50 protein-coding genes and 1 pseudogene (2 of these 51 running past the window's edge) are annotated in these 57,671 nt (G+C 64.4%); 35 read left to right on the top strand and 16 right to left on the bottom strand.

The features are described from left to right. The 5 genes from recR to HV744_RS07570 form a co-directional block, all read left to right on the top strand. Window positions 1–590: the 3' portion of a recombination mediator RecR gene (recR, locus tag HV744_RS07590; RefSeq protein ID WP_175148912.1), read on the top strand. 7 nt of this gene lie to the left of the window's left edge; only the last 590 of its 597 coding nucleotides appear in the window; the start codon falls outside the window, past its left edge; its stop codon occupies window positions 588–590. 136 nt (window positions 591–726) lie between these two features. After that, window positions 727–1,959, top strand: a complete 1,233-nt coding sequence (locus HV744_RS07585; RefSeq protein ID WP_175148911.1) for a CaiB/BaiF CoA transferase family protein — start codon at window positions 727–729, stop codon at window positions 1,957–1,959. A gap of 185 nt (window positions 1,960–2,144) precedes the next feature. Next, window positions 2,145–3,182 (top strand): ABC transporter substrate-binding protein, encoded by a 1,038-nt coding sequence (locus tag HV744_RS07580; protein WP_175148910.1) that lies wholly within the window; start codon window positions 2,145–2,147, stop codon window positions 3,180–3,182. A 123-nt stretch (window positions 3,183–3,305) separates the two neighbouring features. Then, a complete protein-coding gene (locus HV744_RS07575; protein ID WP_175148909.1) occupies window positions 3,306–4,118 on the top strand; it encodes an ABC transporter ATP-binding protein in 813 nt (270 codons plus the stop codon). 101 nt (window positions 4,119–4,219) lie between these two features. After that, window positions 4,220–5,044: an ABC transporter permease gene (locus tag HV744_RS07570; protein WP_175148908.1), complete on the top strand. Its 825-nt coding sequence runs from the start codon at window positions 4,220–4,222 to the stop codon at window positions 5,042–5,044. 224 nt (window positions 5,045–5,268) lie between these two features. Here the strand turns inward: HV744_RS07570 and HV744_RS07565 are convergent, their stop codons facing one another. After that, entirely contained in the window at window positions 5,269–6,243 is a 975-nt protein-coding gene (locus HV744_RS07565; RefSeq protein WP_175148907.1) for an NADPH:quinone oxidoreductase family protein, read from the bottom strand. A 211-nt stretch (window positions 6,244–6,454) separates the two neighbouring features. Here HV744_RS07565 and surE point away from each other — a divergent pair, with 211 nt between their 5' ends. From surE to rlmD, 6 genes are all read left to right on the top strand, one after another. Continuing rightward, a complete protein-coding gene (surE, locus tag HV744_RS07560; RefSeq protein WP_175148906.1) occupies window positions 6,455–7,213 on the top strand; it encodes a 5'/3'-nucleotidase SurE in 759 nt (252 codons plus the stop codon). Next, a complete protein-coding gene (locus tag HV744_RS07555; RefSeq protein WP_175148905.1) occupies window positions 7,210–8,292 on the top strand; it encodes a protein-L-isoaspartate(D-aspartate) O-methyltransferase in 1,083 nt (360 codons plus the stop codon). Before surE ends, HV744_RS07555 begins: the two co-directional genes overlap by 4 nt. 5 nt (window positions 8,293–8,297) lie before the next feature. Beyond that, window positions 8,298–9,224 carry a peptidoglycan DD-metalloendopeptidase family protein gene (locus HV744_RS07550; protein WP_175148904.1) on the top strand — a complete coding sequence of 309 codons (927 nt, stop codon included), beginning with the start codon at window positions 8,298–8,300 and terminating at the stop codon, window positions 9,222–9,224. Window positions 9,225–9,235: 11 nt separating this feature from the next. After that, window positions 9,236–10,318 (top strand): RNA polymerase sigma factor RpoS, encoded by a 1,083-nt coding sequence (gene rpoS, locus HV744_RS07545; RefSeq protein ID WP_175148903.1) that lies wholly within the window; start codon window positions 9,236–9,238, stop codon window positions 10,316–10,318. Between the two features lie 4 nt (window positions 10,319–10,322). Next, window positions 10,323–11,099 (top strand): 3'-5' exonuclease, encoded by a 777-nt coding sequence (locus HV744_RS07540; RefSeq protein WP_175148902.1) that lies wholly within the window; start codon window positions 10,323–10,325, stop codon window positions 11,097–11,099. 127 nt (window positions 11,100–11,226) lie between these two features. Continuing rightward, window positions 11,227–12,654, top strand: coding sequence for a 23S rRNA (uracil(1939)-C(5))-methyltransferase RlmD (gene rlmD, locus HV744_RS07535; protein WP_175148901.1), 1,428 nt, complete (start codon window positions 11,227–11,229; stop codon window positions 12,652–12,654). Between the two features lie 126 nt (window positions 12,655–12,780). On the opposite strand, the gene HV744_RS07530 is transcribed toward rlmD, so the two are convergent. Continuing rightward, complete coding sequence (locus HV744_RS07530; protein WP_175148900.1) at window positions 12,781–13,641, bottom strand: outer membrane protein assembly factor BamD; 861 nt, start codon at window positions 13,639–13,641, stop codon at window positions 12,781–12,783. A 38-nt stretch (window positions 13,642–13,679) separates the two neighbouring features. Between HV744_RS07530 and HV744_RS07525 the strand changes: the two genes are divergently transcribed. The 13 genes from HV744_RS07525 to HV744_RS07465 all read left to right on the top strand — a co-directional run bounded on the left by HV744_RS07525 (window position 13,680) and on the right by HV744_RS07465 (window position 29,089). Further along, window positions 13,680–14,966: an RluA family pseudouridine synthase gene (locus HV744_RS07525; RefSeq protein ID WP_175148899.1), complete on the top strand. Its 1,287-nt coding sequence runs from the start codon at window positions 13,680–13,682 to the stop codon at window positions 14,964–14,966. Window positions 14,967–14,968: 2 nt separating this feature from the next. Further along, the gene (gene pgeF / locus HV744_RS07520) at window positions 14,969–15,826 is read left to right on the top strand and encodes a peptidoglycan editing factor PgeF (protein ID WP_175148968.1); all 858 of its coding nucleotides are present in this window, start codon (window positions 14,969–14,971) and stop codon (window positions 15,824–15,826) included. A 638-nt stretch (window positions 15,827–16,464) separates the two neighbouring features. Beyond that, window positions 16,465–18,279, top strand: a complete 1,815-nt coding sequence (phaC, locus tag HV744_RS07515) for a class I poly(R)-hydroxyalkanoic acid synthase (RefSeq protein ID WP_175148967.1) — start codon at window positions 16,465–16,467, stop codon at window positions 18,277–18,279. A gap of 145 nt (window positions 18,280–18,424) precedes the next feature. Beyond that, on the top strand, window positions 18,425–19,606 hold the full coding sequence (locus HV744_RS07510) for an acetyl-CoA C-acetyltransferase (RefSeq protein ID WP_175148898.1): 1,182 nt from the start codon (window positions 18,425–18,427) through the stop codon (window positions 19,604–19,606). A 198-nt stretch (window positions 19,607–19,804) separates the two neighbouring features. Beyond that, a complete protein-coding gene (locus HV744_RS07505) occupies window positions 19,805–20,545 on the top strand; it encodes a 3-ketoacyl-ACP reductase (RefSeq protein ID WP_175148897.1) in 741 nt (246 codons plus the stop codon). Window positions 20,546–20,679: 134 nt separating this feature from the next. Then, on the top strand, window positions 20,680–21,288 hold the full coding sequence (phaR, locus tag HV744_RS07500; protein ID WP_175148896.1) for a polyhydroxyalkanoate synthesis repressor PhaR: 609 nt from the start codon (window positions 20,680–20,682) through the stop codon (window positions 21,286–21,288). Between the two features lie 482 nt (window positions 21,289–21,770). Further along, complete coding sequence (locus HV744_RS07495) at window positions 21,771–22,793, top strand: tRNA dihydrouridine synthase (RefSeq protein WP_175148895.1); 1,023 nt, start codon at window positions 21,771–21,773, stop codon at window positions 22,791–22,793. Window positions 22,794–22,874: 81 nt separating this feature from the next. Then, complete coding sequence (gene rimO, locus HV744_RS07490; protein ID WP_175148894.1) at window positions 22,875–24,260, top strand: 30S ribosomal protein S12 methylthiotransferase RimO; 1,386 nt, start codon at window positions 22,875–22,877, stop codon at window positions 24,258–24,260. A gap of 15 nt (window positions 24,261–24,275) precedes the next feature. Beyond that, window positions 24,276–25,289 (top strand): sugar kinase, encoded by a 1,014-nt coding sequence (locus tag HV744_RS07485; protein WP_281363632.1) that lies wholly within the window; start codon window positions 24,276–24,278, stop codon window positions 25,287–25,289. Between the two features lie 68 nt (window positions 25,290–25,357). Further along, the gene (gene bktB / locus HV744_RS07480) at window positions 25,358–26,542 is read left to right on the top strand and encodes a beta-ketothiolase BktB (RefSeq protein ID WP_175148893.1); all 1,185 of its coding nucleotides are present in this window, start codon (window positions 25,358–25,360) and stop codon (window positions 26,540–26,542) included. A 76-nt stretch (window positions 26,543–26,618) separates the two neighbouring features. Then, window positions 26,619–27,299: a hypothetical protein gene (locus HV744_RS07475; RefSeq protein WP_175148892.1), complete on the top strand. Its 681-nt coding sequence runs from the start codon at window positions 26,619–26,621 to the stop codon at window positions 27,297–27,299. Window positions 27,300–27,456: 157 nt separating this feature from the next. After that, window positions 27,457–28,641: a cystathionine beta-lyase gene (locus HV744_RS07470; protein ID WP_175148891.1), complete on the top strand. Its 1,185-nt coding sequence runs from the start codon at window positions 27,457–27,459 to the stop codon at window positions 28,639–28,641. 178 nt (window positions 28,642–28,819) lie between these two features. Then, a complete protein-coding gene (locus HV744_RS07465) occupies window positions 28,820–29,089 on the top strand; it encodes a hypothetical protein (RefSeq protein WP_246278974.1) in 270 nt (89 codons plus the stop codon). 148 nt (window positions 29,090–29,237) lie between these two features. On the opposite strand, the gene serB is transcribed toward HV744_RS07465, so the two are convergent. Further along, complete coding sequence (gene serB / locus HV744_RS07460; protein WP_175148890.1) at window positions 29,238–30,077, bottom strand: phosphoserine phosphatase SerB; 840 nt, start codon at window positions 30,075–30,077, stop codon at window positions 29,238–29,240. 274 nt (window positions 30,078–30,351) lie between these two features. Here serB and HV744_RS07455 point away from each other — a divergent pair, with 274 nt between their 5' ends. The 3 genes from HV744_RS07455 (at window position 30,352) to ligD (ending at window position 35,627) form a co-directional block, all read left to right on the top strand. Beyond that, window positions 30,352–31,617: a cytochrome P450 gene (locus HV744_RS07455; RefSeq protein WP_175148889.1), complete on the top strand. Its 1,266-nt coding sequence runs from the start codon at window positions 30,352–30,354 to the stop codon at window positions 31,615–31,617. Between the two features lie 149 nt (window positions 31,618–31,766). Further along, entirely contained in the window at window positions 31,767–32,798 is a 1,032-nt protein-coding gene (gene ku, locus HV744_RS07450; RefSeq protein WP_175148888.1) for a non-homologous end joining protein Ku, read from the top strand. Window positions 32,799–32,858: 60 nt separating this feature from the next. Then, window positions 32,859–35,627, top strand: a complete 2,769-nt coding sequence (ligD, locus tag HV744_RS07445) for a DNA ligase D (RefSeq protein WP_175148887.1) — start codon at window positions 32,859–32,861, stop codon at window positions 35,625–35,627. 64 nt (window positions 35,628–35,691) lie between these two features. On the opposite strand, the gene HV744_RS07440 is transcribed toward ligD, so the two are convergent. Together HV744_RS07440 and HV744_RS37195 are read right to left on the bottom strand one after the other, a co-directional pair. Next, window positions 35,692–35,838 (bottom strand): hypothetical protein, encoded by a 147-nt coding sequence (locus HV744_RS07440; RefSeq protein ID WP_175148886.1) that lies wholly within the window; start codon window positions 35,836–35,838, stop codon window positions 35,692–35,694. Then, window positions 35,838–35,978, bottom strand: a pseudogene (locus HV744_RS37195) (LysR family transcriptional regulator); the annotation flags it as partial. The gene HV744_RS07440 and the pseudogene HV744_RS37195, both read right to left, overlap by 1 nt. A 249-nt stretch (window positions 35,979–36,227) precedes the next feature. Between HV744_RS37195 and HV744_RS07435 the strand changes: the two are divergent. Beyond that, entirely contained in the window at window positions 36,228–36,791 is a 564-nt protein-coding gene (locus tag HV744_RS07435; protein WP_175148885.1) for a DUF6013 family protein, read from the top strand. 114 nt (window positions 36,792–36,905) lie between these two features. On the opposite strand, the gene HV744_RS07430 is transcribed toward HV744_RS07435, so the two are convergent. Then, a complete protein-coding gene (locus HV744_RS07430) occupies window positions 36,906–37,712 on the bottom strand; it encodes an ABC transporter permease (RefSeq protein ID WP_175148884.1) in 807 nt (268 codons plus the stop codon). Continuing rightward, window positions 37,709–38,422 (bottom strand): ABC transporter ATP-binding protein, encoded by a 714-nt coding sequence (locus tag HV744_RS07425; RefSeq protein ID WP_175148883.1) that lies wholly within the window; start codon window positions 38,420–38,422, stop codon window positions 37,709–37,711. Before HV744_RS07425 ends, HV744_RS07430 begins: the two co-directional genes overlap by 4 nt. A gap of 230 nt (window positions 38,423–38,652) precedes the next feature. Between HV744_RS07425 and HV744_RS07420 the strand changes: the two genes are divergently transcribed. Further along, window positions 38,653–41,055 (top strand): AsmA family protein, encoded by a 2,403-nt coding sequence (locus HV744_RS07420; protein ID WP_175148882.1) that lies wholly within the window; start codon window positions 38,653–38,655, stop codon window positions 41,053–41,055. Between the two features lie 265 nt (window positions 41,056–41,320). On the opposite strand, the gene HV744_RS07415 is transcribed toward HV744_RS07420, so the two are convergent. Beyond that, window positions 41,321–41,812 (bottom strand): hypothetical protein, encoded by a 492-nt coding sequence (locus tag HV744_RS07415; protein WP_175148881.1) that lies wholly within the window; start codon window positions 41,810–41,812, stop codon window positions 41,321–41,323. Between HV744_RS07415 and HV744_RS07410 the strand changes: the two genes are divergently transcribed. From HV744_RS07410 to HV744_RS07395, 4 genes are all read left to right on the top strand, one after another. After that, window positions 41,811–42,185: a hypothetical protein gene (locus HV744_RS07410; RefSeq protein WP_175148880.1), complete on the top strand. Its 375-nt coding sequence runs from the start codon at window positions 41,811–41,813 to the stop codon at window positions 42,183–42,185. The two genes, HV744_RS07415 and HV744_RS07410, sit on opposite strands and share 2 nt — an antisense overlap. Window positions 42,186–42,203: 18 nt before the next feature. Continuing rightward, the gene (locus HV744_RS07405; protein ID WP_175148879.1) at window positions 42,204–43,814 is read left to right on the top strand and encodes a sensor histidine kinase; all 1,611 of its coding nucleotides are present in this window, start codon (window positions 42,204–42,206) and stop codon (window positions 43,812–43,814) included. A 77-nt stretch (window positions 43,815–43,891) separates the two neighbouring features. Further along, window positions 43,892–44,407 carry a response regulator gene (locus HV744_RS07400; protein ID WP_175148878.1) on the top strand — a complete coding sequence of 172 codons (516 nt, stop codon included), beginning with the start codon at window positions 43,892–43,894 and terminating at the stop codon, window positions 44,405–44,407. A gap of 77 nt (window positions 44,408–44,484) precedes the next feature. Then, window positions 44,485–46,458, top strand: a complete 1,974-nt coding sequence (locus HV744_RS07395; protein WP_175148877.1) for a hybrid sensor histidine kinase/response regulator — start codon at window positions 44,485–44,487, stop codon at window positions 46,456–46,458. A 124-nt stretch (window positions 46,459–46,582) separates the two neighbouring features. Here HV744_RS07395 and mscL read toward each other — a convergent pair whose 3' ends face one another. From mscL to mfd, 4 genes are all read right to left on the bottom strand, one after another. Beyond that, window positions 46,583–47,020, bottom strand: a complete 438-nt coding sequence (gene mscL / locus HV744_RS07390) for a large conductance mechanosensitive channel protein MscL (protein WP_175148876.1) — start codon at window positions 47,018–47,020, stop codon at window positions 46,583–46,585. Between the two features lie 89 nt (window positions 47,021–47,109). Further along, on the bottom strand, window positions 47,110–48,141 hold the full coding sequence (locus tag HV744_RS07385; RefSeq protein WP_175148875.1) for a threonine/serine dehydratase family protein: 1,032 nt from the start codon (window positions 48,139–48,141) through the stop codon (window positions 47,110–47,112). A gap of 54 nt (window positions 48,142–48,195) precedes the next feature. Then, window positions 48,196–49,443 (bottom strand): acetylornithine deacetylase, encoded by a 1,248-nt coding sequence (gene argE, locus HV744_RS07380; RefSeq protein ID WP_175148874.1) that lies wholly within the window; start codon window positions 49,441–49,443, stop codon window positions 48,196–48,198. Window positions 49,444–49,601: 158 nt separating this feature from the next. Then, complete coding sequence (mfd, locus tag HV744_RS07375) at window positions 49,602–53,084, bottom strand: transcription-repair coupling factor (protein WP_175148873.1); 3,483 nt, start codon at window positions 53,082–53,084, stop codon at window positions 49,602–49,604. A 121-nt stretch (window positions 53,085–53,205) separates the two neighbouring features. On the opposite strand from mfd, the gene ispD reads away from it, so the two are divergent. Beyond that, window positions 53,206–53,919: a 2-C-methyl-D-erythritol 4-phosphate cytidylyltransferase gene (gene ispD / locus HV744_RS07370; protein WP_175148872.1), complete on the top strand. Its 714-nt coding sequence runs from the start codon at window positions 53,206–53,208 to the stop codon at window positions 53,917–53,919. 45 nt (window positions 53,920–53,964) lie between these two features. Further along, a complete protein-coding gene (gene ispF, locus HV744_RS07365) occupies window positions 53,965–54,444 on the top strand; it encodes a 2-C-methyl-D-erythritol 2,4-cyclodiphosphate synthase (RefSeq protein WP_175148871.1) in 480 nt (159 codons plus the stop codon). Window positions 54,445–54,532: 88 nt separating this feature from the next. On the opposite strand, the gene HV744_RS07360 is transcribed toward ispF, so the two are convergent. From HV744_RS07360 to ompR, 4 genes are all read right to left on the bottom strand, one after another. Further along, the gene (locus tag HV744_RS07360) at window positions 54,533–55,057 is read right to left on the bottom strand and encodes a carboxymuconolactone decarboxylase family protein (protein ID WP_175148870.1); all 525 of its coding nucleotides are present in this window, start codon (window positions 55,055–55,057) and stop codon (window positions 54,533–54,535) included. 74 nt (window positions 55,058–55,131) lie between these two features. Further along, window positions 55,132–55,680: a peroxiredoxin gene (locus tag HV744_RS07355; RefSeq protein WP_175148869.1), complete on the bottom strand. Its 549-nt coding sequence runs from the start codon at window positions 55,678–55,680 to the stop codon at window positions 55,132–55,134. Between the two features lie 184 nt (window positions 55,681–55,864). Beyond that, the gene (locus tag HV744_RS07350) at window positions 55,865–57,214 is read right to left on the bottom strand and encodes an ATP-binding protein (protein ID WP_175148868.1); all 1,350 of its coding nucleotides are present in this window, start codon (window positions 57,212–57,214) and stop codon (window positions 55,865–55,867) included. 44 nt (window positions 57,215–57,258) lie between these two features. Continuing rightward, on the bottom strand, window positions 57,259–57,671 hold the 3' portion of the coding sequence (gene ompR, locus HV744_RS07345; protein ID WP_006048917.1) for an osmolarity response regulator transcription factor OmpR. The gene runs 322 nt beyond the window's last position; 413 of the gene's 735 nt are visible here — the last part of the coding sequence; its start codon lies off the right edge, out of view — the gene reads right to left on this strand; its stop codon occupies window positions 57,259–57,261.

Genomic DNA, 57,671 nt, shown 5'->3' with positions numbered 1-57,671 from the left:
AACCTTCCGCCTTGTCGGCGCTCGTCGAAGCGCTGCGCGCGCTGCCCGGAGTCGGGCCGAAGTCCGCGCAACGCATGGCGTATCACCTGATGCAGCACGACCGCGACGGCGCCGAGAAACTCGGCCGCTCGTTGCTGTTCGCGACCGAGCATCTGCAGCACTGCGAGAAGTGCAACACCTTTACCGAAGCGCAAGTCTGCGAGGTTTGCCTCGATGACGAGCGCGATCCGACGCTGCTGTGTGTTGTCGAAACGCCCGCCGACCAGATCATGCTCGAGCAGACCATGACCTATCGCGGTCTTTATTTCGTGCTGATGGGGCGGCTGAGTCCGCTCGACGGCATTGGCCCGAAGGAGATCCATTTCGACCGGCTGGTCAGGCGCGCGTCGGATGGGATCGTCAAGGAAGTCGTGCTCGCGACCAATTTCACCAATGAAGGCGAGGCCACCGCGCATTATCTCGGGCAGACGCTCAAGGCGCGCGGCCTCACCGTCACGCGTCTCGCACGCGGTGTGCCGGTGGGCGGCGAACTCGAGTATGTCGACGCCGGCACGATCGCCCGCGCGATGCTCGACCGCCGGTCGATGTAACACGCGGCGCCGGCAACGCCACGCTGCGTCATGCCAGCTTCGGCGAGGCTCCGGCGGCTGGCTCACTTCACCGCCGCGCCCATTGAGACCGCAAACGTCACGACAGCCCCCGTCAGGATCAGAAGAAAGGAGACACATGAGCGCCACCCCTGAATCAGGCGCGAGCGCCGCGCCCCAAGGCCCGCTCGCCGGCGTCAAGGTGCTGGAACTCGGCACGCTGATCGCCGGCCCGTTCGCCGCGCGCTTTCTCGGCGAGTTCGGCGCCGACGTCATCAAGATCGAAGACCCCAAAGGCGGCGATCCGCTGCGCAAATGGCGCAAGCTTTATCCGGAAGTCGGCGGCACGTCGCTATGGTGGGCCGTGCAGGCGCGCAACAAGAAGTCCGTCACGATCAATCTGAAGGCCGAAGAGGGCAAGGAGATCGTGCGGCGTCTCGCGAAAGAAGCGGACATCGTCGTGGAAAATTTCCGGCCGGGTTTGCTGGAGAAACTTGGACTCGGTTACGACGTGCTGTGCGCGGAAAACCCCGGCCTCGTGATGGTGCGCTTATCCGGCTATGGCCAGACCGGACCCTATCGCGACCGGCCCGGATTCGGCGCGATCGCCGAATCGATGGGCGGCTTGCGCCATATCACCGGCTATCCGGATTTGCCGCCGCCGCGCATCGGCATTTCGATCGGCGATTCGATCGCCGCGTTGCACGGCGTGATCGGCGCGTTGATGGCGTTGCATCACAAGCAGGTGAACGGCGGCAAGGGGCAGGTCGTCGACGTCGCGCTGTACGAGGCCGTCTTCAACATGATGGAAAGCGTGGTGCCCGAATACGGCGTGTACGGCATGGTGCGCGAGCGCACCGGCGCGTCGCTGCCGGGTATCGTGCCGTCGAACACGTATCCGTGCCGCGACGGCAGCATCGTGATCGGCGGCAATAGCGATCCGATCTTCAAGCGCCTGATGGTGGCGATCGAACGCGACGATCTCGCGAACGATCCGGCGCTCGCGCATAACGACGGGCGCGTGCCGCGCACTCAGGAGATCGACGGCGCGATCGCCGCATGGCTCGCCACGCGCACCATCGACGAAGCCCTCGCCGTGCTGAATGCGGCCGACGTGCCGGTTGGCCGCATCTACAGCGTGGCGGACATGTTCACCGATCCGCAGTTCATCGCGCGTCAGATGATCCAGCGCTTCAAGTGGCAGGACGGCCAGGAAATCACGCTGCCGTCGGTCACGCCGAAGCTCTCGGCGACCCCCGGCGAGACGCGCTGGCTCGGTCCCGAACTGGGTGAACATACCGATGAAGTCCTGCAATCGCTAGGTTATGATGCTGACGACATCGCAAGGTTGCACGCGCAACAGATAGTCTGAGCGCAGCGCCGTGCGGGCACGCCCATCGTGCGTGCTGCACACAACGCTTGCGCACACGACGTGGCGCAAGCCGTCACGCGAACATGGGTTCAGGCGCGGCGCCCACGAGCGCCGCGGCTAAAAAAGAACAGCGACAAAACAGCTGCAAAAAGGGCCGCACAACAAAAGTTTGGAGACGACAGACCATGCAACGCAGAACCTTCCTCGCCGGTAGCGCCGCGCTCGCTGGCGCCACGCTGGCAGCCACGCCGCTTGCTTTCGCGCAGGGCAAACCTGAAACCACCAAAGTGGCGATCGCGGTCGGCGGCAAGAACCTGTTCTACTACCTGCCGCTCACGATTGCCGAGCGTCGCAATTACTTCAAGGACGAAGGGCTCGACGTCGAAATTTCCGATTTCGCCGGTGGTTCGCAAGCGTTGAAGGCGGCAGTCGGCGGTAGCGCGGATGTGGTCTCCGGTGCGTTCGAGCACACGTTGCTGTTGCAGGCGCAGAAGCAGATGTTCCGCGAATTCGTGCTGCAAGGACGCGCGCCGCAGATCGTGCTGGCGGTGTCGAAGAAGACCATGCCGAACTACAAATCGATCGCCGATCTGAAGGGCAAGAAGATCGGCGTGACCGCGCCGGGTTCGTCGACCTCGATCATGGCGAGCTTCGTGCTGGCGAAGGCCGGACTGACCGCGAAAGACGTCGCGTTCATCGGCGTCGGAGCGGGCGCCGGCGCGATCGCCGCGTTGCAGTCGGGGCAGATCGACGCGATCGCCAATCTCGACCCGGTCATGACCAGGCTCGAACGTGCGGGCGAGATCCGCGTCGTGACGGATACGCGCACGCTCGCCGATACGCGCAGCGTGTTCGGCGGCGATATGCCGGCAGGGTGCCTGTACGCATCGCAAAGCTTCATCACGAAGAACCCGAACACCACGCAGGCGCTGACCAATGCGATGGTGCGCTCGCTCAAGTGGCTGCAGGCGGCGAGCGGCAGTGAGCTGATCAACACGGTGCCGGAAGGCTATCTGCTTGGCGACCGCGCGGTGTATCTGGACGCGTGGCAGCATGTGAGAGAAGCGCTGTCGCCCGACGGCCTGATGCCCGCGGATGGCCCCGCGACGTCGCTGAAGACGTTGCAGGCGTTCGATCCGGCCGTGCAGGGCAAACCGATCGATCCGTCGAAGGCGTGGACCAATGACTTCGTCAAGAAAGCGCTGACCACCGTCAAGGTGTAAAGCGCTGGCGTGAAGGGCGGGGCAGACGCGGCGCGCGCTGTGATCACCTCGCCCACGGTCGCGACAACGCCACGACAGCAACATCACACACCGAAACCGATCTTCGAAGAAGCGAGCCGAACGATGACCGTTGCCGCCCTGGCACTCGAAAACATCACCTGCACATTTGCTGCGCGCGATAACCGCACGCAGCGCTACACGGCGGTCAAGGACACCACGCTGCGCATCGCGCCCGGAGAGTTCGTCTCGGTGGTCGGTCCGACCGGCTGCGGGAAATCCACGCTGCTGAACGTCGGCGCGGGGTTGCTGCTGCCGTCGTCGGGTACGGTCAGCGTGTTCGACGAGCCGCTCGATGGGATCAACCGGCGCGCCGGCTATATGTTCCAGGCCGACGCATTGATGCCGTGGCGCTCGGCGATCGACAACGTGATGGCCGGCCTCGCGTTTCACGGCGTGGCCACCGCCGAAGCGCGCGTCAAAGCCGACGAGTGGTTGAAGCGTGTCGGCCTTGGCGGCTTCGGCGATCGTTATCCGCATCAGCTATCGGGCGGCATGCGCAAGCGCGTCGCGATGGCGCAGACGCTGATTCTCGATCCCGACATCATCTTGATGGACGAGCCGTTTTCGGCACTCGATATCCAGACGCGTCAGTTGATGGAAAACGAATTGCTCGACCTGTGGGCCGCCAAACGCAAGGCGGTGTTGTTCATCACGCACGATCTCGACGAAGCGATCGCGATGTCCGACCGCGTGGTGGTGTTGTCGGCGGGACCGGGCACGCATCCGATCGGTGAATTCACGATCGATTTGCCGCGGCCCCGCGACGTCGCTGAAATCCGCGCGCATCCACGTTTCGTCGAGCTGCATGCGCAGATCTGGAGTGTGCTGCGCGATGAGGTGCTCGAGGGTTACCAGCAGCAACTGACCGCGGTTTAGCCGCGTCGCGTGGTCTAGCGTCATGTAGTGTCGCGTCGCGTTGCGTCGTGTATTCGCGTTCGGCAAACGCGTCCATCAAATCGTCCAAGGCAAACCGAGTCATGTGGAAGACGTTACGCCCGAGCCGGGCGAATCTGGTGATCTGGCAATGGCTGCTGCTCGTGCTGTGCTTCGTGCTCTGGTATGTGCTGACCAGCCCGACGTTGTTGCCGGCGTTCTATTTCGACGATCCGAACAAGGCCGCGTTCTTCTTCGGCGAGCCGCAGAAGGTGCTGCAGCGGATCTGGGAGTGGTTCACGGGCGGCGAGATCTATCTGCATCTGTGGATCACGCTGGTCGAGACCGTGCTCGCATTTGTGCTGGGTACGGCGCTCGGACTCGGCGTCGGCCTGTGGCTCGCGTTGGCGCCGCTCGCGAGCGCGTTGTTCGATCCGTACGTCAAGGCGGCCAACTCGATGCCGCGCGTGATTCTCGCGCCGATCTTCGGCGTGTGGTTCGGCCTCGGCATCTGGTCGAAGGTGGCGTTGGGTGTCACGCTGGTGTTTTTTATCGTGTTCTTCAACGTCTATCAGGGCGTGAAGGAAGTCAGCCCGGTCGTGCTCGCGAACGCGCGGATGCTCGGCGCGAATCGCAAGCAACTGCTGCGCTTCGTCTATTTGCCGAGCGCGATGAGCTGGGTGTTTTCCAGCCTGCATACGTCGGTAGGACTGGCGTTCGTCGGTTCGGTGGTGGGGGAGTATCTCGGCTCGGCGCGCGGCGTCGGCTATCTGATTCTGCAAGCCGAGGGCACCTTCGATATCAATACCGTGTTCGCCGGGATTCTGGTGTTGACCGCGTTCGCGCTGGTTCTCGATGCGATCGTCGGCATTGGCGAGCGGAGGCTGATGAAGTGGCAGCCGAAGACTGGGGATACTGAGAAGCTGTAGGCGCTGCAGGCGCGGAGCCTGATAGGCGGCAAGCAGGGTTAGTACTAGGGCGACAAGTGCAGACTCAACAGGTGCGGGCTCAATAAGCTTGGTTCGATAAGCGCAGACTCAGCAAACGCAGACTCAACAAAAACGGCGTGCGGTTTGAAAAACCGCACGCCGTTTTCGCTTTTGCGGCCCGCTCAATCAAGCGCTCAATCAGGCATCGATCAAGCGCGCCGCGACTATGGCGTAATCACCACCTTGCCGATCACGCGACGCTCGGCCATATCACGCAAAGCGCGGCCGGTGTCGGCGAGTGAATAGCGAGCGGACACGTACGGCTTGAGCTTGCCTTCACCAATCCAGCCGGTCATCTGCTGAAACGCCGCGTGATTACGCTGCGGCTCGCGCTTCGCGAAATCGCCCCAGAATACGCCGACCAGACTCGCGCCTTTGAGCAGCATCAAATTGAGCGGCAGTTTCGGAATCTCACCGTTCGCGAAACCGACCACCAGATAACGCCCGCGCCAGCCGATGCTGCGAAACGCCGGTTCCGCATAAACGCCGCCGACGGGATCGTAGATCACGTCTGGGCCTTTGCCGTCGGTAAGCGCCTTGATGCGCTCGCGCAGGTCTTCGGTGCTGTAGTTGATGGTTGCGTCCGCGCCGTGCCTGACGCAGGTGACGAGCTTCTCGTCGCTCGACGCGGCCGCGATCACGCGCGCGCCGAGTGCCTTGCCGATCTCGACGGCCGCCAGTCCGACGCCACCCGCCGCGCCCAACACCAGCATCGTCTCGCCGGCTTGCAACGCGCCGCGATCGACCACCGCGTGATGCGAGGTGCCGTACGCGAGCGTGAACGCCGCCGCCAGTTCGAACTCGACGCCGTCCGCGAGCGGCACGCATGCCGAGGCCGGCGCCAGCGCCTGTTCGGCAAAGCCGCCCGAACCGGTGAACGCGACCACGCGCGAGCCGGGTTTGAATTGCGTCACGTCGGCGCCGACCGCGCGCACGACGCCCGCGACTTCCGAGCCGGGCGTAAAGGGCAGAGGTGGTTTGAACTGGTATTTGTTTTCGATGATCAGCACGTCGGGGAAATTGACGGCCGCGGCTTTGACGTCGATTACGACGTGGCCGGGCGGCGGCTCGAGGTCCGGCAGGTTTTCGACGACCAGGCTCTCCGGGGGGCCGTATTGATTACAGCGAATCGCGCGCATCGTGTCTCCATATCGATCAGGGTTCGCAAGCATTCCGAGTGTAAAACAATCAGCACGACCGTGCGTTTTTATTGTGCGGCACACATTCGGCGCAGCGCCGCCAAGCGGCCCGGGCTGATTCGCTGCAAACGTTGTACGTGCGCTTTGCATGCGGCGCGCGCACGGCCGCCGTGTCGTTCGCGTGCCATCTTTCCTCGGTTACAATCGCCGCATGCGAATCCTACTCAGCAATGACGACGGTTACCTGGCGCCAGGCCTTGCAGCGCTTTACGAAGCGCTCAAGCAGATCGCGGACGTCACCGTGATGGCCCCCGAACAGAATTGCAGCGGCGCGTCGAATTCGTTGACGCTGTCGCGGCCGCTCTCGGTCCTGCGTTCGGCCAACGGCTTCTACTACGTGAACGGCACGCCCACCGACTCGGTGCACATCGCGCTGACGGGCATGCTCGACCATACGCCGGATCTGGTGGTGTCGGGCATCAACAACGGCCAGAACATGGGCGAAGACACGCTTTATTCGGGCACCGTCGCGGCCGCCACCGAAGGCATCATGTTCGGTGTGCCGGCCATCGCGTTCTCGCTGGTCGACAAGGACTGGGCGCATCTCGAAGACGCGGTCCGGGTCGCCGCCGAAATCGTCACGCATTATCTCGAGCAGCCGCTGCCCGGGCACCCATTGCTGAACGTCAATATCCCGAACCTGCCGTACGAGCAACTCGACGGCTGGCATATCACGCGTCTCGGCAAGCGGCATCCGTCGCAGCCGGTGATCCGTCAGACCAACCCGCGCGGCGAGCCGATCTACTGGATCGGTCCGTCGGGCAGCGCGCGCGACGCGAGCGAAGGCACCGATTTCCACGCGATCGCCAACGGCCGCGTGTCGATCACGCCGCTGCAGCTCGACCTGACCGACACGCAAATGCTGCCCGTGGCGCGCGACTGGGCGCGCGGCGGCAGCGGCGCTTCATGACCAGCGAGCGCGCCAAGCGCTTTCCGCTCGGCCTCGAGGACCTGGTGCGGGAACCGCGCCGGCCCGAAGGGCGTCCGGGCGAAGTGCGCGCGGCGGCGCTTGCCGCGAGTGCGGCGCTGAACGCGCGTCAGCAGCCGGCGAAGCATGTGCCGAGCGGGTCCGCGGCCAAGGCGCAGTCGAGGACGCCGGGCAAGGGGCAGACGCCGGTGCAAGCCAAGCCTCAAGCCAAGCCTCTAGTCACTACGCAGCCGAAGCCGCAGACCGCGCCGTCGCTTTCGTCGTCAGCCAAAGCGCCAGCCAAGCCCGCCACGCACGCCACGCACGCGCCGAACCCGACCACGCGCGCCACGCCTCAGTCGACGCCGCCGGCCAAACCCGCCGCCCGTGCCAACGAACGCTCGGCCGCGCCGAACGTCGCTTTGAACAGTGCGCTGGCACTGACTTCCGAACGGGTTCGCGAACGCATGGTCGAACGCCTGCGTGGGAACGGCGTGACCGATCAGCGCGTGTTGAACGCGATGGCGGTGGTGCCGCGCCACATGTTCGTCGATCCGGGCCTCGCGGCCCAGGCCTACGAAGATGCCGCGTTGCCGATCGGTCATCACCAGACGATCTCCAAGCCCTCAGTGGTCGCGCGAATGATCGAACTGGCGGCAGCCGGCCGCGCGCTCAACAACGTGCTCGAAATCGGCACCGGCTGCGGTTATCAGGCGGCGGTGCTGAGCCAGGTTGCACGCGAGGTTTATTCGATCGAACGCATCAAGCCGCTGTCCGAACGCGCGAAGACGAACCTGCGTCCGCTGCGCATTCCGAACATCCGGCTGCACTACGGCGACGGGCGACTCGGCCTGCCGTCGGCGGCGCCGTTCGACGCGATCGTGATCGCCGCCGCGGGGCTCGACGTCCCGCAAGCATTGCTTGAACAACTCGCGATCGGCGGCCGTCTGGTTGCGCCGGTCGGCTCGCAGGACGGCCAGAGCCAGGTGCTGACGCTGGTCGAGCGCCTCGGGCCCGCGCAGTGGCGCGAGTCGCGGCTTGATCGCGTTTTCTTTGTACCTTTAAAATCCGGAGTGATTTGACACCGATGAGTATGTTGCGCGCGATGCGAAGAACCAGCCTGAATGTCCCCATGACCGTAACCCAGCGTAGCGTGTGCGTGCTCGCCTTGTCCCTGTTGATGACGGCCTGTGCTTCCCGGCTCGATCAGGCGCCGGTCGTCGACCGCTCGGGCGGCAGCCCGCTCAGTACGCAAGCCGCGCAGCCGGCCGTGCCGCTCGGACCGCCGCCGCCGGGCTACTATCGCGTGAAGCCGGGCGACACGCTGTACCGGATTGCGTTGGAGAACGGCCAGAACTACCGCGACATTTCTGCGTGGAACAATCTGACCAACCCGAATCAGATCGAGGTCGACCAGTTGCTGCGCGTCGTGCCACCGGGTGCGAATACGGCCGGGCTGACACCGGGCGTGGCAACCGCGCCGATCGGCAGCAATGGAGCGGTGCAGAGTGCGCCGCTCGGCAGCACACCGTCCACGGGAGCCGCAGCCGGCGTGGCGGCGCCGCCGCTGTACGGTTCGGTGGCGAACAACGCGGCGCCGTCGCCGTCCGCGGGCGCGGCAAGCGACTCGGGCGCCGGCGCGTCCGGCAACGTCGCTTTCGCGTGGCCGGTGCGCGGCCCGCTACTCGGCACCTTCAACGATTCGACCAACAAGGGCGTCAATATCGGCGGCGCCTCGGGCGATCCGGTGAAGGCTTCCGCGGATGGCCGCGTCGTGTATGCCGGAAATGGGCTGCGTGGTTACGGCAATCTCATTATCATCAAGCATGATGCAACTTATCTCACCGCGTATGCACACAACCGCTCTTTGATGGTAAAAGAGGGGGACGCGGTAACGAAGGGGCAGAAGATCGCTGAGATGGGCAATAGCGATTCCGACCGTGTGATGTTGCATTTCGAAGTTCGCCGGCAGGGTAAACCTGTCGACCCACTGAAGTATTTGCCGCCGCAATAAGCGATACGACCATGCCGAAATCGAAGCGCCGCCCGCCGCAAGCCGAGTCTGAAACGATCAGCCCAGCCACGTCCGGCGCAGTGGACGAAAGCGGCGCTTCGGAAGCGGAAGAAGAGATCGCGGAGGAGCGCGATCTCGACGAACGCCAGGGCAGCGCGGACGAAGCCGGCGACGCCCGCGACGGCGCGAGCGAAGTCGCGCCGGACGCGGACGATTTCCGTGCGTTGCTGCAAGCCGAGCTGACGGCCGACACGATCCAGCACTATCTGAACCGCATCAGCGTGAAGCCGCTTCTCACCGTCGAAGAGGAGCAGAAGTATTCGCGCCTTGCCAAGGCGGGCGAGTTCGATGCGCGGCAGGTGATGATCGAACGTAATCTGCGGCTCGTCGTCAGCATCGCGAAGGGTTATCTGAATCGCGGCGTGCCGCTGCTCGATCTGATCGAAGAGGGCAACCTCGGGCTGATGCACGCGATCGAAAAATTCGATCCGACGCGCGGCTTCCGGTTTTCGACTTATGCCACGTGGTGGATCCGACAGAGCATCGAGCGCGCGATCATGAACCAGGCGCGCACCGTGCGCTTGCCGGTGCACGTGATTCGTGAGCTCAATCAAGTGCTGCGCGCCAAGCGCCATCTGGAAAAAAATTCGATGAATTCCGGCGAAGCGGCCGAGCGCCGCGATGCCAGCATCGACGACATCGCCTATCTGACCGGCAAGACCACCGACGAAGTCACCGATATTCTCGCGCTGAACGAGCACACCGCGTCGCTCGACGCGCCGCTCGACCTCGACCCGGCGAGCAGCCTGCTCGATCTGCTGTCCGACGACCAGAGCCAGTCGCCGGATGCCGAGGTGCAGCATCGCGAACTGGAAACGCTCACGCGCGCATGGCTCGCGCGCTTGTCGGACAAGCATCGTCATGTGATCGAGCGCCGCTTCGGACTGAATCACATCGAACCCGCCACGCTCGAAGAGCTGGCCGACGAAATGGGCCTCACGCGCGAGCGCGTGCGCCAGATCCAACAGGAAGCGCTCGTGCGGTTGAAGCGCTTCTTCGCCTCCAACGGTGTTCGGAAGGACGCCGTTCTATAACCCGATGACACCGATTCTTGTTTTCGACATCGAGACGATTCCCGATGTCGCCGGCATTCGCCGCCTCGAAGATTTGCCTCCCACGATGAGCGACGCCGAAGTCGCCGAGCACGCGTTCGCCGCGCGTCGTGAAAAGACCGGCAGTGATTTCCTGCCGCATCACCTGCAGCGCATCGCGGCAATTTCCTGCGTGTTCCGCGACAACAATGGCTTCCGGGTGCGTTCGCTCGGCACGCTGGAAGACGGCGAAGCGGCGCTGGTGCAGTCGTTTTATCGGGTGATCGAGAAGTACACGCCGCAGCTCGTGTCGTGGAACGGCGGCGGTTTCGACCTGCCGGTGCTGAACTACCGGGCGCTGGTCAACGGTATTCCCGCCAGCCGTTTCTGGGACCTCGGCGAGGACGACCGCGAGTTCAAGTGGAACAACTACATCAGCCGCTACCACGCGCGTCACACGGATCTGATGGACGTGCTGGCGATGTACCAGGCGCGCGCCAACGCGCCGCTCGACGCGCTCGCCAAGATGTGCGGCTTCCCCGGCAAGATGGGCATGGACGGCAGCCAGGTGTGGCACGCGTATCAGGAAGGGCGCATCGAGGAAATCCGTAATTACTGCGAGACAGACGTCGTCAATACCTATCTGCTGTATTGCCGCTTCCAGCTGATTCGCGGCGCGTTTTCGGCAGCGGAGTATGCTGACGAGATCAACCTGGTCAAGAATGCGCTGGCGCTGGAAATCGCGCCGCAATGGGCCGGGTATCTGGCGGCGTTCGATCAATAGTCTGCCGTTGGCCCGCTGCCGGGCCGGCTAACGAAGCGCCGCGCCTGGTCGTTGGCAACGGCGATTGGCAACGGCGGCGCTTCGTCTACAATCTCGCCTTTCCCCCAAGTCTGTCAGGAAGTCGCAGGTGTCCCGAACTGCCCCCCATCGTCGCTCGCCGAAGCGCCCGCCCAGGCATAAGGCGCCCGCTGCGGCGCCAGCGCTCGTCATCACCGGCAACGAGCCGGTCATCGAAATCGTTTCGCTCGATATGGAAGCGCGCGGCGTAGGCCGCACCGAGAGCGAAGACGGCACGCCCGGCAAGGTGATTTTCGTCGAGGGCGCATTGCCCGGCGAGCGCGTCAGCTACTCGACGCATCGCAGCAAGCCGAAATTCGAGCAGGCCGAAGTCGTCCAGGTGTTCCGCGAAAGCGTGCTCCGCACCAAGCCGAAATGCAGCTACTTCGATATCTGCGGCGGCTGTTCGATGCAGCATCTGGATATCCGCGCGCAGGTCGCCGTCAAGCAGCGTGTGCTCGAGGACAACCTGCAGCATCTGGCGAAGCTGCGTCCCGAAACGGTGTTCCGGCCGATTCATGGGCCGGCCTGGGGTTATCGCTACCGTGCGCGCCTGGCCGTGCGCTATCTGCCGGAAAAAGGCGGCATGCGCATCGGCTTCCACGAGAAGAAGAGCAGCTACATCGCCGACATGAAGACCTGCGAAGTGCTGCCGCCGCATGTGTCGGCGATGCTGATGCCGCTGCGTTTCATGGTCCGCAAGCTGTCGATTTACGACCGCATGCCGCAGCTCGAGCTGGCGGTCGGCTCGTCGGTCACGGCGCTGGTGGTGCGCAACCTCGCGCCGATCACCGCCGCCGACGAACAGGTGCTGCGCGATTTCGCCGACGAGCACAAGGTGCAGTTCTGGCTGCAGCCAGGCGGCCCGGACACGGTCACGCCGTTTTATCCGCTCGACGTGCAACTCGACTACACGCTGCCGGAATACAACATCCGCATGCCGTTCAAGCCGACCGACTTCACCCAGGTGAACCACGCGATCAACCGCGTGCTGATCAGCCGTGCGCTGCGCTTGCTGGCGCCGGCGCGCACCGATCGCGTGCTCGATCTGTTCTGCGGGATCGGCAATTTCACGCTGCCGCTCGCGCGGATTACGCAGGAAGTCGTCGGCATCGAAGGCAGCGAAGTGCTGACCTCGCGCGCGCTCGCCAATGCCGAGCTGAACGGCGTGGCGGGGCATACGTCGTTCGCGTGCCGCAATCTGTTCGAAGTCACCGCCGACGACCTACGCGCGCTCGGCCACTTCGACAAATTCCTCGTCGATCCGCCGCGCGAAGGTGCGCTGGCCGTCGCCAAGGCGTTGGCGGAGATCGCGCAGAGCGGCAATGGGCCGTTGCCGAAGCGTATAGTCTACGTGTCGTGCAATCCGGCGACGCTCGCTCGCGATGCGGGCCTGCTCGTGCATGAGGCGGGCTATCGGCTGGTCGGCGCGGGCGTGGTGAACATGTTCCCGCACACGTCGCACGTGGAGTCGATCGCATTGTTCGAGCGGGACTGAGCGCGGCCAAAGGCTGTGCTTAGCCGCCTGCGCCTTCACTGAGGCAGGCGGCCCGCGCAAATAAGAACGCCACGACCGAAGTCGTGGCGTTCTTATCTCCAACTGATTTTCAGTGCGCGGCGCGCATCAGAACTGCCACCACGACTTCGCCGCACCCGGCCGTGCGTGGCCCGTGATGTACGGGCTGTCGGGGAAGGTGCCGGCGAGCACGCGCTTGGTGTCGGCGGCCAGTTGCGGCTGATTCAGCTTGTCGTACGACAGCATCATGATGTGCAGCGCGTCTTCGATAGCCGGTGCGTTCTTGTACTCTCGCAACGCCAGTTGCGCGCGGTTGATCGCGGCGACATAAGCGCCACGGCGGTAGTAATAATCGGCCGCGTGGACTTCGTGCGACGCCAGCGCGTTCACGATATAGCGCATGCGTTGCGCGGCGTCCGGCGCATACTTGCTGTTCGGGTAGCGGTCGACCACCACCTTGAACGCGTCATATGACTCGCGCAGCGACTTCGGATCGCGCTCGCTCATGTCCTGGCCGGAGAAGCGGCCGAACAGACCGAGGTCGTCGTTGAAGTGGATCATGCCCTTCAGGTAGTACGCGTAAGCAATGTCCGGGTGATCCGGGTGCAGCTGGATGAAGCGGTCGATCGCCTGGTCGGCGGCGGCGTTTTCGTTGTCTTTCCAGTTGCAGTACGCGACGTTGATCTGCGCTTGCTGGGCGAAATGGCCGAACGGGTCGCGGCCTTCGAGCATTTCGAAGTACTTCGCGCACTTGCCGAAATCACCACCGGTCAAGGCGTCGTTCGCCTCCGTATATAATTTGTTGTTGTTCCACGTTGCCGTCTCGTCGGTCTTTTCCGGCAGGCCGTGGCAAGCCGCAACAACGGCGACGGCTGCGGCACATGCAATGTATCCGGCCACTTTCCGGGCCGCCTTCTTGATGGCCGCCAAATTGATCGCCGCTTTAGTGATGGTGTTCAAGGCTCGCATTTTCCAGTCTAGCTTTACGTCCAGGTGACCCAGACTCAATGACCCGCTCAAATACTCCAGGCGCCGCAACCGGTGCCGGGAATAGCAACGAAGATTATAGCGTAAGCGCTGACCCCTCCGACGCGTTGGCCGTCGATTCCCTCGACGACGATCTCGGCAGCGACGCGCTCGCCGCCGCCGGTGCGCCGGCCATGGTGCCGACCGTGGCGAGCCGCGTCGCGGACGAGAGCCCGCGCAGCGTCGTGGTGCCCGACGAACTGGCCGGCGAACGCCTCGACAAGGTGCTCGCGCGGGTGTTTCCCGAGTTCTCGCGCAACCGCCTGCAAAGCTGGATCGAAGCCGAGCGGGTGCGCATCGACGGCAAGCCGGCGAAGATCCGCCAGCCGGTGGCGCTCGGCGCGACCATCGAGCTGGTGCCCGATCTGCTGCCCGAGCAGCTCGCGTTCACGCCCGAGCCGGTGCCGCTCGAGATCGTCTATGAAGACGACACGCTGGTGGTCATCAACAAGCCGGCCGGCATGGTCGTGCATCCGGCGGCCGGCAACTGGAGCGGTACTGTGCTCAACGGTCTGCTGTACCGCTACGGCGACGCCGCGGCGGGCTTGCCGCGCGCGGGTATCGTGCACCGGCTCGACAAGGAAACCTCCGGGCTGATGGTGGTGGCGCGCACGCTCGAGGCGCAGACCGACCTCGTGCGCCAGTTGCAGGCGCGCACGGTGAAGCGCCGCTACCTCGCGCTGGTGTGGGGCAATATGCCCGAAGAAGGCACGATCGACGCGCCGATCGGCCGCGATCCGCGCGAACGCACGCGCATGGCGGTGGTGACGAGCGCGTCGGGCAAGCCGGCACGCACGCATTTCCGCAGGGTTGATTCGGCGATCTGGCAGCGCCAGCCGGTCACGGCGATTCACTGCGATCTGGAAACCGGCCGCACCCATCAGATTCGCGTGCATTGCGCGCACATCGGCCATCCGCTGCTCGGCGACCCGGTGTATGGGCGGGCTCGCGGCAAGCGCTCGGTCACGCCGCTGCCCGGCGGTTTCGTGCGCCAGGCGCTGCACGCATGGCGGCTCGGCCTGATTCACCCGCGAACCGGCCGCACGATGCAGTGGCGCGCCGATGTGCCGGACGACATGGAGGCGCTGTCGGCGGCGCTCGGTCTGGGACGCGACGATGCGGGCGAGTTCGACGAGACGTACTATGAGGAAGCCGACTACGACGCATCGCTGGACGACGATGCCGACGCGGACAGCGCCGTCGATCACGACGACGCCGACGACGCAGCCGACGACCACGATGAAGACGACGAGGACGAACACGCATGAGCATGAATGCGCCGGAGCTGAGCTTTGCCGATGTCGTGCAACCCGCATGGAATGTGTCGCCGCGCGTGCGCGCGCTCGTCACCACGCGCAACGGCGGCGTGAGTCAGCCGCCGTTCGGCCGCTGGCAGGATGGCGCGGATCAGCCCGGCGGCCTGAATCTGGGCATGAAAGCCGGTGACGATCCGGCCGCGGTCGCGCTCAATCGCGCGCGGCTGCTGGGCCTCGCCGGTGTCAGCGAGGCCGCGTGGCTCGAACAGATTCACGGCGCCGGCATCGTGCGAGCTGAAGATGTGCTCGCGCAGGCTCATGCAGACGGCATGCCGACCCGCGCCGACGCGAGTGTCACCAATCGTCCGGGCACGGTGTGCGTCGTGATGGTGGCCGACTGCATGCCGGTGCTGTTATGCGACGCAGCGGGCCGCGCGGTCGGCGCGGCGCATGCGGGTTGGCGCGGGCTGGCGGCCGGCATCGTCGAGCAGACCGCGCAGCGCGTCGCGGCGCTCGCCGGCGTAGAGGCTGGCGCATTGCACGCCTATCTCGGACCGTCGATCGGTCCAGACACGTTCGAGGTCGGAGCCGATGTGCGTGACGCCTTCATGAACGGTGTCGACGGCGCGCAACGGGACGCCACGGCGACCGCATTTGTCGAGCATCCGCGCAATGCGGGTAAATTTCTCGCCGATCTCCCGGCGCTCGCGCGCTTGCGTTTGCAGGCGCTGGGCGTGACACGGATCGTCGGCGGCGATCTCTGCACGGTCACGCAACGTGAGCGCTTCTATTCCTATCGCCGCGACCGCGAGACCGGGCGCATGGCCGCGCTGATCTGGCTGGACGATCAGGCGCAGACACTCGCGGACTAACGCGCGGCGCTCGCCGCGCACGGCAGTCCCGCTTCAAATTGAAGGGCACGCCCGCCTGATGACGCTTCGCTCGCCGAATCATCGTCAGGCGGGCGTGCTACGTTTGGGCGCGGCGGCGGCCTGAGCCACGCGGCCCTGCGGGCACACGTATGAGGGTTTGTTGGGAGGCGCGGAACGCATTTTTGCTGCGTTGCCGGAATTCGTGTCGCTAGCGCGAATCTGCCGCAAAAAACGTCTGCGTGCGAACGGATAAATGCACGTAAACCCATGCAATTTGGGAGCTTTTTGCGTTCGTCGGCGCCTTCAATCGCCGAACTCCGAAAAGCGCGATCTGCTACACAGGGAAAACGATAATTAAAAAGCTATCGCACTGCGGCAAAATCGGGAACAAGCATTGACATGCCTTGCGATGGGGAGCAAGAATGTTCCTCACGAGCTCCTCGTACATGGGACAGGGCGTGACGAGGTCGCGAGCAATTGCTCACGTGCGCACGAACCTGCCTCTCAACCCGTCCGCAAGGACTTACCGGTCAAAAGCAGGCATGGCAGCATCACATTCCTCAGCTTCTCCCAGCACGGACTCCTCGACGGAGCATACGCAGCAGGCCGGTACGAGCGGCGCAACATCCGCCGCCGGCGTGCAGCAGTTATTCGACACCTGGATGAACGCATGGCGTTCGCTCGGCACACCACCCGGCGCTAGCGGCATGCCGTTCGCCATGCCGCAGATGCCCCAGGTGCCGGGCATCGCGCAAATGGGTTTTCCCCAGATACCGTCGTTTCCCGGCATGCCCGACTTCGGCAAACTGGCCGCAGGGACCATGCCTTCGTTTGCCGGCTTGAATATACCGGCCGCCGCGATTCCATCCGAGCGTCTGCAGAAACTGCAAGCCGATTATTCGCGCGAGGCGATGGAGTTGATCCAGCAGGCCACCACGTCCGCGACCACGGCGCCCGAACTCAAGGACCGCCGCTTCAGTTCCGAAGCATGGAGCTCGACGCCGGCCTACGCGTTCACCGCCGCCTGGTATCTGTTGAACGCGCGCTATCTGCAGGAAATGGTCGACGCGCTCGACACCGAACCGAAGATGCGCGAGCGTATCCGTTTCGCGGTTCAGCAGTGGACCGCGGCGGCCGCGCCGAGCAACTTCTTCGCGTTGAATCCGGAAGCGCAAAAGACCTTGCTCGACAGCAAGGGCGAGAGCTTGCGGCAGGGCGTGATGAACCTGCTCGGCGACATGCAGCGCGGCAAGATTTCGCAGACCGATGAATCGCGTTTCGTGGTCGGCGAAAATCTCGCGAATACCGAAGGCTCGGTGGTGTTCGAAAACGACCTGCTGCAGCTGATCCAGTACAAGCCGCGCACAGCGACCGTGCGCGAGCGGCCGCTGCTGATCGTGCCGCCCTGCATCAACAAGTACTACATTCTCGATCTGCAACCGGAGAACTCGCTGGTCGCTCACGGTCTCGATGCGGGGCACCAGGTGTTCCTGATTTCGTGGCGCAACGCGGATCAATCGATCGCGCATAAAACCTGGGACGACTACATCAGCGAGGGCGTGCTCACCGCGATCGACATCGTCGGCAAGATCAGCGGCCGCGAGCAGATCAATACGCTCGGCTTCTGCGTGGGCGGCACGATGCTCGCCACCGCGCTGGCGGTGGCCGCTGCGCGCGGCGAACATCCGGCCGCGTCGATGACGCTGCTCACCGCGATGCTCGACTTCTCCGACACCGGCGTGCTCGACGTGTTCGTCGACGAGTCGCATGTGCAGATGCGCGAGCAGACCATCGGCGGCAAGAACGGTGCGCCGCCGGGATTGATGCGCGGCATCGAGTTCGCCAACACGTTCTCGTTCCTGCGGCCGAACGATCTGGTGTGGAACTACGTCGTCGACAATTACCTGAAGGGCCGCACGCCGGTGCCGTTCGACCTGCTGTACTGGAACAGCGACTCGACCAGCCTGCCGGGTCCAATGTACGTCTGGTATCTGCGCAACACGTACCTCGAGAATCGTCTGCGCGAGCCGAATGCGTTGACCACCTGCGGCGAGCCGATCGACCTGTCGAAGATCGACGTGCCCACCTTCATCTACGGGTCACGCGAGGACCATATCGTGCCGTGGCAAACGGCGTATGCGTCGGTGCCACTGCTGACCGGACCGCTGAAGTTCGTGCTCGGCGCGTCGGGGCATATCGCCGGCGTGATCAATCCGCCCGCGAAGAAAAAGCGCAATTACTGGACGCTGGAAGGCGACGTCAGGACGTTGCCGGAGAACCCGGACGAATGGTTCGGCGCCGCGACTGAAGTGCCCGGCAGCTGGTGGCCCGAATGGACCACGTGGCTGGATCAATACAGCGGCAAGAAAGTGAAGCCGCGCGCGGTGGCGGGCTCGGATGAGTTTCCGGTGCTCGAGCCGGCGCCGGGACGCTATGTGCGGCAACGGGAGTAGAGTTGAATGCGCGTCACGATGCGGTGTTTGGCGGAGTGAATCAGCGTCTGGTTAAGCGTCTGAATGAGCAAGGGCGTAAGAGCAACGAGATTTTTAACTTGACGGGCTGCGGCGCTTTTGGCCGACGTGCCCGGAGGATATGGAAATGACTGATGTTGTGATCGTATCGGCCGCCCGTACGGCAGTAGGCAAATTCGGTGGATCGCTGGCGAAGATCGCCGCGCCCGAGCTCGGCGCGGTGGTGATCCGCGCCGTGCTCGAACGGGCCGGCATGAAGCCCGAGCAGGTGAGCGAAGTGATCCTCGGGCAGGTATTGACGGCCGGCTCCGGCCAGAATCCGGCGCGTCAGTCGCTGATCAAGGCAGGATTGCCGTCGGCCGTGCCGGGCATGACGATTAACGTGGTCTGCGGCTCGGGTCTGAAGGCCGTGATGCTCGCGGCCAACGCGATCATCGCGGGTGACGCGGACATCGTCGTAGCGGGCGGTCAGGAAAACATGAGCGCGGCTCCGCACGTGCTGCCGGGTTCGCGCGACGGTTTCCGCATGGGTGACGCGAAGCTGATCGACTCGATGATCGTCGACGGTCTGTGGGACGTGTACAACCAGTATCACATGGGCGTGACGGCGGAAAACGTCGCCAAGGAATACGGCATCACGCGCGAGCAGCAGGACGCGTTCGCAGCGCTGTCGCAGAACAAGGCGGAAGCCGCGCAGAAAGCGGGCCGTTTCAACGACGAAATCGTGCCGGTCGAAATCCCGCAACGCAAAGGTGAGCCGCTGCGTTTCGCCACCGATGAATTCGTGCGTCACGGCGTGACGGCGGAATCGCTGGCGGGCCTGAAGCCGGCGTTCTCGAAAGAAGGCTCGGTCACGGCGGCCAATGCGTCCGGTCTGAACGACGGTGCGGCGGCGGTGCTGGTGATGTCGGCGAAGAAGGCCGAGGCGCTCGGCCTCACGCCGCTCGCGCGCATCAAGGCTTACGCTACCTCTGGCTTGGATCCGAAGGTGATGGGCATGGGTCCGGTGCCGGCTTCGCGCCGCTGTCTGGAGCGCGCGGGCTGGACGCCGGCCGAGCTCGACCTGATGGAAATCAATGAAGCGTTCGCCGCGCAGGCGTGCGCCGTGAATCAGCAGATGGGCTGGGACACGTCGAAGATCAACGTGAACGGCGGCGCGATCGCGATCGGCCATCCGATCGGCGCATCCGGTTGCCGGATTCTCGTCACGCTGCTGCACGAAATGCAGAAGCGCGATGCGAAGAAGGGTTTGGCGTCGCTGTGTATCGGCGGCGGCATGGGTGTTGCGCTGGCGGTCGAGCGCGCTTGAGTACGCCACGCTGATCCGGCGGCCAGGCATCGGGCAGCAGGCATCAGGCAGGGTTGCCGCGCGTCGCGTCGAAGCAGACGTCGCGCGGTGTCAGCAGGGGCCTCGTCGGCCGGTCGCCCGGCGGCAGCGGAGATGAAGTATCAGGCGAGGGAAGAGGTTGCTGTTCGGCGCCTCGAAAACGATAACGGAGTGTAGTTTATGACACAGCGAATTGCGTACGTAACGGGCGGGATGGGTGGCATCGGCACGAGCATTTGCCAGCGGCTGCACAAAGAAGGCTTCAAGGTGGTCGCGGGCTGCGGTCCGAATTCGCCGCGCCGCGTGAAGTGGCTCGAGGAGCAGAAGGCCTTGGGCTTCGATTTCGTCGCGTCCGAAGGCAACGTCGGCGATTGGCAATCGACCAAGGCTGCGTTCGAAAAGGTCAAGGCTGAAGTCGGCGAGATCGACGTGCTGGTGAACAACGCCGGCATCACGCGCGACGTCGTGTTCCGCAAGATGACGCATGAAGACTGGACGGCGGTGATCGACACGAACCTGACCAGCCTCTTCAACGTCACCAAGCAGGTGATCGACGGCATGGTCGAGCGTGGCTGGGGTCGTGTCATCAACATCTCGTCGGTGAACGGCCAGAAAGGCCAGTTCGGCCAGACCAACTACTCGACCGCGAAGGCCGGCATTCACGGCTTCACGATGTCGCTCGCGCAGGAAGTGGCCACCAAGGGCGTGACGGTCAACACCGTGTCGCCGGGCTACATCGGCACCGACATGGTCAAGTCGATCCGTCCGGACGTGCTGGAAAAGATCGTTGCGACGATTCCGGTGCGCCGCCTGGGTCAGCCGGACGAAATCGGCTCGATCGTGGCATGGCTTGCGTCGGACGAATCGGGTTTCTCCACGGGCGCTGATTTTTCGCTGAACGGCGGTTTGCATATGGGCTGAGTCACCGGCGCGCCGCTCACAAGGCGGCCCGCTTCGACTCAGATGGTTCCGGCGGCGTCCCGGTTGCGCAATTGCCCGATTGCGCAGCCGGCATGACGCCGTTTCCGCGCTCAACTCGCGCTCAAAGGCGTTACATGACTACTACTACAAAGAAAACAGCCGAACGACTGATCAAGAAATATCCGAACCGTCGGCTCTATGATACCGAGACAAGCACGTACATCACGCTGACGGACGTGAAGCAGCTCGTGCTGGACCAGGAGGATTTCAAGGTCATCGATGCGAAGAGCAACGAGGATCTGACGCGCGCCATCCTGTTGCAGATCATTCTCGAAGAAGAGAGCGGCGGGTTGCCGATGTTCTCGTCGTCGATGCTGTCGCAGATCATCCGTTTCTATGGCCATGCGATGCAGGGGATGATGGGCACGTATCTGGAAAAGAACATTCAGGCCTTCATCGACATTCAGGCGAAGCTCGCCGACCAGTCGAAGAATCTGTATGAAGGCAAGGCGATGAATCCGGAAGTCTGGTCGCAGTTCATGAACATGCAGGCCCCGATGATGCAGGGCATGATGACCAGCTATATCGAGCAGTCGAAGAACATGTTCGTGCAGATGCAGGAGCAGATGCAGAACCAGGCGAAGTCGATGTTCGCCACTTTCCCGTTTACGCCGGGCAGCGCGGTCAATGCCGACAGCGCGCCGGGCACGCCGCAAACCAATCCGGAGCCGGAGAAGAAGTAAAGGCGCAAATGACGGTGCGCGGGTTGTCCCGGGGCTTCCGGGGCAACTGCGGCGTGGGTTGTTTGCGGCGTTGGCGTTTGCGTTGGTATCGCGGCGGCGAGGCCGGCGGATTCGGATTGCGCATCGCGGCGGCGCTGTCGCCGGCGCAGGCGACCGGCGAGGGTGCGTCCCCCAAGTGCTTGCCTGTCGCACGTGCCCGTTGTGCTCACGATCGTTTCCACGCGTCGCACAGGCGCATAGCCGCCCGCGCGGTACAATCGCGGGTGCGTGCGCGGCGTCCTCTCCGCAGGGCGGGGGTTTCATGACCCCTTGAACCCCTGCAGTCCTTGCCGCGCCGTTCCCCATTGTCACCATCGTCACCGCTATACGCCGGGCTCGCCTTATGTCGCAGATCACACCCCTCACCGCGCCGACCCCTTTGAATCCGAAGGCCGGATGGGTCAGCCTCGGTTGACCAGCCGATCGCATCAGCGGACTTCCGCATGAGCCGGCTGTTTCTCGCCCCGATGGAGGGGCTTGCGGACTACGTGTTGCGCGACGTGCTGACCAGCACGGGCGGATTCGACGGGTGCGTGTCCGAGTTCGTCCGTGTGACGGGTTCCGTGCTGCCCGCGCGCGTCTATGAGAGAGAGGCGCCTGAAGTCCTCCACGGGAGCTTGACGGCTAGCGGCACGCCGATGGTGATCCAGTTGCTCGGCAGCGATCCTGAGTGGATGGCCCGCAATGCTGCGCACGCGGCCACCTTGTCGCCGCATGGGATCGACCTGAACTTCGGCTGTCCCGCCAAGCTCGTCAATCGGCATGGCGGCGGGGCCATGCTGCTGACCGATCCCGAGCAACTGAACCGGATTGTTTCGTCGGTTCGCGCCGCGGTGCCGGCCAGCGTCGCCGTGACAGCGAAAATGCGCCTTGGCGTATCCGATACTTCGCAGGCGATCGATTGCGCGGTCGCGCTGGCGGAAGGCGGTGCGGCCTCGCTCGTCGTGCATGCACGCACGCGCGATCACGGCTACCGGCCGCCGGCCCACTGGGAGTGGATCGCGCGTATCGATGCCGCCGTGGACGTGCCGGTCATCGCGAACGGTGAAGTCTGGACCGTGGCGGACTGGGAGCGATGCCGGGCTGTCAGCGGCTGCGCGGACGTGATGATCGGCCGCGGCGCCGTCTCGGATCCTTTCCTCGCGCTGAGAATCCGCGGACTGATGGACCCATTCCCATCCAACGGGGAGTGGCAGGACGTGCTCCGTTACATTGCCGGCTACCTGAAGCAATTGCAGGCCCGCGTCGCATGCAGCCATGAGCACGGGCGCGTCAAGAAGTGGCTCAGCTATCTGCAGCGGACCTGGCCGCAGGCGGCCGAACTGCATGCGGCGATCCGGCGGGTGCAAGATTCACATGAAATTCTGGGCGTGATCGAGCGTGCTCGGGCACCTGGCGAATCAGCTCGGACCCCTCGATCTGCGCGCGTCGAGCGGCTCGATCCGGCCGAGGCTGAGGCCGGTTGAAGGCTAAAATTCAAAGACTTACGAGCGGTGGGCGTGCCGAACCGCTACAATTCAAAGTTTAACGTCTGCAAGCGGTTCCCCATGTCTGCCACCCCCACGATTGCCCCGATTGCCGCGCCGAAGGTCGGCTTTGTCTCGCTCGGCTGCCCGAAAGCCCTGGTCGACTCCGAGCAGATCATCACCCAGTTGCGCGCCGAAGGTTACGAGATTTCCGGCACGTACGACGGCGCGGACCTCGTGGTCGTCAACACCTGCGGCTTCATCGACGAAGCGGTGCAGGAAAGTCTCGACGCGATCGGCGAAGCGCTCAACGAGAACGGCAAGGTGATCGTCACCGGCTGCCTCGGCGCGAAGAAGAGTGGAAGCGGCTCGGGGCTGATCGAAGAGGTGCACCCGAAAGTGCTGGCCGTGACCGGCCCGCACGCGGTCGGTGAAGTGATGCAGCACGTGCATACGCATCTGCCGAAGCCGCACGATCCGTTCGTCGATCTGGTGCCCGCCGCGGGCATCAAGCTCACGCCGCGCCACTACGCGTACCTGAAGATTTCTGAAGGCTGCAACCACCGCTGCACGTTCTGCATCATCCCGTCGATGCGCGGCGACCTCGTGTCGCGCCCCGTCGCCGAGGTGATGCTGGAAGCGGAAAACCTGTTCAAGTCCGGCGTGAAGGAACTGCTGGTGATTTCGCAGGACACGAGCGCGTATGGCGTCGACGTCAAATATCGCACCGGCTTCTGGAACGGCAAGCCGATCAAGACGCGCATGACCGATCTGGTCGGCGCGCTCGGTGAACTCGCCGCGCAATACGGCGCATGGGTGCGTCTGCACTACGTGTATCCGTATCCGAGCGTCGATGAAGTGATTCCGATGATGGCCGAGGGTCCGTACAAGGGCCACGTGCTGCCGTACCTCGACGTGCCGTTCCAGCACGCGCATCCCGAAGTGCTCAAGCGCATGAAGCGCCCGGCCAACGCGGAGAAGGTGATGGAGCGCGTCAAGGCATGGCGCGAGATGTGCCCTGATCTGACGATCCGCAGCACGTTCATCGCGGGCTTTCCGGGTGAGACTGAAGAGCAGTTTCAGACGCTGCTCGATTTCATCCGCGAGGCGGAGCTGGACCGGGTCGGCTGCTTTGCGTACTCGCCGGTCGAAGGTGCGAGCGCCAACGAACTCGACGGCGCGTTGCCCGACGAAGTGCGCGAGGAGCGTCGCGCGCGCTTCATGGAAGTGGCCGAGGAAGTGTCGGCCAAACGTATCGCGAAGAAGGTCGGCAAGACCCTGAAGGTGCTGGTCGACGAGATCAACGCCGACGGCGGCATTGGCCGCACCGCGGCGGATGCGCCGGAGATCGACGGCGTCGTCTATATCGCGCCGGCCACCAAGGCGTCCAGGCGCTATAAGGTCGGCGATTTCGTGTCGGTGAAGATCACCGGCGCCGATGGCCACGACCTGTGGGGCGAGGTCTAAGCGATGACGGCGAACATGGCCACCCAGCCTGAAGGCCGGCCCTCGCAAACCCGGCCCGCGGATGGCCGCCCCGCGGATGGCCGCCCCGCGGATGGCCGCCCCGCGGATGGCCGCCCCGCGGCAATCCTCGCGCTCGGCGAAGCGATGATCGAATTCAACCAGTCCGCGAAAGATCAGCCGAACTACCTGCAGGGCTTCGGCGGCGACACGTCGAACTTCTGCATCGCGGCGGCACGGCAAGGCGCGCGGACCGGCTTCGTGTCGGCGGTCGGCGCGGATCATTTCGGGCGCTTGCTGATCGATCTGTGGGAACGCGAGCAGGTGGACACGTCGCTCGTGCGCGTCGATCCGCACGCGCCCACCGGCGTCTATTTCGTGTCCCATGGCCCCGACGGCCACGCGTTCGACTATCTGCGCGCGGGTTCGGCGGCGAGCCGCTATGCGCCGCACGATCTGCCGCTCGACGCGATCGCCGCGGCCAAGGTCGTTCATCTGTCCGGGATCAGCCTCGCGATCAGCCTGAGCGCGTGCGACGCCGCGCTGGAAGCGATCGCGCATGCGCGCGCCAACGGCGTGCGCGTGAGCTTCGACACCAACCTGCGCCTGAAGCTGTGGCCGCTCGCACGGGCCCGCGCGGTGATGCTCGAAGCGATCCGCCAGACCGACATCTGTCTGCCGAGCTGGGACGACGTCACCGAACTCATCGGCTTGACCGGCCGTGACGAGATCGTCGACTTCCTGCTGTCGCACGGTCCGCGCGTGGTCGCGCTGAAGCTCGGCAAGGAAGGCTCGTACGTCGCGACGCCCGACGAGCGGCGCGTCGTGCCGGGCCACGTCGTCAATGCGGTCGATGCCACCGGCGCGGGCGACTGCTTCGGCGGCGCGTTCGTCGCGCGCATCGTCGCGGGCGACGATCCTTTTGCAGCGGCGCGTTATGCGAACGTCGCCGCGGCGCTGTCGACGCAAGGTTACGGCGCGGTTGCGCCGATTCCTTCGCGCGCGACAGTCGAACGCCTGCTGGCGGGCTGAACTCACGCGCTGCGACGCGCGGCCCCCTGACGCAGGATCATCTTGAGAGACTGAAAGAGGAGCGAGCGATGCAACGGGACGTAGTAGTGGTAAGCGGTGTGCGTACGGCAATCGGCGGTTTCGGCGGCAGTCTGAAGGACTTTGCGCCGACCGAGCTCGGCGCACGCGTGGTGCGTGAAGTGCTGGCGCGCGCCAGCGTATCGGGCGACGAAGTCGGCCATGTGGTGTTCGGCAATGTCGTGCACACCGAACCGAAAGACATGTATCTGGCGCGCGTGGCCGCGATCAACGGCGGCGTCGCGCAGCACACGCCCGCGTTGACGGTGAACCGGCTGTGCGGCTCGGGCCTGCAGGCGATCGTGTCGGCCGCGCAAAGCATCCTGCTCGGCGACGCCGACATCGCGATCGGCGGTGGCGCGGAAAACATGAGCCGCGCGCCTTACTCGATGGCCGCCGCGCGCTTTGGTCAGCGCATGGGTGACGCGCGCCTCGTCGACATGATGGTCGGCGCGCTGAACGATCCGTTCCAGTCGGTCCACATGGGCGTGACCGCCGAGAACGTCGCGCGCAAATACGACATCTCGCGCGAAGCGCAGGACGCGCTCGCGCTCGAATCGCATCGCCGCGCGGCCCACGCGATCACGAGCGGTTACTTCAAGGAACAGATCGTGCCGGTCACTCTGGCGTCGAAGAAAGGCGACGTCGTATTCGACACGGACGAACACACGCGGATGAACGCATCGGCGGAAGACTTCTCGAAGTTGAAGCCGGTGTTCGCAAAGGAAAACGGCACGGTGACGGCCGGCAATGCGTCGGGCATCAACGACGCCGCCGCGGCGGTCGTGCTGATGGAGCGCAGCGTCGCCGAGCAGCGTGGAGTGAAGCCGCTGGCGCGGCTGGTGTCGTACGCGCATGCCGGCGTCGATCCGGCTTACATGGGCATCGGTCCGGTGCCGGCCAGCCGCAAGGCGCTCGAGCGGGCCGGCCTGACGGTCGCCGACCTCGACGTGATCGAGGCCAACGAAGCGTTCGCCGCGCAGGCCTGCGCGGTCAGCAAGGAGCTCGGCTTCGATCCGGCCAAGGTCAACCCGAACGGCTCGGGCATTTCGCTCGGCCACCCGATCGGCGCGACCGGCGCGCTGATTACCGTCAAGGCGCTGTACGAATTGCAGCGGATTGGCGGGCGCTACGCGCTGGTCACGATGTGTATCGGCGGCGGGCAGGGTATCGCGGCGATCTTCGAGCGGATCTGACGCGCGCGGGGGCGCCGGTAGCAATCCAGGTATCAGGCAGGTATCAGGCAGGTATCAAGCAACGAGGAAGGAACGGATGCGGGAATCGAAAGCGATGAAGGGCGCGGTGCAGGATACGCCGAAGGGCATGATGGCGCGGCGCGGTTGGGCAATCATGAGCGTTGCCGCGTTGTTGTGTGCCGGCGCGGCGGCGTTGCTGCCCGCGCAGGCATCGGCGGAAAGCGCCGCGGTCAAAGAGCTGGCGGCGCCCCCGTCGATTCAGTTGCCGCTCAAGCCGAGCCCCGAGTTCGCCAGATTTCCGCGCTATGCCGGCATGCTGGGCAAGCGTCAGATCGTGCTGCGGCTCGGCGCGAAAACCGACGATCCGTCCGGCGTGCACGGCGAGTACCAGTACACTGACACCGGCGAAGTGATCCTGATCGCGGGTGATCGCGATGGCGATACGCTCGAAGTCGAGGAATCGAACGACGGCACCCATATCACCGGCAACTGGGTCGGCAAGTTCGCGGCGGACGGCTCGGTCGCGGGCGAGCGGATGAACGTCGACGATTCCGGCCCGCAGCCGTTCGATCTGAAGCCGCTCGCGGCGGGGCAGGCGGTGCCGGCTCCTGGCGCGCCGGCTGCGGCCAATGCTGCGGCCAAAGCGGCGCCCGCGCCGCAACCGTCGGCAAGCGGGGCAGCCGCTGCGCCGGCCCCGGCGGCTGCCACCGGCGGGCATCCCGTGGGCGGCGTCAGCAACCTGCAAACCGGCGAGTGAAGCCGCTGCCGTGCAGGCCGAGCGGCTTCACTGGCCGTTCGTCTGACGAAATCCCGCCGGCTCGTCTACTCTTGCATAGGCGGCGTACGCGCTGAAACCGCGTGGGCGCCGCTTCCGTCTGCTTCTGTCTTCCTGTCTGCATTCACCAAACTTCACCATGACCCAATCCAAACTCAAACGCGGTCTGCAAACCCGCACCGTGCGCGCCAAGGACCAACTTACGCCGGGCTTCGAGTCGTTCTCGATACCGGTCACGCGGGCGTCGACGGTCGTGTTCCCCGATCTCGCGACGATGCGCGCGCTCGACTGGAAAAACGACGCGCAATGGCGCTACGGCCTGCACGCGACGCCGACCTCGCTCGCGTTGGCGCAGCGCCTCGCCGCCATCGAGGGCGGCAAGCACGCGTTGTTGCAGCCGTCGGGGCTGTCGTCGATTTCGAACGTGTACTTCGGTCTCGTCAAGGCAGGCGACGACGTGCTGATTCCCGATAACGTCTACTCGCCGAATCGCGATCATGGCGACTGGCTGGCGCGCGATTTCGGCGTCACGGTGCGCTACTACGATCCGATGATCGGCGCGGGCATTGCCGATCTGATCCAGCCGAACACGCGCCTGATCTGGCTCGAAGCGCCCGGCTCGGTGACGATGGAAGTGGCCGACGTGCCCGCGATCACCGCGGCGGCGCGCGCGCGCAACGTCATCACGGCGATCGACAACACGTGGTCCGCGGGGCTCGCGTTCCGGCCGTTCGACCACGGCGTCGACATCTCGGTGCAGGCGCTGACCAAGTATCAGTCGGGCGGCGGCGACGTGCTGATGGGCGCGACCATCACCGTCGACCGCGAACTGCATCTGAAGCTGAAGGCAGCGCGCATGCGCATGGGGATCGGCGTCTCGTCGGACGACTGCTCGCTGATCCTGCGCAGCCTGCCGTCGATGCAGTTGCGCTTCGCCCAGCACGACCGCGCGGCGCTCGGTCTGGCAAAGTGGCTGAAGAGCCGTCCGGAAATCGCCGCGGTGTTGCACCCGGCGATTGCCGACTGCCCGGGCCATGAGATTTTCAAGCGCGACTTCACGGGGGCGGGCGGGCTGTTTTCGGTCGTGTTCGATGGCCGCTACAGCGCGGCGCAAATCGATACGTTCTGCGAGTCGCTCGAACTCTTCTCGATCGGCTGGAGTTGGGGCGGCGCGCACAGCCTCGTGATGCCGTACGACGTCGCGTCGATGCGCACCGCCGGGCAGTGGCCGCATCGCGGGACGCTGGTGCGGTTCTATATCGGCCTCGAAGAAGAGGCGGATTTGCGGGCGGATATCGAGCAGTGTCTGGCGGCGCTGGCCTGAACGCCTGAACCTTATTCGCTTCAGCGATGAGTAAGCCCATCGGGACGTGTTCCCGGTGGGCTTTTTCTTGTCAAGATAGCCAGTAAGCCTAACCATTCGGCTGAATGGCCGGAACTGGATCTCGACGCTACGATGGTGCGCATCCTGACTAACGGTTGCCGCACGATGGTGAGAGTCGATGAATCTTTTCTTCTGGATGTTGCTGAATTTTGGCGTGCCGATTGTCGGCCCGATCTTCACGCTGGCGCTTGTCGCACCCGCGCACGGCTGGCGTGTCGCGAAGGCGTTGATCGCCGCATCGGTGAAAGACGGCCAACTGTTCTGGTGTGCGATCGGACTGTGTGCGTCCGCAGTTTATGAGGTGGCGGCGGCGTTCGAGCGAGGGAGTCGTGAGATGCCGACTCTGGTGTTCCGCATGGTGGGACTCTGTCTGGTGGGGTTCGTCTGATCCATCCTCGTGATGTCGGGCTCGGTCAATGTCCATTACGGGCGGACGTTCTGAAAAGATAACGCGCCGGTCAGCGCTGAGCCAGCCACCGGGCTGGCCAGCGCATCGAACAGGCATCATCCAGGGACCACCAGGCACCACCCCGGCATCAGAACAACCGCAGCAACCCGTCCAGTCCAACATGGTTGAACGCCACGCTGGCCGCTTCGCGCACCACCGGCTTCGCGCGAAATGCAACGGATAGTCCCGCTGCGGCCATCATTTTCAGATCGTTCGAACCGTCGCCCATCGCAATCGCGCGAGCGGGTTCGATGCCGAGTGTGGCGCATGTTTCGCGCAGCGTGCGCGCTTTCACGTCAGCGTTGACGATCTCGCCGATCACGTTGCCGGTCAGCTTGCCGTCCACGATTTCGAGCGTGTTCGCGCGCGTGAAATCGAGACCCAGGCGAGCCTTCAGCTTTTCGGTAAAGAACGTGAATCCGCCCGACACCAGCAGCGTTTTCAATCCTGCCTGTTTCGCGCCGGCCAGCATCCGCTCCGCGCCCGGCGACAGTTGCAGCCGCTCCTCGTAAACGCGTTCGAGCGCGCTTGCGTCGAGACCCTTGAGCAGCGCCACGCGGCGCGTCAGACTTTCGTTGAAGTCCTTGATCTCGCCGCGCATCGAGGCCTCGGTGATCGCGGCCACTTCCGCTTTCAGTCCGCAGAAGTCGGCGATCTCGTCGATACATTCGATCGTGATCAGCGTCGAATCCATGTCCATTGCGACCAATCCGAAGTCGCGCAGCTCGCGGCCAGCTTCGACGAACGCGTAGTCCAACTGATGAGTGCCGCAATAGACTTCGACGTCGGCGCGCTGTGCGGCGCTTGCGTCGGCGATGCGCAGCGCGTTCGCGTCGATGATGGTCGCTTGCGAACCGCGTGCGAGCGCAACGAGCGTTTTGTGGTGGTCGGGGGAAAGGGGCGCGGGGCTTTGAATGACGAGGTTCATGGACGACGCAGTGACGCTGGAAAGAGGGCGCGCGGCGCGCGCGGAAAATTCCGCTATTGTATCGGTTCTACGAGATGCGCCGCCGCAAGCGGCCGCCGTGCGTTCCGCTTTGCATAGCGCTGTGCAATCCTTCAAAGCCCGGTTCATACTGTCGCTTCCAACGACGCCCCGCAACCATTGCACCTTCTGATCGTCACGCCCCCAACGCGCACGACGCACAGCACAGGAAACGCACTGGCACAAGCAACAAGGCGCACCCCTACGGAGACAACGCATGACCCCGGCGACCGCCAGCGACGTATCCTCCCTTGCACGCGACTTCGATCTGCGCCACCTGAGCCTCGCGTTCTACGCCGATCCCTATCCGGTCTACCACGCGCTGCGCACCCACGAGCCGATCAAGCGCATGCCGGACGGTTCACTGTTTCTGACCCGCTTCCGCGACGTGCAGGCGGTCTACCGCGACCCGAAAGCCTTCAGCTCCGACAAGACCGTCGAATTCAGGCCGAAATACGGCGACTCGCCGCTCTACGCTCATCACACGACCAGTCTGGTCTTCAACGATCCACCGCGCCACACGCGGGTGCGCAAACTGATCGCTGGCGCGCTCACCGCGCGCGCGATCGTGGCGATGGAGCCGGGTCTGGTCCGCCTCGTCGACGGCTTGCTCGATGCGGCGGCCGAGCGTGGCCGCATCGATCTGATCGGCGAGTTCGCGTCGGCGATTCCGGTCGAGATCATCGGCAATCTGCTGGACGTGCCGCACGCCGAGCGCGAGCCGCTGCGCGACTGGTCGCTCGCGATACTCGGCGCGCTCGAGCCGTCGCTCACCGAAGCGCAACTCGAACGGGGCAATCGCGCGGTGAGCGAATTCGTCGACTATCTGCGCGATCTGGTCGCGCGACGCCGGCGCGAGCCGGGCGACCCGCAGCACGACGTGCTGACGCGGCTGATCCAGGGCGAAGGGGACGAAAAGGGCGGCGAGCAATTGTCGGAAGCGGAGCTGCTGCAAAACTGCATTTTCATTCTGAATGCCGGCCACGAGACGACCACCAACCTGATCGGCAATGGGCTCGTCACGCTGACCGACTGGCCCGAGCAGCGCGCCGCGTTGTTGCGCGAGCCGTCGCTGATCGAGTCGGCGGTCGAGGAGTGTTTGCGCTACGAAAGTTCGAACCAGCTCGGCAACCGGATGACGACTGTCGACACCGAGATCGGCGGCGTCGCGGTTGCTCGCGGTACGCCGGTCACGTTGTGCATCGGCGCGGCCAACCGCGACCCGGAGCAGTTCCCGGAACCGGACCGCTTCGACATCCGCCGCGATCCGAACCGGCATCTCGCGTTCGGCTTCGGCATCCACCAGTGCGCCGGGTTGTCGCTCGCGCGACTCGAGGCGCGCATCGCCATCGGACGTTTCGTGCAGCGCTTTCCGGCGTATCGCCTGGATGGTGAGCCGACGCGCGGCGGACGCGTGCGTTTTCGCGGCTTCGCGGCGGTGCCGGTCGAGCTCGAACCTGCGCCCGAAGCCGGGCCGGCATAGTGCCGCACGCCGTATCTTTTGCCGGTCTGACGGCAAGACTTACAGCCTGTGCCGAAGGCCGCCCGCAGCACGCCACGCGCCGGCTCGGGCTGAAAAACCGTGGCACGCTTGCTGCTTCATATCAGGTCTTAGGCCCACGGGAGCGCACGATGGCACACATGATCTGGAAAGGCGCAATCAGTTTCGGGCTCGTCCACGTGCCGGTGCAGCTGTATCCGGCGACGCAGTCGGAGAAAGTCGGCTTCAATCTGCTCGACAAGCGCACGATCGATCCGGTCGGCTACAAGCAGATCAACAAGCGCACCGGCAAGGATGTGAGCCGCGAGAACATCGTGCGCGGGTTCGAGTATGAAAAGGACAAGTACGTCGTGCTGTCGGACGACGAGATCCGCGCGGCGAATCCCGAGTCGACGCAAACGGTCGATATCCTGGCGTTCGTCGACGCTCCTGCCATCTCGTTTCTCTATCTTGACACGCCGTACTTCCTGACGCCCGACCGCAAGGGCGAAAAGGTGTATGCGTTGTTGCGCGAAGCGATGAAGGCGTCGGGCAAGGTCGGCGTCGCGAGTGTCGTGCTGCACAACAAGCAGCATCTGGCGGCGCTGATTCCGGTCGGCCCGGTACTGGCGCTGAACACGCTGCGCTGGGCCGCCGAAGTGCGCGGCTTCGACGAATTCAAGCTGCCGCCCGAAGGGATGAAGGCCGCCGGCGTGTCGGCGCGGGAACTCGACATGGCGAAAAAGCTGATCGACGACATGAGCGATGCGTGGGATCCGTCGCAGTATCACGACACGTTTCGCGACGACATCATGGCGCTGGTCGATCGGAAGATTCGGGCGGGGAAGACTGAGGAGATCACAGAGGTCGAAGCTCCGCGGGAGTCGCGTCAATCGGCCGATATTCTCGATTTGTCCGATCTGCTCAAACGCAGCCTGGGGCGTGGCAAGGGTAAGCCGGCGGCTGGCGCGCGCAAGCGTGCGGCGGACGATGACGACGAAGACGGCGGCGCCGAAGCCGAGCATGAGCCTTCGGCGCCGGCCCGCAAGAAGCCTCGTGCGACGCGTGCGGCGAGCACGTCTCGCAGTCGCGGCGCAGGCGGCGATGCAGGCGGCCGCACGACGACAACGACAGGTAAGGCCGCAGCGGCGCCGGCGGCCCGCAAGCGGCGCGCGGCTGCCTGAATGCAGGGGTGATCGTTAGCGCCGCGCTACAGCACACCCACTCGCGACGATGTCAACGCCATGAACGACCGACTCGACCCGTACCATCGCAAGCGTCGCTTCGACGAAACCCCGGAGCCTTCCGGCGCGGTCGCGATTCGCAAGCGAGCTGGCCGGACAACGGCGATGCGTGCATCGGACGAAGCGCTCTCGTATGTGATTCAGGAGCATGACGCGCGGCGTCTGCACTACGACTTCCGGCTCGAATTGAACGGCACGCTGTTGTCGTGGGCCGTGCCGAAGGGGCCGAGTCTCGATCCGTCGGTGAAGCGGCTGGCGGTGCATGTCGAAGATCACCCGGTCGAATATGGTTCGTTCGAAGGGGAAATTCCTCCCGGCAATTATGGGGCGGGCAGTGTGATCGTCTGGGATCGTGGCACGTGGGAACCGGTCGGGGGCGCAGCCGAGGCGGCGCGTTCCTATGCAGCCGGCAAGCTCAAGTTCAGACTTCACGGTGAGAAGCTGCACGGCGCCTGGACACTGGTGCGTAGTCGTATGCGCGGCAGCGGCGACAAGGAACAGTGGCTGCTGATCAAGGAGCGCGACGCCGAGGCGCGCAATGAGAGCGAGTTTGACGTTCTAAAGATGCGGCCGGGGAGCGTGCTTGGCGGTGGTGGGGCGGCGGCAGCGTCACACACGTCCACGTCCACTGTAAAAGCCGCGGCCAGGAGCACCACGAAGTCCGCGTCATCCAGCCGCACCGACCCGAAGCGGCCCGACGTCGTCTCCACTCGCACCACGCGGTCGCTGCGCGAACTCGCCGCGTCGCCCTCAATCGAAGGGACCGTCAAAGCCCGTCTGCCCGTCACCTTCAAGCCCCAACTGGCGACGCTCGTCGACGCCCCGCCACCCGGCGGCGACTGGTCGTACGAAATCAAGTTCGACGGCTACCGCGTGCTGGCCCGCATCGATCGGTCTGCCAAACGCGGCGCCGTCAAAGTGTTCACGCGCGCCGGCAACGACTGGACTGTGAAGTTCAGCAAGCAGGTCGACACCCTCGAACAGCTCGGCCTCGAAAGCGCATGGCTTGACGGCGAAGCGGTCGTGCTGGACGAACACGGCGTGCCGGGTTTTCAGGCGCTGCAAAACGCGTTCGACTCGAATCGCCCGCAGGACATCGTCATCTACCTGTTCGATCTGCCGTTTCTGAATGGCTACGACTTGCGCGGCGTGCCGCTCGAACAGCGCCGCGCGATTCTGCGCGCGCTGCTGGAGGAGGTTGACGACAGCGTGCTGCGCTTCTCGAACGACTTCGAGTTCAGCGCCGACGAACTGCTCAAGAGCGCATGCGACATGGGACTCGAAGGCATCATCGGCAAGCGGCGCGATAGCGGTTACCTGTCGGGGCGCTCGTCCGCGTGGATCAAACTGAAGTGCCGGCGACGCCAGGAGTTCGTGATCGGCGGCTATTCGGAGCCGGCCGGCACTCGCGCGGCGTTCGGCGCGCTGCTGCTCGGCGTCTACGATGGCGAAGGCCGGTTGCAATACGCGGGACGGGTCGGCACCGGCTTCGACGCCGCGTTGCTGCGCTCGGTCAAGCAGGCGCTCGACGCGCACGAGACCCAACGCATGCCGTTTGCCAGCGCGCCGCGAGAGCGTAGTCGCACGCCGGTGCATTGGGTCGAACCGGTGCTCGTCGCCGAATGCAATTTCGCCGAATGGACCAGCGATGGCATCGTGCGCCAGGCGTCGTTCGTGGGTCTGCGCGACGACAAGCCGGCGCTTCAGATCGTCAAGGAAACATCCCGTCAAGGAGCCGACGTGCAACAGCAAACCGATACCGGGCCCGATGCCGCGCCGAAGAAACGCGCGGCGTCGAAAACTCCCGCGAGTGCCGCGCCTGCATCCGGGGCAGTGAAAAAGAAAAAATCTCCCACAACAACAAAATCACCCACGTCCACCGAAGTCGCAAGCGTACGCATCTCCCACCCCGACCGCGTAATCGACAAAAGCACCGGCACGCGCAAGATCGATCTCGTGCAGTACTACGAATCAGTCGCCGACTGGATGCTGCCGCATCTGCGAGACCGGCCGGTATCGCTGGTGCGCGCGCCCGAGGACATCGGCGGCGAGCTGTTCTTCCAGAGGCACAGCCAGAAACTGTCGATTCCAAACGTCACACGGCATGCCGGCCTCGACGCCGGCCACCCGCCGCTGATTACCGTCGAAACACTCGGCGCGCTGGTCGGCGCCGCGCAAATGGGCACGGTCGAATTTCACACGTGGAATGCCGTCGCGTCGAATATCGAAAAGCCCGATCGCATGGTGTTCGATCTCGATCCCGACGCGTCGCTCGGCTGGGAGCGCATGATCGAAGCCGCGCAACTCACGCGTTCGCTGCTTGAAGAACTCGGCCTCGAGTCGTTCTGCAAAACCAGCGGCGGCAAGGGCCTGCATGTCGTCGTGCCGCTCGCGAAGCAGGCCGGCTGGGACGAGGTGAAGGACTTTTCGCAAGCCGTCGCGCAGCACATGGCGACGACGCTGCCCAAATACTTCAGCGCGAAGATGGGCACGCAGAATCGCAAGCAGAAAATTTTTGTCGATTACCTGCGCAACAACCGCGGCTCGAGCACGGTGGCCGCATTCTCGGCGCGTGCGCGGCCGGGCTTGGGCGTGTCGGTGCCGCTCTCATGGGACGAAGTCGCGGTCACCACGAGCGGCGATCAGTGGACCATCGAGAGCCTGCACGAGCGCCTCGCCGGCCTCAAAAGCGATCCGTGGGCGGACTATGCGAAGACACGTCAGCGCATCACGGCCGCCATGAAAAAACGTCTGGACGGAGCGCAATGAGCGCTTGCCAGCCGACCTCGTTCAAAACGGGAAGGAGCACATCATGAAGACCGCAGCGTAATCGTCAGACGGCGACAAGCAGGCCGATCCGCAGGTGGGCAAGCAGCCGCGTTCGTTGCAGGATGCCGCCGCGCCGCTGCCGCACGAAACCGATCAGAACCCGGAATCGCAACACGAGGACGCGCCGCGCGACGTCGGCAAGCAGGCGCATCGGGGCTCGGCTTGCGCGCGGCCCACCGACGCGCGCGCGGCGACGGTCGCGTCGAGCAGCGCTTCGGCACGGGTCATGAACACTTCACCGTCCTGCGTGAGGCTGATGCGGCGGGTGGTCCGGTGCAGCAGGCGCGCGCCGTGAGCGTCCTGTGATGGCGGCGCGTCGCCGATCACACACGCAGAAAACGTATCGCCGCAAGCGGGGTTAACACCCGAGCTGGCGCGGCACGCGCAGCGTCGCGCTTGGCGTTAGACTGGTGGTGCATCATGCAAAAACAGTTGCGTGTCTCGCGGCCCGGCTGGCCGGGCTCAACCGGCCTCAGTCAGGCGGCTTACAGGCAGTAGCGCTGAAGCGGGCGCGCAGCGGCACAACAACGAGGTGACAGTATGAGCTCCAGCTTCAAACTCTCCGCCGTTTCCGTTGTCGCTTCTCTCGCTTGCGCGCTCGCGTCCGGCATGTTCGTGCCAGTGGCTCACGCTGCCACGCCGATCACGGTGACGTCCCAGTCCGCGCTCGACGGTCCGATCCGCTACACGGTCCGCGTCACGTCGAAGCAGTTCGGCAATTCCCAGGAAACCCGCACGATCCGCTCCGGCGAGTCGGACGACTTCACGTGGAAGACCGTGCCGCCGGGCGGCCCGGTGGCCGGTACGGATGCTTGTCCGAACTATTCTTCGCTGCCGCTCGACACCAACGGCGCGATGATTCGCCAGACGCAGATCCGCTTTGCGCCGGTCGTGTCCAGTGACGGCACGGCGAGCGTGCAGATGAGCTTCCAGGCACAGACGCCGCACGGAGTGAAGACGGTGACGAGCGGCGGCAAAACGCTCAAGTGTCCGAACGATGTGAAAGTGAGTCAGATTCTGCGCTTTACGATGCCGGTCAACGGCAGCACGAAAACGCTCACGCTCAACGACGGCACCGAAGTGGCGGTCAGCGCGAAGCGTTGATGCCGGCGCGCACGGTTAGCACGGCGTGCCCTGGCTTGCGGCCCTGCCTGACTCGCGCGGCGCACGCGCCGTGCGCCGCCAGGTCATGCGGCGCACGGCATACCGCCGCGCCGCTTACCGCCGTGCCGCTGCGCGCTCCACCAGTCGCGCCGACAGAAACCGGTGCTCCGCCGAGAAGAGCCGCCGGTACGTCAGCAGCACCGCGCCCACGGTCCCCAACGCAGACGACGCGGCGATCAGGAACATGATGACGATCTGATAGCGCACCGCCTGCAACGGCGACTGGCCGGCCAGCACCTGGCCGGTCATCATGCCGGGCAGGCTCACCACGCCGACCACCGCCATCTGATTCAACGTCGGCATCATGCCTGCGCGCACCGCCTGCCGCGCCGGTGCCTGCGCCGCTTCCCAGCGCGTCGCGCCGAGCGCGAGCGCCATGTCGACGCGGTCGCGCCGCGCCGTCAATTCCTCGGTCATCCGTTCAATGCCGAGCGACACGCCAGTCAGCGTATTGCCGAGGATCATGCCGAGGATCGGAATCGCATATTGCGGCTCGTACCACGGATGAATGCGGATCACGACGAACAGCCCGACGGCGGCCACCAGCCACGAACTGACCCAGATCGACAGCACGCTGTCCGCGCGTTGCCCGGCATAGGTGTGGTTGCCGCGCTGCGCGCCCGCGAACCCGGCGATCAGCGTCATCACGATCATCAGCGGCAGCACGACGAACCAGCGGTCGTAGCGGAACACCCAGCCGAGCACATAGCCGATGGCCAGCAACTGAACCACCGTGCGTAGCGCGGCCCACGCGAGCTTGCGTTCGAGATCGAGCTTCAATGCCACCGACACCGCCCCGTTCACGACGATCAGCAGCGCGGCTATCGCGACGTCCCACAGACTCAGGTTTTGCAGTGTCATTGGCCAAACTCCTGAGGCGCGGGCGTTGCCGCCACGGCTTCGTCGAGCACGCCGGCGCGCATCGTCAGATGCCGTTTGCTCATGCGTGCGGCTTGCGCCGGGTCGTGCGATACCCAGATCGAAGCATGGTGGGAGGGATCAGCGTCGAACCATGCGTGCACCAGCCCCTCGATCGCCCGCGACGACTGCGGATCGAGCGACGCGGTGGGTTCGTCGAGCAGCAGCACCTCGGGTGCCAGTTGCAGCACGCGAATCAGCGCGGTGATCTGCGCTTCGCCACCGGACAGTTCGCTCGCGCGCTTGTCGAGAAAGTCGTCGGCGCGGCCGGCCTGGGCGGCGAGACTGGCCGCTCGCGCGCGATCGAAGCGCACGTCGCGATAGGCGCGCAGCTCGAACGGATAGCGCAGGTTATCTTCGACACTGCCGTCGAGCAGCGCCGGCCGCTGGCGGATATACGCGACGTTGCGCCGGTAACGCGGAATCGCGGCGCGCGCGACCGGCGCGTCATGCCACATGATGCGTCCGGCATCGAGTGGATCGAGCAGTGCGAGTGCGCGCAGAAATACGCTCTTGCCCGAGCCGGACGGCCCGGTGATCGCGACGCGGTCGCCTGTGTGCAGCGCGAAGGTGGTCGGCTGCAACAGCGCCTGGCCGCGCAGCGCGTCGCGCCGGACGATGCCGTCAGCGAGGACGAGGGGAACATCGGTCATGAATTGGATCGTAGTGGGGTGTGCGTGATAGCCAGGCGAGCAAAGCGGCAATGACTTTTTATGGCGGCGCACGCGCCGTCAGTCTGTCGTCCAACTGTGCAGCATGATAAAACGACAACGAGCGACAACGAGCGCCAACGAGCGACAACGGCACGGCGACTCGTCGCCACCATCCGGGCACGATACCTGCTGCCCGTTTCATAACGTAGAAAAAATCGCGGAGCCTCTCAATGGCAGTGTCGAGCACCATCGGCCGACGGATCGGAAAAATCATCGCATGGCTGCTGGCGACTATCGCCATCCTGATCGTCGCGCTGGCCATTTTTATTCTGGCCTTCGACTGGAATCGCGCCCGGCCTTATATCAACGACAAGGTCACGCAGGCCATCGGCCGCCCGTTCGCGATCAACGGCGATCTGAAAGTGGGGTGGCAGCATGCGGTCGGCGAGACCGGCTGGCGCGGCTGGGTGCCATGGCCGCGCTTTTCCGCGGCCAGCATCACGGTGGGCAATCCCGACTGGACCAAACAGCCGCAGTTCGCCACGCTCGATGAAATCGATTTCGAGGTCAAGGTGCTGCCGCTGCTCGCGCACGACATCGTGATTCCGTCGATCAATCTCGTGAATCCTTCGGTCGATCTCGAACGTCTGCTCGATGGGCGCAACAACTGGACTTTCAAACTGCCTGCTGCCACTGCGCCGTCCGAATGGAAGCTCGATCTGCATGACATCGCGTTTGCCAAGGGCAATATCGCGCTGTCCGATCAGCAGAAGAAGGTCGATCTGCAAATGGTCATCGATACGCTCGGCCAGCCGATTCCGATCGGCGAGGCGATGAAGCAGCAGGAAGCGGCGTCGCGCAGCGCATCGGCGCAAGCGATCGGCAAGGCGGGTGCCAGCAAGCTGACGGAGCAGGCGAACGCGCAAGCGGCGTCGGAGGCCGCGGCGGCTTCGGCGGCGGCCGCTTCCGGCGCGTCGGCGCCGGATCTCAACGCGTCGGGTACGAAGGCGGCCACGGGTGCGTCGGGCGCCAGCGAGACGAATCCGGCGGCCGGGGCGAAGCGGGAGATTCCGCTGTATGCGATCGGCTGGACCGTCAAGGGTACGTACAACAAAACGCCGGTATCGGGCAGCGGCAAGGTCGGCGGCGTGCTCGCGCTGCAGGACGCGAGCCGGCCGTTCCCGGTGCAGGCCGACGTCAAGGCGGGGGATCTGCACGTCGGTCTGGTGGGCACGATCACCGATCCGGCGCATCTCGCCGCGGTCGACCTGCGCCTCTGGCTGCAAGGCGACAGCATGGCGCGCCTCTATTCGCTGACTGGCGTGACCTTGCCCGAGACCCCACCGTATGCGACCGAAGGACGTCTGGTCGGTCAGTTCAAGTCCAGCGGCAATGTCTTCAAGTATGAAAATTTTACAGGCCGGGTGGGCGGCAGCGATCTGAACGGTTCACTGACCTATACGGCGCGTGAGTCGCGTCCGCTGCTGCAGGGCGAACTGGTGTCGCATCTGCTGCAATTCGCCGATCTGGCGCCGGTGATCGGCGCGGACTCGAACGCCAGCAAGGCCAAACGCGGCGACGCGACGGCGCAGCCGGGCGACCGGGTGCTGCCGGTCGAGGAATTCCGCACCGACCGCTGGAAGGCGATCGACGCCGACGTCAAGTTCACCGGCCGGCGCATCGTCAAGAACACGAACCTGCCGATCACGGACCTGTACACGCATGTCGTGATGACCGACGGCGTGCTGTCGCTGGAGCCGCTGAAGTTCGGCGTCGCGGGCGGCTCGCTTGCGTCGGACATTCATCTGGACGGCGGCACCGTACCGTTGAAGGGCCGCTTCTCGACCTCGGCGCGACATCTGAAGCTCAAGCAGTTGTTCCCGAACTTCAAGTCGATGCAGAACGCGCTCGGCGAAATCAACGGCGACGCCGCGTTGACCGCGACCGGCAATTCGCCGGCGGCGCTCGCGGCGACCTCCAATGGCGAGCTGAAGGCGCTGGTGACGGACGGCACGGTGAGCCGTCTGCTGATGGAAGCAGCGGGGCTGAACGTGGCGAACGTCGTGTATGAAAAGCTGTTCGGCAATCGCGACGTGAAGATCAACTGCGCGGCCGCCGATTTCGTCGCGACCGACGGTGTGCTCGAAGCGCGCATCTTCGCGCTTGATACGGACGACGCGGTGATCAACATCGACGGCACCGTGAACCTGCGCGACGAGACCCTGGACCTTGGCGTGCATCCGCATACCAAGGGCTTCCGGGTGATTACCCTGCGCTCGCCGCTCTACGTGAAAGGCACGTTCAAGGATCCGCATGTTGGCGCGAATGCGGCCGCGCTCGCGTTGCGAGGCGGTGCGGTGATCGGACTTGGCCTGATCAATCCGTTTGCGGCCTTGCTTCCGTTGCTCGCGCTCAGCAACAACCAGCCACTACCGTGCGCGCAGTTGCTGTCGCAGGTTCGCCAGGCGCCGACGGCGCCGCCGCCCGGCGTCAAGCAGAAGCCCAAGGCGGGGCTTTCTCTCGATGGCGCGCCGCTCAACAACTCTGCCGGTGGCGCTTCGTCGGCTGCGCCGGCGAATCGAAAGCCCGCTGTCATGTCGCCGGCTAGTGCAGCCGAATATAAGGGCAGCTGACGTTTTCCGCGTGGCCAGCGGACTGGTTGAACTCGAGCGTCGGCGGTGGCCTTTGCGTCGTGTTCCTGTGGCTGATCAGCGTGCCGCCCGTGCGCGGCCGCATCGATGAAGCAATCACGGTGTAAGGAACGGCTTTTATAGCGCACACGCATGCAAATGCGCCGCCGTGTAAGGCGAGTTCAACCGCGAGTTCAAACGAAGGGAAGCGATGCAGCGCCGCCTGGGTGAAACCAGCAGCGCTTGCCAGACGGTGGCTTCGGAGCGCCTACCTTAACGATCGCGGCGTGGCGTCGCCCGCGGCATCCTGCCGACGCACCCCGCGGCGGGAGCCCACGCGCGTCGCGCCGAATTCCGTGAGGATCTTGCCGCGAGCCCGGCTGGCAAAGACGAGGAAGCCGAAGCCGTCCGCCTCATACCAGTAACCGCCGTTCTCGAGTCCGTCGAGCGGCTGCTCCAGGGCGTTGGTGATGGATTCGACGCAGCGCCGCCGCAACTCGGCGGGCGCCGGATAAGGCGGTTGCGCGCCGCGCACACTGCACAGGAGCACGTCGAGCCCAGGCAGCACATGCGCATAGAGTACCGGCTCATCTTGCGCGCGAGCACGTGCAATCTTGGTGTCGAGCTGACCGAACGGCTTGAAATGCCGTAGTACCGCGAGGAACGACTCATCGCCGTCCACCTTCGCGCGTCTACGCTTTTTCGGGAAGGACATAAAAATTCGCCTGAAAAAGAATTGCAAGAAACGCAGCGTCCTCATGCGACAACTCCCGGCTTCGCGCGCCGCACGTCGATCTTTTATAGCATACGACAAGACCGGATTCACGGTGATTCGACGACTGCGCCGTCTCACCGCCTCCCGCACGAATCATGCCGAACCGCCTCGCCGCGCGCTTTCGCTTCCCAGCACATCTGTCTCCATCATAGACGCACGAGCCGCCGAAAAAACATCCGATACCAATAAAAAAGTCATTTTTATGTGGGCAAGCACATCCTGCGGCTACGTTGAAATATCTCGAATTCACGTCGATAATGGCCCGTCCGGCTGCACTGCGCAGCGCGCCAGTCCGTTGTTTTTCTGGCGCGCCAGCAGCGCGACGCGCAACCGGTGCTCGCGAGCCGCCGCGGCTTGAACGACCCTTCGGGCGAACATGAAATTATTCACCAAGGGTCTGCTGCTGATTGCCGTGCCGAGCGTAGTCGAGCTGGCGCTTCTTGGCGTCGTCTTCGATACCCAGGAGCAGACAGCGCAGGCCGCGCAGTGGGTCGACAACAGCAAGCAGATCCTCTATCAGTCGTCGGCCGTCGTCGATCCGCTGCTGCGTCAGGCCGCGCGAGTGCGCACGGCCATGGCGACCGGCGATGCGTCGCTGATCGACCGCCATACGGTATGGGTCGACCTCGGCGATCGTCTGTCGAAGCTCGACGCGCTGGCCGCGGACATCCCGCAGCAGGTCGAGCGCGTGCACAACATGCAGCGGGCGATCGACGCCTATCGCGAGCACACCCTCGCGATTTCGCAGGCGCTGCATGAGGGACGCAGCCTGAACCCGTTTATCGCCTTGGAGAGCGGCGCGTTGCCGGAGCAGATCGCGCTGTTTCGCGACGAGCTCACCGCGTTCGGCAACGAAGCCTCGCGTCTCGACGCCGACCGCTCGGCCGCGCTCGCACGGCGGCGCGAGTGTCAGCAATATGCGCTGATCGCCGCCGTGCTAGGCTCGATGCTGATCTGGGCGGCCACCGCGGTGGTGTTTGCGCGCAGCATCGGCCGGCGGCTGGAAGTGTTGACCGACAACGCCGAGCGGCTCGGCGGCGATCGGCGGCTCGCGGCGCCGCTGTCGGGCAGCGACGAAATCGCCGCGCTCGACGCTGTACTGCATCAAACCGGCGCGCGTCTACGCGCAGCGGAAAAAGAGCAGGCCATGCTGAAGACACGGCTCGAAGCGCGTGCGTGGGAGCTGGCGAGCGTCAACGAGGAGTTGCGCCAGGAAACGCAAGACAACGAAATGTTCATCTACAGCGTGTCGCATGATCTGCGCTCGCCGCTGGTGAATCTGCAGGGCTTCTCGAAGGAATTGCAGGTGTCGTGCGACGAACTGGACAGTATCGTCGAGCAGGCTGGCTTACCCGAATCAGAGCATCGGCGCATGGCGCATATTCTCGACGGCGACGTGCGCGAATCGCTGCATTATCTACGCACCGCGGTGACGCGGGCCGCAGCGATCATCGACGCGCTGCTGCGCATTTCGCGCGCGGGCCGGCTCGAATACCAGTGGCAGCGGGTGAGCGTCGGACGCGTGGTGGGCCGGGTGGTCGACGCGCTGCAGGGCGTGATCAGCCAGCGCGCGGCGGTCATCACCGTGCGCGAGTTGCCGCCCGCATGGGGCGACCCGGCGGCGGTCGAACAGATCTTCAGCAATCTGATCGGCAATGCGCTGAATTTTCTGGACCCGGCGCGTCGTGGGCGTATCGAGGTCGGCGCGCTGGAGCCCGAATCGATCGACGAAACCGAGCCGCGCGCGGTGCGCATGCGTACGTACTACGTCCGCGATAACGGCCTTGGCATTCCGGCCGCGTACCTGTCGAAGGTGTTCCGCGCGTTCCAGCGTCTGCACGGCGACGTCGCGAACGGCGAGGGCATCGGTCTCGCGGTGGTGCGGCGTACGGTGGAGCGGCATGGCGGGCGTGTCTGGGTCGAGTCGGCCGAAGGTGCGGGATCGACTTTCTTCGTCGCGTTGCCCGAGCAGCCCATGCGCATCTGAAGCGGGACGGGCAGTCGCGGCAACGGTGCGGACATGACAAGCGGTATGCAACGACAAATCGTTAGCACGGAGAATCTATGAGTCACGGGGACACGGTCAGCATCGTGCTGATCGAAGATGACGACGGCCACGCCACGCTAGTTGAACGCAATCTGCGCCGCGCCGGCATTTCGAACGGTTTTGTGCGCTTTCGCGACGGCCAGCAGGCACTCGATTACTTCTTCGGCCCGGAGCCGGCCGATGCCGCCGGCGGTGGCGCTGCGGGTCCGGCTGCGAGTCCTGCCGCCGGCGCTTACCCGCCATGCGAAGATCTGACGAATTTTGTCGTGCTGCTTGATCTGAAGATGCCGCGGGTAGACGGCTTCGAGGTGCTGCGGCGCCTGAAGGAATCGCCGAGGACGGCCGCGGTGCCGGTGATCGTCCTGACCACCACCGACGATCCGCGCGAAATCGCACGCTGCTACGAACTCGGCTGCAACGTCTACATCTGCAAACCGGTCGAATACGATGCGTTTATCGAAGCGGTGCGCCGTCTCGGCTTCTTCCTGCAGGTGGTCAAGCTGCCGCCCGGCCATCGGCTCGCCGCGCCGTGATCGCCCGCTCACGCGAAGCTGCCCGAAAGCCGTTCATGACAAGATAGAGCTCCCAACCTGGCGAGAGAAGAGTCCGCATGACCGAAGAAGTGTCCACGCCGCACGCCGCGTATGTGCTAGTTGTCGACGACGACGAAGGCATCCTGCGGCTCGCGCGCAAGTCGCTCGAACGCGCGGGCTGCCGGGTCGCGATCTGCGCGAGCGTCGACGCCGCCCGCGAGCGGCTCGCCGCCGTCGGCCCCGACCTGCTGGTGCTCGACTACCAGCTCAGCGGACCAGAGACCGGACTCGACTTCTTTCGCCGTCTGCGCTCGGAAGGGGTGCGGATTCCCGCGATCCTCGTGACTGGCTTTACCGACGAATCGCGCGTCATCGAAGCGCTGCGCGCGGGCGTGTCCGACGTGGTGCCGAAGTCCGGCGACTACCTCGATTACCTGCCGGAAGCCGTCGAACGTGTGCTGTCGCAAGTGCGTCTGCAAAGAGCATCCGACGAAGCGCTGTTGCTGCGCGATCGCGAACAGCATTACCGCACCTTGTCGGAAGCGTTGCCGCACCTCGTGCTGACGTGCAACGCGGCGGGCGACTGCGATTTCCTGTCGAAGCAGTGGTACGACTACACCGGGCTCTCCGAGAACACGTCGTACGGCCTCGCGTGGCTCGACGCCGTGCATCCGGACGATCGTGAAGAGATCCGCCGCAGTTGGCTCAAGGCAGTGGCGAGCCAGGCCGGCGACTATCGGCACGAGCTGCGGATTCGCCGCCACGACGGCGAATACCGCTGGTTCGACGCGCGCGTGGTGGCGATGCGCGACGCCGAACGCAACGTGACGAAATGGTTCGGCAGTTGCACGGACATTCATTCGCAGCGCGAGGCGATCGAGGAACGCGAACGGCTGCTCGCGTCGGAGCAGGCGGCTCGCCAGACCGCCGAAGAAGCGAACCGCGCGAAAGACCGTTTTCTCGCGATGCTGTCACACGAATTGCGCACGCCGCTCACGCCGGTTCTGGCCGGCGCCCGCGTGCTGGAGATGATCCCGGATCTGCCCGACCAGGCGCGCAGCAGTGTGCGGATGATCCGCCGTAACGTCGAACTCGAAGCGCGGCTGATCGACGACCTGCTCGATCTGACGCGCGTGGCGAACGGCAAGCTGCGGCTGTCGCTCGAAACCGTCGACGTGCACGACGTGATGGACAGCGTGCTCGAACTCTTTCGCAGCGAGATCCAGGTCAAGCAGCAGGACGTGCACGTCGACAAGCACGCGACGCACCATTACGTGCTGGCCGATCGCGCGCGCTTGCAACAGATGCTGTGGAACCTGATTCGCAACGCCGCCAAGTTCACGCCGGATGGCGGCCATATTTATGTGCGCACGCGCGACGAACGCATGCACGTGCAGATCTCGGTTGAAGACACGGGCATTGGCATCGAGCCGGAGCAGATCGGCAAGCTGTTCAACGCGTTCGAGCAGGGCAGCCAGAACCGGACGCGGCAATTTGGCGGGCTGGGGCTTGGTCTTGCAATCACGAAAGCGTTGACCGACGTGCACGGCGGCACGGTGACCGCGCAAAGTCCCGGCGCGCATTGCGGCGCGACCTTCACGATCACGCTGCCGACCGCCGCTGCGCCTGCCGGAACGCAGCCGGTCGCCGCACCGGACGAGGCGCATCCGGCTGGACTGCTGACTATCCTGCTGATCGAAGATCACGTGGATACCGCCGACGTGATGGCGCAACTGATACGCAGCCTCGGTCACGACGTGACCGTGGTGGGCCGGGTGGACGATGCGCTTGCCGCCACCCAGCAGCAGGCCTTCGATCTGATCGTGAGCGACGTCGGCTTGCCGGATGGCACGGGCCTCGATTTCATCAAGGCGTTCCGCGAACGCTCGGATGCGCCGGCCGTCGCGTTGACCGGCTTCGGCACCGACGAAGACGTGCGCCGCTGTCTGGGCGCCGGCTTCACTTCGCATTTGACCAAGCCCGTCAATTTCGGCCAGCTCGAAACGATGATCGAACGCGCGGTGAGTCTGAAGGCGCAGAGGCATGCTTGATGCCTGTGCTGCGTAAGCGCGTTTGCGCGCCCAACAAATAGAAGCAGAAAGTGAAAGGCCTGTCGCGACAAGGATCGCCACAGGCCTTTTTACCGGATCCGGCCGATGTGCCGGATCGCCAGGCTCACCGCGGTGAGTTCTTCAGCGAATCGCGGATCTCACGCAGCAGCAGCACGTCTTCCGGCGTCGGCGGCGGCGCGGCTTCAGCCGGCTTGCGCAGATTGTTGATGAACTTGACCATCAGGAAAATGATGAACGCAAGAATGATGAAGTTGATCAGCACGGTAATGAACGAGCCATAACCGATCACGGCAACACCCGCCGTTTGCAAGTCTTTATACGACGTGGGGTTGCCGTGATAGGTCGGCGGAATCGCACCGAGACGAATGAACATGTTGGAGAAATCGAGGCCGCCGGTAGCAATCCCGACGACCGGCATGATCAGGTCTTTAACAATTGAATTGACGATGGTGGAAAAAGCGCCGCCGATAATCACGCCGACCGCGAGATCCATCACGTTGCCCTTGAGGGCGAATTCCTTGAATTCCTTGACCATGCTCATAGATGTGCCTCCCAGATAACGATTGTCGAATCATACCAACCTGGGATGGATAGGCTAGTGCTTTTGGTCAGACGATCCGGCGAATGTTTCTATTGAGGAAACTGTGACTGGCTATGGCGCGCACGCTCCAGATGCGCGGCAAAACTGACCGGGTCGGTATTGGTGCCGCACAGCAGCACCCCCACGCGCTTGCCCTGCAACTGCTCGCGCAGCGGCCCGAGCAGTGCGGCGGTGGCGGCAGCGCACGCCGGTTCCACCGCCAGCTTCAGTTGTGCGAACAGGATCAGCATGGCCGCGCGCAGCTGATCGTCAGAGACCGTCACAAGCTGGTCGATATGACGGCGGCACAACTCGTAGCTGTATTCCTCGGTATGCGGCGACATCAGCGAATCGGCAATGCTGTGCATGTGGCCCATCTTGACCGTGTGGTTGGCGGCGAAACTCTTGCTCATCACATCCGCGCCTTCGGGTTCGACGCCGTACACATGCACATTCGGATTCGCGAGCCGCATCGCGGTGGAGACGCCGGCGGCGAGACCGCCGCCGCCGACCGGCACAATCACCGCTTCGAGGTCGGGTGTTTGCGTGGCCCATTCGTAGCCGAGTGTGGCCGAGCCCAGCACCGTGCGATAGCCGTTGAACGGATGCACGAAATAGCGGCCTTCTTCGGCCTCGATACGGCGCACCAGTTCGAACGCTTCGGCAATGTCTTCCGCGTACACGATGTCGGCGCGATACTGCCGGCACAACGCGACGCGCGCCGGATTGGCCGCGCGAAACAGCACGACCTTGGCGCTGATGCCCAGACGCATGGCCGCATAAGCGAGCGCCACCGCATGATTGCCGCCCGACACGCAGGTGACGCCCGCGCTGCGTTGCGTCTCGTCGAGCGCGAGCAGGTTCGTGAACGCGCCGCGCGCCTTGAAGCTGCCGCCTGCCTGCAGCAGTTCGAACTTGAAATTCACCACCGTGCGTTCCAGCGATGAAAAGTCGAGCCGGTCGAACACCGGCGTTCGCATGACCCACGGCGTCAACGCAAAATGCTGTGTGGCGATGTCGTCCAGGGTGGGGATCGGCTCGCCGTCGATCGTGTGGTCGGTGTGCTGCGTGGCGGTTGACATGGCGGGAGCGTGGTGTCCTCGATAGGTGTAAGACCGGTTTTGCTGCGCCCAGTTTCAGTGTGCGTGCGCCTCAACTGACATGCTGTGAATCAACTTCTGCAGGAAGCGCTCGCACGCCACCAACTGGTCCAGCTCGACAAACTCGTTGGCCTTGTGCGCCTGCTGGATGTCGCCGGGGCCGCACACGATGCTCGGAATGCCCGCCAGCGAAAACAGCCCCGCTTCGGTGCCGTAGGCGACCTTGCGTTTGTCCTGATCGGCGGTCAGCGCGCGCACGAGCTGCGTGATCGCGGCTTGTTCAGACGAATCGAGTCCGGGCGCCGCGGCGATCTTCGTAATTTCGATGGCCGCCGACGGATGCTCGCGCAACATTTTCGGCAGCAGCGTTTCACGCGCGTATTGATCGATGCGCGCGAAGATCGGCTCGGGATCGAGCGTGGGCAGATTGCGGAATTCAAACTGGAATTTGCATTCGGCCGGCACCGTGTTGAGCGCATTGCCGCCGCTGATCGTGCTGGTCTGCGCGGTGGTGAAGGGCACGTCGTACAGTTCGTCGAACGGGCCTTGCGCGCGGAACTGATCGGCCATGTCGCGGATGTAGCAGATCAGGCGCGCGGCGTATTCGATTGCGTTCAAGCCCTTCGGCGTGAGCGACGAATGCGCCGCCTGGCCGCGCACGCAGCACTGGTATGCGTTGATGCCTTTGTGCGCCACGATCGGGCGCATGCTGGTCGGCTCGCCAACGATGCAGCCGTCCGGCTTCACTCCGCGCTTCATCAGGTCGGCGATCAGCAGCGGAGCGCCCGCGCAACCCACTTCTTCGTCGAACGACAGTGCGAAGTGAATCGGTTTGGCCAGCTTCGCGCGCTGCATGTCGGGCACCAGCGCCAGCGCCGCGCCGATGAAGCCTTTCATGTCGCAAGTGCCACGCCCATACAGTTTGTCGCCGCGAATCTCCGGCTTGAACGGATCGCTGTCCCATTGCTGGCCGTCCACCGGCACGACGTCCGTATGACCCGACAGCACGACGCCGCCATTCGTCTCGCCATCGTGCGCGGGGATGGTGGCAAACAGGTTCGCCCATGCGCCGCGTTCGCCGTGCGTGAGCGTGGCTTCAATGCCGAGCGCACGCAACTCGTCGCGCACGGTTTCGATCAGGCCGAGATTCGGATTGCGGCTGACCGTGTCCATCGACACGAGACGGGTGACCCAAGGCAGCGAGACGGGAGAGGCAGGCGAGGCAGAGTTCGACGCGGAAACGGGCGATTGCGAGGATTGCGCTGATTCAGCGACGTGAGACATGACAAGACTCCAGCATTTGAGTCTTTCGATCATACCCAAAAAAAACTCGCGCGTATGCTGCGGTGGGCATTGGCGCACCGCAGCATGAGCGTAAAAAAACGCTGCACGTCCCCCCGTTTTTCTAATGCAGCGCTAACGGAGGGCGTGATTTGACGGACTCAGCGCGCGGCAGCAGCAGACGTTGTGCCACGGCTGGGCGTTCCAAGCGCGCGCAAGGTTTCCTTGACCGTCGCGACACGCACCGCGAGATCCGGGCTGCGCGTTTCGATACGCAGCTTGTCCTGGCCCGCGAGCTTGATGTGCTTGTGCTTCTGCACCATCTCGATGATCCGCATTGCGTCGATCGGCGGGTTGGGGATGAACTGCAAGCCGATCACCGCTTCGCCCGCATCGATCTTCGAAATGCCCAGCGGCTTCGCGGCGAGCCGCAGACGATGCGTCTCCACGAGCGCGTGCGCTTGCGCCGGCAACTTGCCGAAGCGGTCGATCAGCTCTTCCTGAATGCCGTCGATCGAGTCGTTGTGTTCGCAGTTGGCAAGACGCTTGTAAAGCGACAGACGCTCCTGCACATCGCCGCAATAGTCGGCGGGCAGAATCGCCGGCGCGTGCAGATTGATCTCGGTGGTCGCGGCGAGCGGCGCGGTGAGGTCCGGCTCCTTGCCTTCCTTCAGCGCCTTCACCGCGTCGTTCAACATGTCGGTGTAGAGCTGGAAACCGATCTCGTGAATCTCGCCCGACTGCTTGTCGCCGAGCACCTCGCCGGTGCCGCGAATCTCGAGGTCGTGCATCGCCAGATAGAAGCCCGAACCGAGTTCTTCCATCTGCTGGATCGCTTCGAGGCGGCGTTGCGCCTGCTTGGTCAGTCCTTGCGGATCGTGCACCAGCAGATACGAATACGCCTGGTGATGCGAGCGGCCGACACGGCCACGCAGTTGATGCAATTGCGCGAGGCCGAACTTGTCCGAGCGATGAATCAGGATCGTGTTGGCGCTCGGCACGTCGATGCCGGTTTCGATAATCGTCGTGCACAGCAATACGTTCGCGCGTTGCGCCACGAAGTCGCGCATCACGCGTTCGAGTTCGCGTTCATGCATCTGTCCGTGCGCGACTGCGATACGCGCTTCGGGCACGAGCACTTCGAGCATCTGCCGGCGATTCTCGATCGTCTCGACCTCGTTGTGCAGAAAGTAGACCTGGCCGCCACGCTTTAGCTCGCGCAGCATTGCTTCGCGAATCACGCTATCTTCCTCGCGGCGCACGAAGGTTTTGATCGCGAGGCGCTTTTGCGGCGCGGTGGCGATCACCGAGAAATCGCGCAGGCCTTCGAGCGCCATGCCGAGCGTACGCGGGATCGGCGTAGCGGTCAGCGTGAGCACGTCCACTTCCGCGCGCAGCGCCTTCAGCGCCTCTTTCTGACGCACGCCGAAGCGATGTTCCTCGTCGATGACCACCAGCCCCAGCCGCTTGAACTGCACGTCGGACGACAGCAGCTTGTGCGTGCCGATCACGATGTCGACCGTGCCTTCGTTGATCTGCTGGATCGCCGCGTTGACTTCCTTGGTCGACTTGAAGCGCGACAGTTCGGCGATGCGCACCGGCCAGTCGGAGAAGCGGTCGGTGAAGGTCTGCGTGTGCTGTTCGGCGAGCAGCGTGGTGGGCGAGAGCAGCGCGACCTGCTTGCCGCCCATCACCGCGATGAAGGCTGCGCGCAGTGCCACTTCGGTCTTGCCGAAGCCGACGTCGCCGCACACAAGGCGGTCCATCGGCTTGCCGCTCGTCATGTCGCCGATCACCGCCGCGATTGCGGCGGCCTGGTCCGGCGTTTCCTCGAAGCCGAAGCTCTCGGCGAACTTCACGTAGTCCTTCGGTTCGAGCGGGAACGCATGGCCCGAACGCGCGGCGCGGCGGGCGTAGAGATTCAGCAGTTCGGCCGCGGTGTCGCGAATCTGCTGCGCGGCCTTGCGCTTGGCCTTTTCCCACTGGCCCGAGCCGAGCGAATGCAGCGGCGCGGCTTCCGGATCGGCGCCGCTATAGCGCGAGATCACGTGCAACTGTGCGACCGGCACGTAGAGCTTGCTGTCGCCGGCGTATTCGAGGTGCAGGAACTCGGTCTCGCCTTCGCCGAGGTCCATCGTGACGAGGCCCATATAGCGGCCGATGCCGTGCTGCGAATGCACGACCGGATCGCCGACCTTCAACTCGGACAGGTCGCGCACCATCGAATCGACGTTGCTCGCCTGTTCCTGGCGACGGCGCCCCGCACGGCGCGCAAGCGGCCCGTACAGCTCGGTCTCGGTGATAATCGCGATGCCGTCGGCCGGCACGGCGAACCCGTTGGCGAGCGGCGCGACACCTAACGAGAAACGCGCGTCGCCGAGCAGCCAGTCCTGGAAGCTGTCGCTCGAGGCCGGCTTCAGATGATTGTCGGCCAGCAACTGCAACAGCGTTTCGCGCCGGCCCGCCGATTCGGCGGCGAACAGCACGCGATTCGGCGTGGTGTCCAGATACGCGCGCAACGCAAGGACCGGATCGTCCGCGTGACGGTCGATCGCGAGATTCGGCAGCGGGGTCGACCAGCCGCCGCCCGCATTCGCGGGCAGCGCGAGCCGCGCGAACGGCTTCGCGAACGCGAAGAAATCCTCGTCCGACAGGAACAGCCGCTGCGGCTCCAGGATAGGCCGGTCGCGGTCATGCGACAGGAAGTTGTAGCGCTGCTTCGTGTCGTTGCTGAAGCGCCGGATCGCGGCGTCGAGATCGCCGACGAACGCCAGTTGCGCGCCTTCCGGCAGGTAATGGAACAGCGTTGCCGTCTCCTCGAAGAAGAGCGGCAGATAGTATTCGATGCCCGCGGACGGCACGCCGCTGCCGATGTCCTTGTAGACCGACGCGCGGCTCGGATCGCCTTCGAAGGTTTCGCGCCAGCGGCTGCGGAACGCGGTGCGGGCGGCTTCATCGAACGGGAATTCGCGGCCTGGCAGCAAGCGCACGTCTTTCACCGGATAGAGGCTGCGCTGCGTGTCCGGATCGAACGCGCGGATCGAGTCGACCTGGTCGTCGAACAGGTCGATCCGGTAAGGCAACGGCGAGCCCATCGGAAAGAGGTCGAGCAGCGAGCCGCGCACGCAGTATTCGCCGGGACGCACCACCTGGCTCACGTGCTCGTAGCCGGCGAGCGTCAATTGCGCTTTGAGCCGGGCTTCGTCGAGGCGCTCGCCTTGCGAGAACGAAAACGTGTAGCCCGCCAGGAACGACGCGGGCGGCATCCGATAAAGCGCCGTGGTGGCGGGCACCAGCAGGATGTCGCAGCGGCCTTCGCCGAGATCGTGCAGCGTGGCGAGGCGCTCGGAGACCAGATCCTGGTGCGGCGAAAAGGTATCGTAAGGCAGCGTCTCCCAGTCCGGCAGCAGGCGCACCCGCGCTTCGGGCGCGAAGAAGCCGATTTCCTGCGACAGACGCTGGGCATCGACGGCGCTTTCGCACACGACAGCCAGCAGCGGCACCTTCTCGCGCCAGGCGAGATGGTAGCGGGCGATCAGCAGCGCGTCGGACGAGCCGTGCGTGCCGTCGAAGGCGAAACGCTGGCCGGCCTTGACGAGCGCGACGGGCGGGGAGTACTGCGATGATGCGGCGATGTCTGGCATAGAGGAGAAAAAGCGGCCTTGGGCTCACACGTGATCGGCAAGTTTACGCGTGTCGGGGCGTGGATGCGAAGGACCTATTATAAAATCCGTCCTTTACTTTCACTTCGCGGCATCCGCCCTCGTGACTTCCCGTCTATTTGCCCTGATTCCGTGCGCAGGCACCGGCAGCCGTTCCGGCGCCGCGATGCCCAAACAATATCGCACTGTCGCCGGCCGCGACATGTTGCATTACTCGCTGGCGGCGTTCGATGCCTGCAGCGAGTTCGCGCAAACCCTTGTCGTGATTGCCCCCGACGACCAGCACTTCGACGCCCGCCGCTTCGGCGGCTTGCGCTTTGCGGTGCGCCGCTCGGGCGGAGCGTCGCGCCAGGCGTCGGTGTTGAACGGCCTGCATGCGCTCGCCGAGTTCGGCGCGCGCGACGACGACTGGGTGCTGGTGCACGACGCGGCACGCCCCGGCATTACGCCGGCGCTGATCCGCACACTGATCGGCGCACTGAAGGACGACGCGGTGGGCGGCATCATGGCATTGCCGGTGGCGGATACGTTGAAACGGGTCGACGCCGCCTCGTTCGATAGCCGCATCGCCCGCACCGAGGCGCGCGATGGCTTGTGGCAGGCGCAGACGCCGCAGATGTTTCGCATCGGCATGTTGCGTGAAGCGATCTTGCGCGCGCAGGCCGACGGTCACGACCTGACCGACGAAGCGAGCGCGATCGAGTGGTTGGGACATGCGCCGAAGCTGGTGCAAGGGAGCCTGCGCAACTTCAAGGTGACTTATCCGGAAGATTTCGATCTGGCCGAGGCGATTCTGAGCCGGCCTTCGGCTTCGTGATCGACGATTTCAATTTTAGTAAGCGGACTTGAGGACTTGACTCGTATGGATTTCAGAATTGGGCAAGGGTATGACGTGCATGCGCTGGTGCCGGGACGTCCGTTGATTATCGGCGGCGTGACGATTCCTTATGAGCGCGGGCTGCTCGGCCATTCGGACGCGGACGTGCTGCTGCATGCGATTACCGACGCGCTGTTCGGCGCTGCCGCGCTGGGTGATATCGGCCGTCACTTCTCCGATACCGATGCGAAGTTCGCCGGTGCCGACAGCCGGGTGCTGCTGCGCGAGTGTGTCGCGCGTGTGACGGCGGCGGGCTTTTCGATCGCCAATGTGGATAGCAGCGTGGTGGCGCAGGCGCCGAAGCTCGCGCCTCATATCGAAGGGATGCGCGCCCGTATCGCGGCCGATCTCGACCTGCCGATCGAGCGGGTCAATGTCAAGGCCAAGACCAACGAGAAGCTCGGTTATCTTGGCAGAGGCGAGGGTATCGAAGCGCAGGCTGTGGTTCTGTTGATCAAGAAATGATCGGGTCGTCTGCCTGCTAGAGACAGGCAAGCGCAATCCAGCGGCGCGCAGCGGCGAGACAGACATCGCGCTGCGCGCAGTCCAACACCTATTTGCCCTCGGCGGCAATACACTGTGCGGTCGCGTTGATCACGGCCGCGATGCGACCCACGTCCCGCAATTGCGTGGAACTCATGCCCTCGGCGACCAGCGTATCGAAGTGCGACTTCACGCAAAAACGGCATTTACCGATGATCGAAGCCGCCAACGCATACATCTCGAAGCGTCGTTTATCCACGCCGCCGTGCGACGCGTAAGCATTCATCCGTAACTGCGCCGGTTGCGATTTCAGGTCGGCGCTTTCCGTCATCTCGATGTACGGATACCAGACGTTATTCATGCCCATCAACGCGGCGGCCGTCAGCGCGCCATTGGCTTCTTCGGGCGACAGCACGCCGGCGTTGCGAATCGCGTCGACGATCAGCGTGCTTTTGGCGGCGAACGCCGCCGCCAGCGCGACGCCGACCGCGTCGTTCCCTTCGAGCGACGAGCGTGCAATCGTCCCATCGAGATTCAGCCGGATGTCCTTCGCATAGTCGGGCACGAGCGCCTTGATCGAAGACAAGAATTCCATTGGGATCTCCTATCGGGTTGTCGATAAAAAAGCCCGCTGCTCTTTCAGGCTTAGCGGGCTTTTGACGGCACGGCTTACAGCGTTGCGCCGCCGATTGCGCGGTTGCAAGGACATAGTTCGTCCGTTTGCAAGCCATCCAGAATCCGCAGCACTTCTTCCGGATTGCGGCCGACGTTCAGGTTGTTCACCGACACGTGCTGGATCGTATTCTCCGGATCGACGATGAAGGTGGCGCGCAGTGCGACGCCTGCTTCCTTGTCACGCACGCCGAGCTGGTCGATCAGCTCGCCTTTCACGTCGCCGAACGAATAGTGGTTCAGCTTGCTCAGGTCCTTGTGCTCGCGGCGCCATGCCAGCTTCACGAATTCGTTGTCCACGCTGCCGCCCAGCAACACCGCGTCGCGTTCTTCGAAATCGTTGGCGAGCCTGCCGAACTCGACGATTTCCGTCGGGCACACGAACGTGAAATCCTTCGGGTAGAAATAGATGATCTTCCACTTGCCCGGGAACGACTGCTCCGTGATTTCTTCAAACGCCGACGCGCCGTTTTCTTCATGGTGGTTGAAGCCCGGCTTGGCAGCAGTGACGGTGAACGCTTCGACCTTATCGCCAACAGTTTTCATGCGAGTGCTCCTTCGTGTGTTGGAAAGACAGCATGTTGAGGCTACCAGCTCGTCATAACGAGCGCGTTACACCGCTTCACTATAGTTCTATGGAACAATCTGTTCAATAGTTTTTTCCTAACGACCCGGATAGTTATTATTCAACGCGGCGCGTCGCCGCGCAGGCGGAAAGCGCCCGTTCAGATCAGGCGCCTTTGGCGAGCGGGAATTCGATCGTGACCTCGAGACCCGGTCCTGGCGTGCGATTGCGCAAGCGCAGCGCGCCGCGATAGCGGCCCACCAGCCGCTGAACAATCGCCATGCCAAGGCCCGTTCCGTTGGCCTGGGTGCGCGCTGAATTCACCCGATAGAACGGCCGGGTGACGAGCGCCAGCTGGTCTTCCGGAATCCCGGGGCCTTCATCGACCACCGAGAGTTCGACCCGCGAGTGCGAGACCCGCGTCTCCAGAATCACGTGCGGAACGCCGTCGTCGTCGCTCAGGCCGTATTTGCGCGCGTTCTCCAGCAGATTGCCGACCACGCGCCGCATATCGGTTTCGTCGGCCTCGATCACCGCCGACGGCGCGAGCCGCGTGATCAGGCGCATGCTGTCCTCGCTCTGCATGCGCGCGGCCAGCTCTCCCGCGATCACCGACAGGTCGACCGGCTCCGGCACCCGCTGCACCGGGCGGGCGTAATCGAGGAATCGGCCGATGATCATGTCCATCTGCTCGATGTCGTCGACCATCGCGTCCTTGGTGCTCTGGTCCGATGGGCTCATTTCGGTTTCGAGCCGCAGCCGTGCGAGCGGCGTGCGCAGATCGTGCGAGATGCCCGCGAGCATCAGCGCGCGGTCGGCTTCGAGCTGTTCGAGGTCCTGCACCATCTGGTTGAAACTGCGGTTGGTTTCGGCGGCCACGCCCATGCCGCGCTCGGGCAGCGGCTCCGGCGACTGGCCGGAGCCGACTTTGCGCGCGGCCATGGCGAGCCGGGCGAACGGCCGGTTCACGAGGCTCGTGATGAACGCCGCGCCGAACAGCGACAACGCCAGCGCGAACACCCCCCAGCCGGCCCATTGCAAGCCGGTCGCGTTGTCGAGTTGATCGCGATCGAGCGCGACCCAATAGTCGTCGTCGTCGATCTTGAAGCTGATCCAGACGCCGTTGATGTCGTTCACGCTTTGCGCAATGACCGTGTCGTCGCCGAGGCGGCCGCGAATGTCGTGTTCGATCAGGCGGTTCAGCGACTCGTCGGGCTGTAGCTTGTACTTGTCGGTGGCTTCGCGCGGGTACACGCGCACCCCTTCATTGCTTTCCAGATCCTGCAGCAGCGCACGCCGCAAGTCGGGATCGGAATAGAGGAGTGCGGTGCGGGTGAGCTTGACGATGGCGACGAGCTGCAAAGCCACGCGCTGCGCGCGCGGCTCGCGTTCGATCACCCGGAAGCTCTGGAACCACGCGGCGAGACTGACTGCGATCAACAGCGCGATCAACAGGAAGGTTCGCCAGAAAAGGCCGCCGAACGCGAGCGTCAGGAGGCGCCGGTCGATCCGCATGGGCCCTTCTTATCTGAAATCACAAACTGGAGACGAGAACAAACTCAGGCTGCACCGTCGGGGATGAAGACGTAGCCCAGACCCCACACGGTCTGAATGAAGCGCGGGCTGCCCGGATCGGGTTCGATCAGCTTGCGCAGACGCGAGATCTGCACATCGAGACTGCGGTCGAAAACTTCGTATTCACGGCCGCGTGCGAGCTCCATGAGCTTTTCACGCGACAGCGGCTGGCGCGGATGACGCGCGAATACCTTGAGCACGGAAAATTCGCCCGTGGTTAGCGGAATTTCCTGACCGGCCTTGGTGAGCGTGCGGGTGGCGAGATTCAGCGCGAACTCGCCGAATTCGAACACTTCGGTCGTCTCGGACGGCGCGCCCGGCAACTCCGACGGCGACTGGCGGCGCAGCACCGCGTGGATTCGCGCGACCAGTTCGCGAGGATTGAACGGCTTGGGCA

This window comes from Paraburkholderia ultramafica (assembly GCF_902859915.1).
Taxonomy (GTDB): domain Bacteria; phylum Pseudomonadota; class Gammaproteobacteria; order Burkholderiales; family Burkholderiaceae; genus Paraburkholderia; species Paraburkholderia ultramafica.
Note: the sequence above shows the minus strand (reverse complement) of the source record. Positions and strands in the feature narration are given on the sequence as shown.

Bases quoted from the DNA above. Each gene is read 5' to 3' on its own strand.
- HV744_RS07565 (WP_175148907.1), bottom strand. From the start codon at position 6,243: ATGCGCGCGATTCGCTGTAATCAATACGGCCCCCCGGAGAGCCTGGTC.
- HV744_RS07570 (WP_175148908.1), top strand. From the start codon at position 4,220: ATGTGGAAGACGTTACGCCCGAGCCGGGCGAATCTGGTGATCTGGCAA.
- HV744_RS07385 (WP_175148875.1), bottom strand. From the start codon at position 48,141: ATGTCAACCGCCACGCAGCACACCGACCACACGATCGACGGCGAGCCG.
- HV744_RS07580 (WP_175148910.1), top strand. From the start codon at position 2,145: ATGCAACGCAGAACCTTCCTCGCCGGTAGCGCCGCGCTCGCTGGCGCC.
- rimO (WP_175148894.1), top strand. From the start codon at position 22,875: ATGTCTGCCACCCCCACGATTGCCCCGATTGCCGCGCCGAAGGTCGGC.
- HV744_RS07585 (WP_175148911.1), top strand. From the start codon at position 727: ATGAGCGCCACCCCTGAATCAGGCGCGAGCGCCGCGCCCCAAGGCCCG.
- HV744_RS07400 (WP_175148878.1), top strand. From the start codon at position 43,892: ATGAGTCACGGGGACACGGTCAGCATCGTGCTGATCGAAGATGACGAC.
- HV744_RS07485 (WP_281363632.1), top strand. From the start codon at position 24,276: ATGGCCACCCAGCCTGAAGGCCGGCCCTCGCAAACCCGGCCCGCGGAT.
- ku (WP_175148888.1), top strand. From the start codon at position 31,767: ATGGCACACATGATCTGGAAAGGCGCAATCAGTTTCGGGCTCGTCCAC.
- HV744_RS07360 (WP_175148870.1), bottom strand. From the start codon at position 55,057: ATGGAATTCTTGTCTTCGATCAAGGCGCTCGTGCCCGACTATGCGAAG.
- HV744_RS07410 (WP_175148880.1), top strand. From the start codon at position 41,811: ATGCGACAACTCCCGGCTTCGCGCGCCGCACGTCGATCTTTTATAGCA.
- HV744_RS07525 (WP_175148899.1), top strand. From the start codon at position 13,680: ATGACCCGCTCAAATACTCCAGGCGCCGCAACCGGTGCCGGGAATAGC.
- HV744_RS07405 (WP_175148879.1), top strand. From the start codon at position 42,204: ATGAAATTATTCACCAAGGGTCTGCTGCTGATTGCCGTGCCGAGCGTA.
- bktB (WP_175148893.1), top strand. From the start codon at position 25,358: ATGCAACGGGACGTAGTAGTGGTAAGCGGTGTGCGTACGGCAATCGGC.
- HV744_RS07415 (WP_175148881.1), bottom strand. From the start codon at position 41,812: ATGAGGACGCTGCGTTTCTTGCAATTCTTTTTCAGGCGAATTTTTATG.
- phaR (WP_175148896.1), top strand. From the start codon at position 20,680: ATGACTACTACTACAAAGAAAACAGCCGAACGACTGATCAAGAAATAT.
- HV744_RS07575 (WP_175148909.1), top strand. From the start codon at position 3,306: ATGACCGTTGCCGCCCTGGCACTCGAAAACATCACCTGCACATTTGCT.
- mfd (WP_175148873.1), bottom strand. From the start codon at position 53,084: ATGCCAGACATCGCCGCATCATCGCAGTACTCCCCGCCCGTCGCGCTC.
- HV744_RS07420 (WP_175148882.1), top strand. From the start codon at position 38,653: ATGGCAGTGTCGAGCACCATCGGCCGACGGATCGGAAAAATCATCGCA.
- HV744_RS07530 (WP_175148900.1), bottom strand. From the start codon at position 13,641: ATGCGAGCCTTGAACACCATCACTAAAGCGGCGATCAATTTGGCGGCC.
- argE (WP_175148874.1), bottom strand. From the start codon at position 49,443: ATGTCTCACGTCGCTGAATCAGCGCAATCCTCGCAATCGCCCGTTTCC.
- ispF (WP_175148871.1), top strand. From the start codon at position 53,965: ATGGATTTCAGAATTGGGCAAGGGTATGACGTGCATGCGCTGGTGCCG.
- surE (WP_175148906.1), top strand. From the start codon at position 6,455: ATGCGAATCCTACTCAGCAATGACGACGGTTACCTGGCGCCAGGCCTT.
- HV744_RS07505 (WP_175148897.1), top strand. From the start codon at position 19,805: ATGACACAGCGAATTGCGTACGTAACGGGCGGGATGGGTGGCATCGGC.
- HV744_RS07465 (WP_246278974.1), top strand. From the start codon at position 28,820: ATGAATCTTTTCTTCTGGATGTTGCTGAATTTTGGCGTGCCGATTGTC.
- HV744_RS07470 (WP_175148891.1), top strand. From the start codon at position 27,457: ATGACCCAATCCAAACTCAAACGCGGTCTGCAAACCCGCACCGTGCGC.
- rpoS (WP_175148903.1), top strand. From the start codon at position 9,236: ATGCCGAAATCGAAGCGCCGCCCGCCGCAAGCCGAGTCTGAAACGATC.
- HV744_RS07440 (WP_175148886.1), bottom strand. From the start codon at position 35,838: ATGCGCCTGCTTGCCGACGTCGCGCGGCGCGTCCTCGTGTTGCGATTC.
- HV744_RS07425 (WP_175148883.1), bottom strand. From the start codon at position 38,422: ATGACCGATGTTCCCCTCGTCCTCGCTGACGGCATCGTCCGGCGCGAC.
- pgeF (WP_175148968.1), top strand. From the start codon at position 14,969: ATGAATGCGCCGGAGCTGAGCTTTGCCGATGTCGTGCAACCCGCATGG.
- HV744_RS07510 (WP_175148898.1), top strand. From the start codon at position 18,425: ATGACTGATGTTGTGATCGTATCGGCCGCCCGTACGGCAGTAGGCAAA.
- HV744_RS07430 (WP_175148884.1), bottom strand. From the start codon at position 37,712: ATGACACTGCAAAACCTGAGTCTGTGGGACGTCGCGATAGCCGCGCTG.
- HV744_RS07350 (WP_175148868.1), bottom strand. From the start codon at position 57,214: ATGCGGATCGACCGGCGCCTCCTGACGCTCGCGTTCGGCGGCCTTTTC.
- HV744_RS07395 (WP_175148877.1), top strand. From the start codon at position 44,485: ATGACCGAAGAAGTGTCCACGCCGCACGCCGCGTATGTGCTAGTTGTC.
- HV744_RS07355 (WP_175148869.1), bottom strand. From the start codon at position 55,680: ATGAAAACTGTTGGCGATAAGGTCGAAGCGTTCACCGTCACTGCTGCC.
- HV744_RS07540 (WP_175148902.1), top strand. From the start codon at position 10,323: ATGACACCGATTCTTGTTTTCGACATCGAGACGATTCCCGATGTCGCC.
- HV744_RS07550 (WP_175148904.1), top strand. From the start codon at position 8,298: ATGAGTATGTTGCGCGCGATGCGAAGAACCAGCCTGAATGTCCCCATG.
- HV744_RS07435 (WP_175148885.1), top strand. From the start codon at position 36,228: ATGAGCTCCAGCTTCAAACTCTCCGCCGTTTCCGTTGTCGCTTCTCTC.
- serB (WP_175148890.1), bottom strand. From the start codon at position 30,077: ATGAACCTCGTCATTCAAAGCCCCGCGCCCCTTTCCCCCGACCACCAC.
- mscL (WP_175148876.1), bottom strand. From the start codon at position 47,020: ATGAGCATGGTCAAGGAATTCAAGGAATTCGCCCTCAAGGGCAACGTG.
- HV744_RS07455 (WP_175148889.1), top strand. From the start codon at position 30,352: ATGACCCCGGCGACCGCCAGCGACGTATCCTCCCTTGCACGCGACTTC.
- HV744_RS07475 (WP_175148892.1), top strand. From the start codon at position 26,619: ATGCGGGAATCGAAAGCGATGAAGGGCGCGGTGCAGGATACGCCGAAG.
- HV744_RS07555 (WP_175148905.1), top strand. From the start codon at position 7,210: ATGACCAGCGAGCGCGCCAAGCGCTTTCCGCTCGGCCTCGAGGACCTG.
- ligD (WP_175148887.1), top strand. From the start codon at position 32,859: ATGAACGACCGACTCGACCCGTACCATCGCAAGCGTCGCTTCGACGAA.
- HV744_RS07495 (WP_175148895.1), top strand. From the start codon at position 21,771: ATGAGCCGGCTGTTTCTCGCCCCGATGGAGGGGCTTGCGGACTACGTG.